This window comes from Actinocorallia libanotica, from assembly GCF_039525175.1.
Taxonomy (GTDB): domain Bacteria; phylum Actinomycetota; class Actinomycetes; order Streptosporangiales; family Streptosporangiaceae; genus Actinocorallia; species Actinocorallia libanotica.
In genome coordinates this window covers 242717-298199 of the sequence record NZ_BAAAHH010000004.1, presented here as the reverse complement: position 1 = coordinate 298199, position 55483 = coordinate 242717, and the positions used below count along the sequence as shown (strand labels likewise).

At 71.3% G+C, this 55483-nt stretch carries 56 protein-coding genes (2 of these 56 cut by a window edge); 24 read left to right on the top strand and 32 right to left on the bottom strand.

Going from position 1 to position 55483, the window contains the following annotated elements; genetic code table 11:
• Positions 1-13 carry the 5' portion of a helix-turn-helix transcriptional regulator gene (locus ABD140_RS08245; RefSeq protein ID WP_344238468.1) on the bottom strand. 959 nt of this gene lie to the left of the window's left edge, so only the first 13 of its 972 coding nucleotides appear in the window; its start codon is at positions 11-13; its stop codon lies off the left edge, out of view.
• Between the two features lie 62 nt (positions 14-75).
• Between ABD140_RS08245 and ABD140_RS08240 the strand changes: the two genes are divergently transcribed.
• Both ABD140_RS08240 and ABD140_RS08235 read left to right on the top strand, forming a co-directional pair.
• A complete protein-coding gene (locus ABD140_RS08240; RefSeq protein ID WP_344238466.1) occupies positions 76-1257 on the top strand; it encodes an epoxide hydrolase family protein in 1182 nt (393 codons plus the stop codon).
• 124 nt (positions 1258-1381) lie between these two features.
• Entirely contained in the window at positions 1382-2071 is a 690-nt protein-coding gene (locus ABD140_RS08235) for a hypothetical protein (RefSeq protein ID WP_344238464.1), read from the top strand.
• A gap of 28 nt (positions 2072-2099) precedes the next feature.
• Here ABD140_RS08235 and ABD140_RS08230 read toward each other — a convergent pair whose 3' ends face one another.
• Entirely contained in the window at positions 2100-3134 is a 1035-nt protein-coding gene (locus ABD140_RS08230; protein ID WP_344238462.1) for a LacI family DNA-binding transcriptional regulator, read from the bottom strand.
• A gap of 156 nt (positions 3135-3290) precedes the next feature.
• On the opposite strand from ABD140_RS08230, the gene ABD140_RS08225 reads away from it, so the two are divergent.
• Genes ABD140_RS08225 through ABD140_RS08210 form a run of 4 tightly spaced genes read left to right on the top strand, consistent with a single transcriptional unit; the run spans position 3291 to position 8789 of the window.
• Positions 3291-4541: a sugar ABC transporter substrate-binding protein gene (locus ABD140_RS08225; RefSeq protein ID WP_344238460.1), complete on the top strand. Its 1251-nt coding sequence runs from the start codon at positions 3291-3293 to the stop codon at positions 4539-4541.
• Positions 4538-6151, top strand: coding sequence for an ABC transporter permease subunit (locus ABD140_RS08220; protein ID WP_344238458.1), 1614 nt, complete (start codon positions 4538-4540; stop codon positions 6149-6151). Before ABD140_RS08225 ends, ABD140_RS08220 begins: the two co-directional genes overlap by 4 nt.
• On the top strand, positions 6148-6984 hold the full coding sequence (locus ABD140_RS08215; protein ID WP_344238456.1) for a sugar ABC transporter permease: 837 nt from the start codon (positions 6148-6150) through the stop codon (positions 6982-6984). Before ABD140_RS08220 ends, ABD140_RS08215 begins: the two co-directional genes overlap by 4 nt.
• Positions 6985-6995: 11 nt before the next feature.
• On the top strand, positions 6996-8789 hold the full coding sequence (locus ABD140_RS08210; RefSeq protein ID WP_344238454.1) for a glycoside hydrolase family 13 protein: 1794 nt from the start codon (positions 6996-6998) through the stop codon (positions 8787-8789).
• Between the two features lie 2 nt (positions 8790-8791).
• Here ABD140_RS08210 and ABD140_RS08205 read toward each other — a convergent pair whose 3' ends face one another.
• Positions 8792-9244 (bottom strand): winged helix-turn-helix transcriptional regulator, encoded by a 453-nt coding sequence (locus ABD140_RS08205; protein WP_344238452.1) that lies wholly within the window; start codon positions 9242-9244, stop codon positions 8792-8794.
• Between the two features lie 122 nt (positions 9245-9366).
• On the opposite strand from ABD140_RS08205, the gene ABD140_RS08200 reads away from it, so the two are divergent.
• On the top strand, positions 9367-10581 hold the full coding sequence (locus ABD140_RS08200; RefSeq protein WP_344238450.1) for an MFS transporter: 1215 nt from the start codon (positions 9367-9369) through the stop codon (positions 10579-10581).
• Here ABD140_RS08200 and ABD140_RS08195 read toward each other — a convergent pair.
• Both ABD140_RS08195 and abc-f read right to left on the bottom strand, forming a co-directional pair.
• The gene (locus ABD140_RS08195) at positions 10529-11179 is read right to left on the bottom strand and encodes a CatB-related O-acetyltransferase (protein ID WP_344238448.1); all 651 of its coding nucleotides are present in this window, start codon (positions 11177-11179) and stop codon (positions 10529-10531) included. The genes ABD140_RS08200 and ABD140_RS08195 overlap by 53 nt on opposite strands.
• Before the next feature lie 46 nt (positions 11180-11225).
• A complete protein-coding gene (abc-f, locus tag ABD140_RS08190) occupies positions 11226-12842 on the bottom strand; it encodes a ribosomal protection-like ABC-F family protein (protein WP_344238446.1) in 1617 nt (538 codons plus the stop codon).
• 152 nt (positions 12843-12994) lie between these two features.
• Here abc-f and ABD140_RS08185 point away from each other — a divergent pair, with 152 nt between their 5' ends.
• Positions 12995-13615, top strand: coding sequence for a TetR/AcrR family transcriptional regulator (locus ABD140_RS08185; RefSeq protein ID WP_344238444.1), 621 nt, complete (start codon positions 12995-12997; stop codon positions 13613-13615).
• 28 nt (positions 13616-13643) lie between these two features.
• Here the strand turns inward: ABD140_RS08185 and ABD140_RS08180 are convergent, their stop codons facing one another.
• The 6 genes from ABD140_RS08180 to ABD140_RS08155 form a co-directional block, all read right to left on the bottom strand.
• A complete protein-coding gene (locus ABD140_RS08180) occupies positions 13644-14519 on the bottom strand; it encodes a Vgb family protein (protein WP_344238442.1) in 876 nt (291 codons plus the stop codon).
• Positions 14516-14653, bottom strand: a complete 138-nt coding sequence (locus tag ABD140_RS08175; RefSeq protein ID WP_344238440.1) for a hypothetical protein — start codon at positions 14651-14653, stop codon at positions 14516-14518. The genes ABD140_RS08180 and ABD140_RS08175 overlap by 4 nt, the downstream gene beginning before the upstream one ends.
• A 441-nt stretch (positions 14654-15094) precedes the next feature.
• Positions 15095-15667, bottom strand: coding sequence for a TerD family protein (locus ABD140_RS08170; protein WP_344238438.1), 573 nt, complete (start codon positions 15665-15667; stop codon positions 15095-15097).
• A 101-nt stretch (positions 15668-15768) separates the two neighbouring features.
• Positions 15769-16971, bottom strand: coding sequence for a sporulation protein (locus ABD140_RS08165; RefSeq protein ID WP_344238436.1), 1203 nt, complete (start codon positions 16969-16971; stop codon positions 15769-15771).
• Positions 16972-17175: 204 nt separating this feature from the next.
• Positions 17176-17523 (bottom strand): hypothetical protein, encoded by a 348-nt coding sequence (locus ABD140_RS08160; RefSeq protein ID WP_344238434.1) that lies wholly within the window; start codon positions 17521-17523, stop codon positions 17176-17178.
• Between the two features lie 86 nt (positions 17524-17609).
• Complete coding sequence (locus tag ABD140_RS08155) at positions 17610-18215, bottom strand: TetR family transcriptional regulator (protein ID WP_344238432.1); 606 nt, start codon at positions 18213-18215, stop codon at positions 17610-17612.
• 113 nt (positions 18216-18328) lie between these two features.
• On the opposite strand from ABD140_RS08155, the gene ABD140_RS08150 reads away from it, so the two are divergent.
• From ABD140_RS08150 to ABD140_RS08140, 3 genes are read left to right on the top strand one after another with little or no spacing between them, the layout of a single operon-like run.
• Complete coding sequence (locus tag ABD140_RS08150) at positions 18329-19291, top strand: ABC transporter ATP-binding protein (protein WP_344238430.1); 963 nt, start codon at positions 18329-18331, stop codon at positions 19289-19291.
• On the top strand, positions 19288-20088 hold the full coding sequence (locus ABD140_RS08145) for an ABC transporter permease (RefSeq protein WP_344238428.1): 801 nt from the start codon (positions 19288-19290) through the stop codon (positions 20086-20088). Before ABD140_RS08150 ends, ABD140_RS08145 begins: the two co-directional genes overlap by 4 nt.
• Positions 20085-20651, top strand: a complete 567-nt coding sequence (locus tag ABD140_RS08140; RefSeq protein WP_344238426.1) for a TetR/AcrR family transcriptional regulator — start codon at positions 20085-20087, stop codon at positions 20649-20651. The genes ABD140_RS08145 and ABD140_RS08140 overlap by 4 nt, the downstream gene beginning before the upstream one ends.
• A 95-nt stretch (positions 20652-20746) precedes the next feature.
• Here the strand turns inward: ABD140_RS08140 and ABD140_RS08135 are convergent, their stop codons facing one another.
• The 3 genes from ABD140_RS08135 to ABD140_RS08125 all read right to left on the bottom strand — a co-directional run bounded on the left by ABD140_RS08135 (position 20747) and on the right by ABD140_RS08125 (position 23262).
• Positions 20747-21514, bottom strand: a complete 768-nt coding sequence (locus ABD140_RS08135) for an SAM-dependent methyltransferase (RefSeq protein ID WP_344238424.1) — start codon at positions 21512-21514, stop codon at positions 20747-20749.
• Positions 21511-21948: a ribosome small subunit-dependent GTPase A gene (locus ABD140_RS08130; protein ID WP_344238422.1), complete on the bottom strand. Its 438-nt coding sequence runs from the start codon at positions 21946-21948 to the stop codon at positions 21511-21513. The genes ABD140_RS08135 and ABD140_RS08130 overlap by 4 nt, the downstream gene beginning before the upstream one ends.
• 426 nt (positions 21949-22374) lie before the next feature.
• On the bottom strand, positions 22375-23262 hold the full coding sequence (locus ABD140_RS08125; protein WP_344238420.1) for a LysR family transcriptional regulator: 888 nt from the start codon (positions 23260-23262) through the stop codon (positions 22375-22377).
• 120 nt (positions 23263-23382) lie between these two features.
• Between ABD140_RS08125 and ABD140_RS08120 the strand changes: the two genes are divergently transcribed.
• From ABD140_RS08120 to ABD140_RS08110, 3 genes are read left to right on the top strand one after another with little or no spacing between them, the layout of a single operon-like run.
• Positions 23383-24153, top strand: coding sequence for an SDR family oxidoreductase (locus ABD140_RS08120; protein ID WP_344238418.1), 771 nt, complete (start codon positions 23383-23385; stop codon positions 24151-24153).
• 46 nt (positions 24154-24199) lie between these two features.
• Complete coding sequence (locus ABD140_RS08115; RefSeq protein ID WP_344238416.1) at positions 24200-24958, top strand: ABC transporter ATP-binding protein; 759 nt, start codon at positions 24200-24202, stop codon at positions 24956-24958.
• Entirely contained in the window at positions 24943-26811 is a 1869-nt protein-coding gene (locus ABD140_RS08110; RefSeq protein ID WP_344238414.1) for a hypothetical protein, read from the top strand. The genes ABD140_RS08115 and ABD140_RS08110 overlap by 16 nt, the downstream gene beginning before the upstream one ends.
• Before the next feature lie 15 nt (positions 26812-26826).
• Here the strand turns inward: ABD140_RS08110 and ABD140_RS08105 are convergent, their stop codons facing one another.
• On the bottom strand, positions 26827-27909 hold the full coding sequence (locus ABD140_RS08105) for a hypothetical protein (RefSeq protein WP_344238412.1): 1083 nt from the start codon (positions 27907-27909) through the stop codon (positions 26827-26829).
• A gap of 116 nt (positions 27910-28025) precedes the next feature.
• Here ABD140_RS08105 and ABD140_RS08100 point away from each other — a divergent pair, with 116 nt between their 5' ends.
• Entirely contained in the window at positions 28026-28637 is a 612-nt protein-coding gene (locus tag ABD140_RS08100) for a TetR/AcrR family transcriptional regulator (protein ID WP_344238410.1), read from the top strand.
• Position 28638: 1 nt separating this feature from the next.
• Here ABD140_RS08100 and ABD140_RS08095 read toward each other — a convergent pair whose 3' ends face one another.
• From ABD140_RS08095 to ABD140_RS08060, 8 genes are all read right to left on the bottom strand, one after another.
• Positions 28639-29607, bottom strand: coding sequence for a TIGR03557 family F420-dependent LLM class oxidoreductase (locus ABD140_RS08095; protein ID WP_344238408.1), 969 nt, complete (start codon positions 29605-29607; stop codon positions 28639-28641).
• 77 nt (positions 29608-29684) lie between these two features.
• The gene (locus ABD140_RS08090) at positions 29685-30515 is read right to left on the bottom strand and encodes an MBL fold metallo-hydrolase (protein WP_344238406.1); all 831 of its coding nucleotides are present in this window, start codon (positions 30513-30515) and stop codon (positions 29685-29687) included.
• A gap of 47 nt (positions 30516-30562) precedes the next feature.
• Entirely contained in the window at positions 30563-33226 is a 2664-nt protein-coding gene (locus tag ABD140_RS08085; RefSeq protein WP_344238404.1) for a fumarate reductase/succinate dehydrogenase flavoprotein subunit, read from the bottom strand.
• Positions 33226-33957, bottom strand: coding sequence for an ABC transporter ATP-binding protein (locus ABD140_RS08080; protein WP_344238402.1), 732 nt, complete (start codon positions 33955-33957; stop codon positions 33226-33228). Before ABD140_RS08080 ends, ABD140_RS08085 begins: the two co-directional genes overlap by 1 nt.
• The gene (locus ABD140_RS08075; RefSeq protein ID WP_344238400.1) at positions 33954-34718 is read right to left on the bottom strand and encodes an ABC transporter permease; all 765 of its coding nucleotides are present in this window, start codon (positions 34716-34718) and stop codon (positions 33954-33956) included. Before ABD140_RS08075 ends, ABD140_RS08080 begins: the two co-directional genes overlap by 4 nt.
• On the bottom strand, positions 34715-36076 hold the full coding sequence (locus tag ABD140_RS08070; protein WP_344238398.1) for an ABC transporter substrate-binding protein: 1362 nt from the start codon (positions 36074-36076) through the stop codon (positions 34715-34717). Before ABD140_RS08070 ends, ABD140_RS08075 begins: the two co-directional genes overlap by 4 nt.
• Positions 36077-36088: 12 nt before the next feature.
• A complete protein-coding gene (locus tag ABD140_RS08065; RefSeq protein WP_344238396.1) occupies positions 36089-36316 on the bottom strand; it encodes a 4Fe-4S dicluster domain-containing protein in 228 nt (75 codons plus the stop codon).
• Complete coding sequence (locus ABD140_RS08060) at positions 36317-37063, bottom strand: GntR family transcriptional regulator (RefSeq protein ID WP_344238394.1); 747 nt, start codon at positions 37061-37063, stop codon at positions 36317-36319.
• Between the two features lie 165 nt (positions 37064-37228).
• Here ABD140_RS08060 and ABD140_RS08055 point away from each other — a divergent pair, with 165 nt between their 5' ends.
• A complete protein-coding gene (locus tag ABD140_RS08055) occupies positions 37229-38104 on the top strand; it encodes a GNAT family N-acetyltransferase (RefSeq protein ID WP_344238392.1) in 876 nt (291 codons plus the stop codon).
• On the opposite strand, the gene ABD140_RS08050 is transcribed toward ABD140_RS08055, so the two are convergent.
• The 3 genes from ABD140_RS08050 to ABD140_RS08040 are packed head-to-tail and all read right to left on the bottom strand — an operon-like array spanning position 38097 to position 40400.
• Positions 38097-39338, bottom strand: coding sequence for an RNA polymerase sigma factor (locus ABD140_RS08050; RefSeq protein WP_344238390.1), 1242 nt, complete (start codon positions 39336-39338; stop codon positions 38097-38099). The two genes, ABD140_RS08055 and ABD140_RS08050, sit on opposite strands and share 8 nt — an antisense overlap.
• Before the next feature lie 28 nt (positions 39339-39366).
• The gene (locus tag ABD140_RS08045; RefSeq protein ID WP_344238389.1) at positions 39367-39738 is read right to left on the bottom strand and encodes a YciI family protein; all 372 of its coding nucleotides are present in this window, start codon (positions 39736-39738) and stop codon (positions 39367-39369) included.
• 38 nt (positions 39739-39776) lie between these two features.
• On the bottom strand, positions 39777-40400 hold the full coding sequence (locus ABD140_RS08040; RefSeq protein ID WP_344238387.1) for a DUF998 domain-containing protein: 624 nt from the start codon (positions 40398-40400) through the stop codon (positions 39777-39779).
• A 158-nt stretch (positions 40401-40558) separates the two neighbouring features.
• Here ABD140_RS08040 and ABD140_RS08035 point away from each other — a divergent pair, with 158 nt between their 5' ends.
• From ABD140_RS08035 to ABD140_RS08025, 3 genes are all read left to right on the top strand, one after another.
• Positions 40559-41008: a hypothetical protein gene (locus ABD140_RS08035; protein ID WP_344238385.1), complete on the top strand. Its 450-nt coding sequence runs from the start codon at positions 40559-40561 to the stop codon at positions 41006-41008.
• 200 nt (positions 41009-41208) lie between these two features.
• The gene (locus tag ABD140_RS08030) at positions 41209-42096 is read left to right on the top strand and encodes a LysR family transcriptional regulator (protein WP_344238383.1); all 888 of its coding nucleotides are present in this window, start codon (positions 41209-41211) and stop codon (positions 42094-42096) included.
• 77 nt (positions 42097-42173) lie between these two features.
• The gene (locus tag ABD140_RS08025) at positions 42174-42785 is read left to right on the top strand and encodes a dihydrofolate reductase family protein (RefSeq protein WP_344238381.1); all 612 of its coding nucleotides are present in this window, start codon (positions 42174-42176) and stop codon (positions 42783-42785) included.
• Between the two features lie 72 nt (positions 42786-42857).
• On the opposite strand, the gene ABD140_RS08020 is transcribed toward ABD140_RS08025, so the two are convergent.
• A complete protein-coding gene (locus tag ABD140_RS08020) occupies positions 42858-44039 on the bottom strand; it encodes an NAD(P)/FAD-dependent oxidoreductase (RefSeq protein ID WP_344238379.1) in 1182 nt (393 codons plus the stop codon).
• Positions 44040-44184: 145 nt separating this feature from the next.
• Here ABD140_RS08020 and sigJ point away from each other — a divergent pair, with 145 nt between their 5' ends.
• Complete coding sequence (gene sigJ / locus ABD140_RS08015) at positions 44185-45135, top strand: RNA polymerase sigma factor SigJ (RefSeq protein ID WP_344238377.1); 951 nt, start codon at positions 44185-44187, stop codon at positions 45133-45135.
• A 116-nt stretch (positions 45136-45251) separates the two neighbouring features.
• Here sigJ and ABD140_RS08010 read toward each other — a convergent pair whose 3' ends face one another.
• Positions 45252-46652 (bottom strand): MFS transporter, encoded by a 1401-nt coding sequence (locus ABD140_RS08010; protein ID WP_344238375.1) that lies wholly within the window; start codon positions 46650-46652, stop codon positions 45252-45254.
• Between the two features lie 22 nt (positions 46653-46674).
• Positions 46675-48042, bottom strand: a complete 1368-nt coding sequence (locus tag ABD140_RS08005; RefSeq protein ID WP_344238373.1) for an FAD-binding oxidoreductase — start codon at positions 48040-48042, stop codon at positions 46675-46677.
• Between the two features lie 167 nt (positions 48043-48209).
• Between ABD140_RS08005 and ABD140_RS08000 the strand changes: the two genes are divergently transcribed.
• Positions 48210-49400: a LuxR C-terminal-related transcriptional regulator gene (locus ABD140_RS08000; RefSeq protein WP_344238371.1), complete on the top strand. Its 1191-nt coding sequence runs from the start codon at positions 48210-48212 to the stop codon at positions 49398-49400.
• A 142-nt stretch (positions 49401-49542) separates the two neighbouring features.
• Here ABD140_RS08000 and ABD140_RS07995 read toward each other — a convergent pair whose 3' ends face one another.
• Positions 49543-50481 (bottom strand): sigma-70 family RNA polymerase sigma factor, encoded by a 939-nt coding sequence (locus tag ABD140_RS07995; RefSeq protein WP_344238369.1) that lies wholly within the window; start codon positions 50479-50481, stop codon positions 49543-49545.
• A gap of 101 nt (positions 50482-50582) precedes the next feature.
• Between ABD140_RS07995 and ABD140_RS07990 the strand changes: the two genes are divergently transcribed.
• From ABD140_RS07990 to ABD140_RS07980, 3 genes are all read left to right on the top strand, one after another.
• A complete protein-coding gene (locus ABD140_RS07990) occupies positions 50583-51254 on the top strand; it encodes a TetR/AcrR family transcriptional regulator (RefSeq protein WP_344238367.1) in 672 nt (223 codons plus the stop codon).
• Positions 51255-51657: 403 nt separating this feature from the next.
• A complete protein-coding gene (locus ABD140_RS07985; protein ID WP_344238365.1) occupies positions 51658-52998 on the top strand; it encodes an MFS transporter in 1341 nt (446 codons plus the stop codon).
• Between the two features lie 828 nt (positions 52999-53826).
• Positions 53827-54189: a hypothetical protein gene (locus ABD140_RS07980; protein WP_344238363.1), complete on the top strand. Its 363-nt coding sequence runs from the start codon at positions 53827-53829 to the stop codon at positions 54187-54189.
• 145 nt (positions 54190-54334) lie between these two features.
• Here ABD140_RS07980 and ABD140_RS07975 read toward each other — a convergent pair whose 3' ends face one another.
• Together ABD140_RS07975 and ABD140_RS07970 are read right to left on the bottom strand one after the other, a co-directional pair.
• Complete coding sequence (locus ABD140_RS07975; protein WP_344238542.1) at positions 54335-54997, bottom strand: response regulator transcription factor; 663 nt, start codon at positions 54995-54997, stop codon at positions 54335-54337.
• Positions 54997-55483: the 3' end of a histidine kinase gene (locus ABD140_RS07970; protein ID WP_344238361.1), read on the bottom strand. Its footprint extends 1238 nt past the window's final position; 487 of the gene's 1725 nt are visible here — the last part of the coding sequence; its start codon lies off the right edge, out of view — the gene reads right to left on this strand; it ends in the stop codon at positions 54997-54999. The genes ABD140_RS07975 and ABD140_RS07970 overlap by 1 nt, the downstream gene beginning before the upstream one ends.

Genomic DNA, 55483 nt, shown 5'->3' with positions numbered 1-55483 from the left:
AGGTCTTCGTCATGCCCTTCAGATTGCGTTCCGCTTAGGACTGGTTCTGCCCTAAGCGCTCTCTATGTTTCCGGCATGGCGAACACGACACAGGACATCCGTCCTTTCCGCATCGATATTCCGCGCGACCGGCTCGACGACCTGGCGGCACGGCTGGCCGGCGCCCGCTGGCCGGACGAGCTGCCGGGCGTCGGCTGGGACCGGGGCGTGCCCCTGGGCCACCTCAAGGAGCTCGCCGAGCACTGGCGCGCCCGCTACGACTGGCGGGCCCGCGAGGCCGAGCTCAACGCCCACCCCCAGTACACGACGTACGTCGAGGGGCAGAACCTCCACTTCCTCCACGTCCGCTCCCCCGAACCGGACGCCGCGCCGCTGCTGCTCCTGCACGGCTGGCCGGGCACGTTCGCCGACTTCCTCGACGTCATCGGCCCCCTGTCGGACCCGCGCGCCCACGGCGGCGATCCCTCCGACGCCTTCCACCTGGTGATCCCGTCCCTGCCCGGTTTCGGGTTCTCCACGCCGCTGGCGGGCCCCGGCATGAGCCCCGCCCGGATGGCCGAGGTCCTGGCCGTGCTGATGTCCCGCCTGGGCTACGACCGCTACGGCGTCCAGGGCTACGACACCGGCTCCTGGGTGGCGCCGCACCTGGGCTCCCACGCGTCCGGGCAGGTCCTGGGCATCCACCTCAACGCCCTGATCGCCTTCCCGGCGGGAGAGGAAGGCGAGATGGACGGACTCTCAGAGGCCGAGCGGGAGCGCTGGGAGCGGATGCAGAACTTCAACGACGGTTACCTGCAGTGCAACTCCAAGCGCCCCCAGACGGTGGGCTACGCCCTGCACGACTCCCCCATCGGCCAGCTCGCCTGGATGGTGGAGAAGTTCAAGGAGCTCACCTACCCCGAAGAGGCGCTTCCGGAAGCGGCGATCTCCCGCGACCGCATCCTGACCGCCGTCTCCCTCTACTGGTTCACCGGCACCGCGGCCTCATCCGCCCAGGTCTACTACGAGGAGATGTCCGCCGCCTCCTGGACCGGTACCGAGAGCCAGGACGACACCGCGTCCTGGACGCCCCGGCGCGGCACGGTCCCCACCGGCGTCCTCGTCTCCGCCCGCGACGTCACCATCCGTCCCTGGGCCGAACGCGACCACGCCATCGTCCGCTGGACCGAGCTCACCGAGGGCGGCCACTTCCTGTCCATGGAAGCCCCCGGCACCCTGGTCGACGACATCCGCGCCTTCTTCCGCGAGCTCCGCTGAGCCTCACACGGAACGCCGTGGCGGCCCCGGGCTCTTCTCTTTCACTCGGGGCCGCCACGAGCCGTATCCTCCGAAGGGGAATGACCCGCACGGCAGAAGTCGGCCGCCGCACCTGGGGAGACCTGTGACCGGGAACGACACCGAAAAGCAAGTATGGGATCCATTCGGCACACTGAGCCGGGTCCTGTGGATCGGCGGCGGGCAATGGGCCGGCAAGTCCACCGTCGCCCGGCTGCTGGCCCTGCGTTACGGAATGACCGCCTACCACTACGACCACCACGATGCCCGCGGCCACAACGACCGCCGGATCGCCCGCCGCGTCAGGCTCGGTCAGTCTCCCGCCGACCCGGACCCCGACCAGACCTGGGTGCACACCGCCCCCCGGGACATGGCGGCCGAAACGCTGGCCGGCTTCCCGATCCGGTTCGAATGGGCCTTGGACGACCTGCGCTGCCTCGTCTCCGGACGCCCCATCATCGCCGAAGGCTGGGGATTCCGCCCCGAGCTGGTCGCCCCCCTCATCGACTCCCCCCGGCGGATGGTCGTCATGGTGCCCACCCCGGCCTTCCGCGACCGCCAACTCCGCGAACTCCCCCGAGCCGCCGCCGTCGGCGACGCCGTCAGCGACCCCGAACGAGCCCAGCGCAACCGACTGGAACGCGACCGCCTCGTCGCCGAAGACGCCGCCCGCTCCGCCCGCCGCCTGGGCATCCGCGTGATCGAAGTGGACGGATCCCAAGACGCCGCGGCCATCGCCCACCTCGTCGCCGACCACTTCAGCCCCTACCTGCCGCCAGAGGACCCCGGCACCTGACGGGCATCGCGGGAGACGCGAGCCGCTTTCACCGGACGGGTGGCGGCGGCTCGGTTCCATGGGGGCGGAGGCGGGTGGAGGAGCGGACCACGAGTTCTGGTTCGAAGAGGTATTCGGCGGGTTTGGAGACGAGGCCCTTGATCTCGTCGGTGATGGTGCGCACGGCGGCTCTTCCGATGTTCTGGGCGGGTTGGCGGACCGTGGTGAGCGGGGGGTCGGTGAAGGTCATGAGGGGGGAGTCGTCGGCGCCGACGACGGAGACGTCTTCGGGGACGCGCAGGCCCAGGCGGCGGGCGGCGCGGATGGCGCCGAGGGCCATCATGTCGCTGCCGCACACCAGGGCGGTCGCGCCCTGGGAGAGGAGGGCCGCTGCGGCGGTGTGTCCGCCCTCCACGTCGAACGGGGCGAGCTCGATCAGGTCGTCGGGTGAGGAGCCCAGGAGTTCGCGCATCGTCGCGCGGTAGCCGGCCAGGCGCCGCTGGACCGTCGAGTAGCGCATCGGGCCGCTGATGAAACCGATGCGCCGGTGGCCGAGGCCGGCGAGGTGGCCGGTCGCGATACGGCCGGAGGCGACGTCGTCGCAGGACAGGGTGGTGATCCCGAGTCCGGGCAGATGGCCGTTGACGAAGACCATGGGGAGCTTCTGGCGTTTCAGGTCTTCGTAGCGGGTGCGGTCGATCGTGAGGTCGGCGTGCAGGCCGGAGACGAAGATGATGCCGGACACGCCCCGGTCCAGGAGCATGCCCACGTACTCGTCCTCACCCGCGCCCTCGGGCGTCTGGGTGCACAGCACCGCGGTGTACCCGTGCCGGGAGAGGGCGGTCTCGATCACCTGGGCGAAGGCCGGGAACACGGGGTTCTGCAGTTCCGCGACGATCAGTCCGATGAGGCCGCTGCTGCGCGGCCGCAGCCGGCTCGGCCGGTCGTAGCCCAGGACGGCGAGCGCGGTCATCACGGTCCTGCGCGTGGCGGGGCTGACTCCCGGCTGCTCGTTGAGGACGCGAGAGACCGTCGCCTTGCTCACCCCGGCCTGTCTGGCGATGTCTTCGAGTCGCGATGCCATGACGGGATTGTGGAGGGGTTTGCACCCGCATTGCAAACTCTCTGAAACTTTGCCGCAAATCCATGAAACGTCTTCCAATCGGGTGAACGGGTTGTTAATTTCGCCCCACACGGCCGCCGTGACACCCACCCCCACCGCGCCACCTGGAGAAACACCGTGCGCAGACCCCTTCCCCTCCTCGCCGGAGCGCTCGCCTTCGGCCTCCTCCTGACCGCCTGCGGCGGCGCCGAGGAGCCCGAGGACTCCCCCGGTTCGCAGTCCAAGCTGGTGATCTGGGCCGACCAGAAACGGGCCGAGGTGCTCAAGCCGCTGGCCGAGGACTGGGCCGCGAAGAACGGCGTCAAGGCCGAGGTCGTCGGCATCGCGCAGAACCAGCAGCAGACCTTCACCACCGCCTCCCAGGCGGGACAGGGCCCGGACGTCATGGTCGGCGCGCACGACTGGATCGGCAACCTGGTCCAGAACGGCCTGATCGACCCGGTCCAGCTCCCGCCGGAGCAGATGTCGGGATACGTGGACATCGCGCGCAAGGCGGTGACCTACCAGGGGCAGGTGTACGGCGTCCCCTACGCGGTGGAGAGCCTGGTCGTCTACCGCAACACCGACCTCGTCCCCGAGGCGCCCGAGAGCTTCGACGACCTGGTCGACACCGGCCGCGAGCTCAAGGCCGCGGGCAAGGTCAAGGAGATCGCGGGCTACCCGGTCAGCCAGCAGGACGGGCAGTCCGGCGACACCTACCACATGTACCCGCTGTTCACCTCGGGCGGCGGCGCCCTCTTCGCCACCACCGAAGAGGGCTACCCCGACCCCGGCGAACTCGGCGTCGGCGCCCCGGCCTCGGTGAAGGCGTTCGAGCGCATCGCCGAGTTCGGGGAGAAGGGCCAGGGCGCGCTCAAGCGCTCCTTCACCTCCGACAACGCCACCGCGGCGTTCGCCGCGGGCGAGACGGCCTTCCTCATCGACGGCTCCTGGCGGCTCACCGACGTGCGCAAGGCCGGCGTCAAGTACGCGCTCTCCCCCGTACCGGGCTTCGAGAAGGGCGAACCCGCGCGGTCCTTCGTCGGCGTGCAGTCCTTCTTCGTCGCCAGCAAGGGCAAGAGCAAGACGCTCGCCCAGGAGTTCGTGACGAACACCCTCGCCTCGCCCGAGGTGGCACGGACCCTGTACGAGGCGGAGCCGCGCACCCCGGCCCTCAAGAGCCTCATCCAGGAGGAGCTGCCCGAGGACCCCGACCTGGCGCAGTTCCAGGCCGCGGCCGAGGCGGGCGACCCCCTGCCCTCCATCCCGCAGATGGTCGCGGTCTGGGGGCCGTTCAACACGCTCATCCACGCGGTCGTCAAGGGAGAGCCCGTGGCGCCCGCGGTCGAGGCCGCGGGCGAGGCCATCGCCGAGCAACTGAAGTCATGACCCGGCACCTGACGGCCGGGAGGGAGACCGCTCCCTCCCGGCCGGGACACGAGCCTCCCCGGAAGGACCCCGGCCGCCCGCGCCGCGGCTGGCCGACCTCGGTCTCCGGCGTCCTCGCCCGACTGCTGGTGGCGGGCCTGCTCGGCGGGATCGGCATCCTGGCGGCGAGCCCGCTGGCCGCCGCCCGCTCCTGGACGGGCCTCGCGGTCGTCGCCGTGGCGACCGCGGCCGCCCTGTTCGTCTACCTGTCGCCGCGCCGGCCCGCCGCGAAGTACCTGATCCCCACCACGTTCCTGATCCTGGCCTTCCAGATCTTCCCGGTCGTCTACACGATGTCGCTGGCGGTCACCAACTTCGGGGACGGCCACCTGGGCGGCAAGCAGGACGCGATCACCGCGATCGAGACCGCCTCCGTCCAGCGCACCCCGGGGTCCGCCGAGTTCCGGCTCACCGTCGCCGAACGCGACGGCGAACTCGTCTTCCTGCTCGCCGACCCCGCCCGCGGCCTGCTGTACGCGGGCGACGGCACGGGCCTGCGCAAGCTCGCCCCCTCCGACGTCACGCTGGGGCCCGACGGCCGGGTGGCGGCCGCCGAAGGCCATGAGGTCCTCACCGTCGCGCAGGCCGCCGCGCGGACCGGCGAGATCACCGAGCTGACCGTGCCCGTACCGGGCGGCGCCATCCGCAGCCAGGGCCTGAGCCGCGCCTACCAGGGCACCGCGGCGCTCCGGTACGAGAAGTCCTGCGACTGCGTCGAGGGCGACGGCGTCGTCTACCGGGCCGACCCGGAGCAGGGCAGGTTCACGGCCGCCGACGGCACGGCGCTGCCCCAGGGCTGGAAGGTCACCGTCGGGACGGACAACCTCACCTCCGCGCTCACCGACCCCCGCGTTCGCGGCGACGTCCTGGGCGTCTTCGGATGGAACGTCTTCTTCGCCGTCGGGGTCGTCGTCCTCACCGCGGCGCTGGGCATCGCCGTCGCCCTGGCGCTGCACCACCCGGCGATGCGGGCGGTCCGCCTGTACCGGACGCTCATCATCCTGCCCTACGCCATGCCGGCCTTCGCGATGCTGCTGGTCTGGCGTGACATGTTCAACACCGACTTCGGGCTGATCAACTGGCTGCTCGACACCCGCGTCGACTGGCTCGGCACGCCCTCCACCGCGCGGGCGTCGGTGCTCCTGGCCCAGCTGTGGCTCGGGTTCCCCTACATGTTCCTGGTGGCGACCGGAGCGCTGCAGGCGATCCCGTCCGACGTCCAGGAGGCGGCCCAGGTCGACGGGGCCGGACCCTGGCAGCGGTTCCGGCACGTCACGCTGCCGCTCCTGCTGCTGAGCCTCGCCCCGCTCCTGGTGTCGTCACTGGCCTTCAACTTCAACAACTTCAACGGGATCTTCCTGATCACCTCAGGCGGACCCTTCCCGGCCGACGACCCGGCGGTCGGCGCCACCGACCTGCTCATCACCTACACCTACCGCATGGCCTTCGGGCAGCAGGGCGCGCAGTACGGGCTGGCCGCCGCGATGTCGATCTACGTCTACCTGATCGTGGCGGTGCTCTCGATCGTGAGCTTCCGCCGCACCCGCGCCTTCAAGGAGGTGGACCGGTGAGAGGCGGCCTGGCGCTGCGGCACCTGACCGCGCTGCTCGTCACCCTGTTCGCGCTGCTGCCGATCCTGTTCGTGGTGTCCGCCGCGCTCAACCCGCTCGGGACGCTGAGCTCCACGACCCTGATCCCGGCGGGCGCGGGCACCGGCAACGCGCGCCGGCTGTTCACCACGACCTCGTTCTGGACCTGGTACGGCAACTCCATCACCATCTCGGCCCTGACGGCGCTGACGTCGGTGACGGTCTCGGCGCTGAGCGCCTACGCCTTCAGCAGGTTCCGGTTCCGGGGGCGGCGGACCGGGCTGGTGGCGCTCCTGGTGATCCAGGCGTTCCCGCAGTTCCTGGCGATCGTGCCGCTCTACGTCATCTTCAGCACGGTCAGCGACCATTGGCCCGCGTTCGGCCTCAACAGCGTCTGGGGCGTGGTCCTGCTGTACGTCGGCGGGCAGGTCGGCGTGAACACCTGGCTGATCAAGAGCTTCTTCGACTCCATCCCCCGGGAGCTCGACGAGGCGATGCTCATCGACGGCGCCTCCCACCACCAGGCGTTCCTGCGGGTGATCCTGCCGCTGTCCGCGCCGATCCTGGCGATCAGCGCCCTGCTCGTGTTCATCGCGACGATCAACGAGTTCCTCATCGCCAGCGTCTTCCTGACCGGCGACGACTCCCGCACGCTCGCCGTCGGGCTCTACGGCCTCATCGCGGGCGAACGCAACTCGACCTTCGGCATGTTCGCGGTCGGCACGCTGCTCACCGCGATCCCGACCGTCGCCGTCTTCCAGTTCCTCCAGCGCTACATCGTCCACGGGCTCACCGCGGGCTCGGTGAAGGGATGACCATGTCCGCCATGTTCGATCAAGGGTTCCACCACGACGGCTCCCTCGACCACGTCAGCACGCTCGCGCCCGAGCCGGGCGAGACCGTCACGGTCTTCCTCCGCACCCCGCGCACCCAGCGCGACGGCGTCCACGTGCGCAGCGTCCGCGACGGCGAGCCGCACTTCGACGCCGCCGTCATCGACCGGGAGACCGAGGACGAGATCTGGTGGCGGGCCGACGTCACCGCCCGCAACCCCATCACCCCCTACCGGTTCCTGCTGACCGGTCCGGCCGGATACAGGTGGCTGACCGCCGCCGGACTGTGCTCGCACGACGTGCCCGACGCCACCGACTTCCGCCTCAACACCTACGCACCGCCGCCCGGCTGGGCCGCCGACGCCACGGTCTACGAGATCTTCCCCGACCGGTTCGCGTCCTCGTCGCCGCCCGGCGCGGTACCCGACTGGGCCGTTCCCACCGCCTGGGACGAGCCCGTGCAGGGACGCGGTCCGCTGGCGCCCCGGCAGCTGTTCGGCGGAGACCTGCCCGGCGTCACCGAACGCCTCGACCACATCGCCTCGCTGGGCGTCGACACGCTGTGGCTGACCCCGGTGTTCCCCGCGCGGTCCAACCACCGCTACAACTCCTCGTCGTTCGACCGCATCGACCCGCTGCTCGGCGGAGACGCCGCCTACCGGGCGCTCATCGACGCCGCGCACGCCCGCGGCTGGCGCGTCCTCGGCGACCTCACCACCAACCACTGCGGCGACGACCACCCCTGGTTCACCGCCGCACTCGGCGACAAGGAGGCGCCGGAGCGCGGCCGTTTCCGCTTCCACGACGAGGAGCCCGGCTACGAGACCTGGATGGGCGTACCGAGCCTGCCGAAGCTCGACTGGGCCGACGACGGGCTGATCCACGACATGATCGACGGCCCCGAGGCGATCGTGCGCCGCTGGCTGAGGTTCGGCCTGGACGGCTGGCGGATCGACGTCGCCAACATGACGGGACGGCGGGGTGCGGCCGACCTCACCCGGGAGGTCGCCGCGCGGATCCGCCGCGCCGTCGCCGAAGAACGCCGCGACGGCCTGCTGGTCGCCGAGCACGCCCACGACTCCACCCGCGACCTCGACGCCGACGGCTGGCACGGCACCATGAACTACGCCGGATTCACCCGCCCCGTCTGGTCCTGGCTGCGCGGCCCGCAGACCCGGCTCGACTTCCTCGGCGTCCCCGCCCAGGTGCCCCGGCTGTCCGGCACCGACGCCGTGGCGACCATGCGCGCGTTCTCCGCCCAGACCTCCTGGCGCTCCTTCACCCACTCCTGGTCGATCCTCAGCTCCCACGACACCGCCCGCATCCGCACGGTCTGCGGAGACGGCTCGCTCACCGAGGTCGCGGTGGGACTGCTGTTCACCCTCCCCGGCACCCCGATGGTCTACGCGGGAGACGAGTTCGGCCTGGAAGGCTCCTGGGGCGAGGACGCCCGCCGTCCCATGCCATGGTCCCGACCCGACACCTGGGACACCCGGACCCTGGACGTCCACCGGACGCTGGGCGCCCTGCGGAAAAAGGAGAAGGCGCTCCGCCAGGGCGGCCTGCGCTGGCTGCACGTGAGCGAGGACGGCATCGTCTTCACCCGCGAACGCGCCGGCGACCGGCTCCTCGTCATGGCGGCCCGCGCCGCCCACACACCCGTCCGGATCCGGCTCGGCACCGAAGCGCAACCCGTCTACGGCGGCGCGCACCCGCTGCTCCCCGCCTCCGACGGCCTGACCACCCTCCCCTGCGACGGCCCGGCGTTCCACATCTGGAGGTACTGAGATCACGGGGCGGAGACCTTGTGGACGGTGGTGTCTTCGGGGTTCAGCCGTCGTCCGTCCGCGGACAGCACTTCCAGTGTGCGGAGGGGATGTCCCTGCCGGCGGTCGACCAACTGCGAGTGCGGTTCGTCGGGGGCGAAGAAGTTCTGCTCGCCCCACTGCCGCAGTGCCACGATGACGGGGAAGAGCGCCTCGCCTTTCGGGGTCAGCACGTACTCGCGGTAGGCGCTGCCGTCCGAGGCGGGAACGGATTCGAGGACGCCGCCGGCGACCAGGGCGCGCAGGCGCGCGGTGAGGATGTTCTTCGCCACGCCGAGGCTGCGCTGGAACTCTCCGAAGCGCCGGCTTCCGTCGAAGGCGTCCCGCACGATCAGCAGGGACCACCAGTCGCCGATCGCGTCCACCGACCGGGCGACGGGACAGGTGCTGTCGTCGAAGCGCGTTCTGGTCACCATGGCTTCCCCCGTCCCACATCGGTTGCAACATGCTACCAGAATGGCTAGCGTCGCCTTTGGTAGCAAGTTGAAACCAGATAGGCGGTGGGGTGCCGATGTTCGTCCTGTCCCGAGGAATCGTCATGTTGTTCGCCGTCGCCTGCGGGGCCGCGGTGGCCAACGTCTACTTCGCCCAGCCGCTCCTGGTGACCATGGGCCACGACCTCGCCATGAGCCCGGCACTCGTCGGCGGCGTGGTCACTCTCACGCACGTCGGATACGGGCTGGGGCTCTTCTTCCTCGTACCGCTGGGCGATGTGGCCGACCGCAGACGGCTCGTCGCGGCCCAGCTGCTGCTCCTGGTGGCGGCGCTGGCCGTGGTGGCCACCGCCCGTACGGCGGCGGTCCTGCTCGCGGGCATGGCCGCGATGGGACTCCTCGCGGTCGTCACGCAGACGCTGGTGGCCTTCGCGGCATCACTGGCCCCTCCTGCGGAGCGCGGACGGGTCGTCGGCCTGGTCACCAGCGGCGTGGTCATCGGGATCCTGCTCGCCCGCACCGTATCCGGCCTCCTGGCCGACCTCGCGGGCTGGCGCTCCGTCTACCTCGCCTCGGCGTCGCTCACCGCTCTGCTCGCCCTGGTCCTGTACAGGGTGCTGCCCCGCCGCGGCGACGCCCCGCCGACGACCCTGCGCTACGGACGGCTCCTGCGCTCCACGATCACCCTGTTCGCGCGGGAACGGCTGCTGCGGCTCCGTGCCCTGTTCGGCCTGCTGATCTTCGCCGCCTTCAGCACCCTGTGGAGCAGCGTCGCGCTGCCGCTCAGCGAGGCCCCGCACTTCCTGTCCCACAGCATGATCGGAGCGCTGGGACTGATCGGTGCCGTCGGCGCCCTGGCGGCGACCGTGGCGGGCCGCCTGAACGACCGGGGGCTCTCTCAGCGGACCACCGGCATCGCCCTGACCCTGCTCGCCATCTCGTGGCTGCCTCTGTCCTTCACCCGCGACTCGCTCTGGTCCCTGGTCATCGGGGTGATCCTCCTCGACCTCGCCGTGCAGGCGGTCCATGTCACCAACCAGACACTGATCTACGCGCTGCACCCGGACGCGGGCAGCCGGCTGATCGGCGGATACATGGTCTTCTACTCGATCGGCAGCGCCACCGGCGCCATAGCCGCGACCGCCCTCTACACGGCGGCCGGCTGGGGTGCCGTATGCGCGCTGGGCGCCTCGTTCAGCTGCCTCGGGCTCGTGCTGTGGGCATTCACCCGAGGCGGCGTCCTGGACCTCACCGCCGAAGAACCCCTCACCCCCTGCGAGGCGCCGCTTTCTCCAGATCGTCGACGCTGCCGGACATGATCGTGCGGATGTGCTCGGTGAGGTGCTGGAGGGGCCAGTCCCACCAGGCCAGGGCCAGGAGGCGGTCGACGTCGGCGTCGCTGTGGCGGCGGCGGATGAGCCCGGCCGGATTGCCGCCGACGATGCCGTAGTCGGGGACGTCGTCGACGACGACGGAACCGGAGGCGATGACCGCGCCGTGGCCGATGCGCACACCGGGCATCACCATGGACCGGTAGCCGAACCACACGTCGTTGCCCACCACGGTGTCGCCCCGTGCGGGCAGGCCGGTGATGAGGTCGAAGTGCTCGGCCCAGGAGCCGCCCATGATCGGGAAGGGGAACGTCGAAGGGCCGTCCATGCGGTGGTTGGCGCCGTTCATGATGAACCGCACCCCTTCGCCCAGCGCGCAGAACTTCCCGATGACCAGCTTCTCCGGCCCGTAGTGGTACAGCACGTTGCGGGTCTCGAAGGCGGTCGGGTCGTCCGGGTCGTCGTAGTAGGAGAACTCTCCGACCTCGATCAGCGGCGAGGTGATCAAGGGCTTCAGCAGCACGACCCGCGGCTGCTCGGGCATGGGGTGCACCGCGGTCGGGTCGGCGGGGACGGGAGGCGTCATGGAGGACTTCCTTTCTCTCGGAAAGACGGTGGGGATTCGGCGGGCGTCAGGACTCGACGGACGCCGGAGCGGCCTGCAGCGCCAGGTGGGAGCCCTGCCAGCGGCGGCGCAGCCGGCGGTCGTGGCTGACGATGACGACGGCGCCGCCGTATCCGGCCAGGGCGGCTTCCAGCTCCTCGGCGAGGACGGGCGACACGTGGTTGGTGGGCTCGTCGAGCAGCAGGACGTCCCATGGCTCGCTGAGCAGGCGCGCCAGGGCGAGGCGCTGCCGCTGGCCGGTGGACAGCCGGCCGACCGGCACCGTGAGCCGCTCGCGGTCGAACAGGCCGAAGGACAGCAGCTGCTCGGTGTACGCGGCGGGATCCCCTGACCGGCCGCGGGCGAAGGCGGCCAGTACGGTCTCGTCCGGCTTCCCGGGCTGCGGCTCCTGCGGGAGGTAGCCGATCCGGCCGCGGCGGGTGACGCCGCCGCCGTCGGGGGCGAGCCGTCCGGCCAGGACCTGGAGCAGGGTGCTCTTGCCCGTGCCGTTCGGCCCCGTGACCAGCAGGTGTTCGCCCGCCTCGACGGTGAGGCTCGTGCGGCTCAGCCGGTCGGTGACGGTGACCCCGGCGGCCTCGAGCACGGCGCCCCGCGAGCGGCCGGTCCGCAGCACGGGGGTGAAGTGCAGTGGCTCCGGCGGGGCCGACACCGGGTCGGCGAGCAGGCGGCGCAGCCGCTCCTCGGCGTTGCGCACCCGGCTGGCCAGGGACTGCTGCACCCGTCCGCCCGCCCGGTCGTAGGCCATCTTGTTGCCGTCCTTCATCGCGCGGCCGGGAGCCACCCGGCGGGCGGTGGTCGCGGCGGCCTCGCGGAGCCGGTCGACGTCGGCCTGCCACTGTTCGTGCGCCTCGGCCCAGCGCTGCCGGGCGGCCGCCTTCTCGGCGAGGTATCCGGCGTAGCCGTTGCCGTACCGGACGACGCTGCGCCGGTCGGCGTCCACCTCCAGCAGGCTGGTGGCGACGCGTTCGAGGAAGATCCGGTCGTGGGAGACCGCCACCGTGGTGCCCCGCCGCGTGCGCAGGTGCTCCTCCAGCCAGTTCATGGCGCTCTCGTCGAGGTGGTTGGTCGGCTCGTCCAGCAGCAGCACCTCCGGCGCGGCCGCCAGGAGGGACGCCAGCCGCAACCTGACCTGTTCGCCGCCGGACAGGCCGCCCACGGTGCGGTCGCGGTCCACCAGCCCCAGGCCGAGCCCGTGCAGCGCACGCTCCACGCGGGCGTCGGCGTCGTAGCCGCCGCGCAGCTCGAAGACCGTCATCAGGTCGCCGTATTCGGCCATTCCCGATTCGTCACCTTCGGCCATCGCGGCCTCCAGGCGGCGCATGCGCCGCTCGACGGCGCGCAGATCGCTCAGAGCGCGATCGATGACCTGCTGGACGGTCGCCTGCGGGTCCAGCCGCTCGTCCTGCGCCAGGTAGCCGACGCCGCCGTCGGCCTGGACGACGACCTCGCCCTGGTCGGGGCGCTCCCGCCCGGCGAGCAGGCGCAGCAGGGTGGACTTGCCGGAACCGTTCTCACCGATGATCCCGGTGCGCTCGCCCGCGGCGAGCGAGCAGGTCACGGAGTCAAGGACGACCCTGCCGTTGAAGGACTTGACGACGCCGAGCGCGGTGATCTGTACGGGCATGCGGACACTCCGAAGCATTCGAGGACGGGACGGCCGAGGGCCGCGGGACCGGGTGAACGCTTCGGAAGAGCATGGGCCACTCCATTAGTGCGACAACTGATGCATTAAGATGGTGCCACATCATCGGCCCACCGAACAACCGGATATCAGCGATGAACCCCCCGACACCGCCCCGGCGCCGTCCCGGCGGCCGCACCGCCCGCACCCGCGCGCAGGTCCACGACGCGGTCCTCGCGGAACTCGGCGAGCACGGTTACGACGGGCTCACCATGGACGCCGTCGCGACCCGCGCCGGTGTGCACCGCGCGACGGTGTACCGGCGCTGGGGAGATGTCGGCGGCCTGCTCGCCGACGTCCTGGACGCGGCGAGCGACGACGACTGGCGGCCCCCGGACACCGGCTCGCTCGAGGACGACCTGGCGGCACTGAACCAGGAGATCCAGGACGCCATGACCGCCCGGCCGCCGATCATGGCGGCCCTGATCGCCGCCTCTTTCCGCTCCGAGCAGGCCGCCCGAGCCCAGCAGCGCCTCTGGGAGGACCGCTACACCCGCTGCGAGATCGTCGTCGCCCGCGCCGCCCTACGCGGCGAACTCCCCCCGCACACCGACGCCCGGCGCCTGCTCATCGCCGCCACCGCGCCGCTCTACCACCACCTCGTGCTCCTCCGCACGCCTCATGATCGGCTTTTGCCCCGTCACGCGGCCAGAACCGCCGCTCTCGCCGCGGCCGCCGGCGCCTTCGCCAAGCCCCCGCCGACGAGCGGCGCCTGAATCGCCGGGTACGCCTGACCTTTCCTGTTCAGCGGGTGATGCGGGCGAGGGCACCGGTTTCCAGCGCCGCCCACAGGGCGCCGTCCGGGCCGAGGGCGATGCCGTGGGGTTCCGAGCCGGCGGTGGGCAGGTCGTGCACCTGGATCACGCCGTCGACGGTGATGGAGCCGACGCGGTTGCCGCCCCACTCGGTGAACCACTGCTCACCGTCGGGACCGGGTGTGATGGCGTGCGGCCGGGCGGCCCGGTCGGGCAGCGCGAACTCGGTCACCCGTCCATCGGTGGTGATCCGGCCGACCTGCCCGGCGGCGATCTCGACGAACCACAGGGAGCCGTCCTGCCCGGCGCAGATGCCCACCGGCGCGGCGGCCTCGGTGGGCAGGGGGTGAAGGGCGATCGCTCCGTCCATGCCGATCCGCCCGATCGCGTTGGCCTGGTTCAGGGTGAACCACATCCCGCCGTCCGCGCCGGCGGTGATCGCGGAGGGGAACGCGCCGGCGACGGGCAGCGCGAACTCCGTCACCCGTCCATCGGTGGTGATCCGGCCGATCCGGTCGGCGGCGGTCTGGGTGAACCACAGCGCCCCGTCCGGCCCGGCGGCGATGCCGAACGGGCCGCAGTCGGGGGTGGGCGGTGCGAACTCCGAGACCGTGCCGTCGGTGGTGATCCGGCCGATCCGGTGCGCCTGGTATTCGGTGAACCACAGCGCCCCGTCCGGCCCGGTCGTGATGATCGTCGGACCGCACGCCGGGTCGAGCCGGTGGGTGGCGGGCTCCTCCCCGGGGACGAGCCGGCCGATACCGCCGCTGTGGACGAGCGTGAACCACAACGCGCCGTCCGGTCCCGCGGTGAGCGCATACGGACCGTCACCGCGATCGGCTACGACGTATTCCTGGATGTTCAACGGTCCTCCTCGCGACGGTGCCGGACGGCGATGCGTTCGATGTCGGCCGGGGTTCCGGCCATGATGGTGCGGGCGTGCCCGGTGACCAGGGCGGCGGGCCGGTCCCACCAGGCGGCACGGCGCAGCCGGTCCACGTCGGCGTCGTCGAAGCGCCGCCGGATCGTCCGCGCCCGGGTTGCCGCCCACGACCGTGTAGGGCGGCACGTCCGCCGCGCCGACCGCGCCGGCCGCAATGACGGCCCCGTCGCCGATCCGCACGCCGGGCATGACGATGGACCGGCAGCGGGTGAACGGCGGTCGGGTCGGGAGACAACGAAAAGCCCTTCGCGGATCGGTCGGCGTCGCAACGGTCCCACCCTCCACCAGGGCGCCGCTCGTGATCAACACGAATTTCGTACCCTGATCGACCATCCGTGCGCCATGGACCTGAGGCCGTCGTCCCCTGACGGGCCGAGACCCCGGTTCACCGAGGCGTTCCGCTCCTGATCCGTGCGGAACGGGGTCGTTCGGGCCGCTGTCGGTGCGGGTGCGCGTGGGTGTCCGGCCACGCGCACCGTTCTGGTCGTCCGCGGCCGTCAGGCGTGGGCGGTGATTCCCTGGAGCATGTCCTGGAACGTACGCCCCTGGGTGGGCTCGCCGATGGCGTTCATCTTCCATCCGGGTCCGTTGCGGTAGACCCGGGCCATGATCATCGCCGTGTGCGCCCCTCCTCCGGTGAGGGTGTAGCGGGCGAGCTCGAGACCGGTGGACTCGTCGACCAGGCGGCAGAAGGCGTTCTCGACCTCGTCGAACGTCTGGCCCTGGAAGGAGCTCACGGTGAACACCACCGAGGTGGCGTGCACGGGGAGCCGGCCGAGGTCGACGATGATCGACTCGTCGTCGCCGTCCCCGGCGCCGGTCCGGTTGTCCCCGGTGTGCCGGACCGAGCCGTCCTGGCTGGTGAGCTGGCCGAAGTAGACCACGTCGGTGATCCGGCCGTCGGCGAACACCACGGCGGAGGCGTCCAGGTCGATGTCCTGCTGCCGGGAGCCGAAGAAGCCCTTCTTCGTCACCGCGTCCCAGCCCAGACCCATGCGGACCTGGCTCAGCTCGCCGCCGCCGGGCTTCTCCAGCGAGATCCGCTGGCCCTTGACCATCGAGACGGTCATGACCGTCGCCTCCTCATCTCGTGCGGGCGGACGGCCGGGGCCGTCCGCCCCGCGGGGTTTCTACTACAAGTGTAGTAGCTAATGGCCGCCGCGCAGGGCGTTCACTCCTCCTCGTCCCAGGAGGCCTCCTCGTAGGCGTCCTCGTACGCCTCGGCGTAGGCGTGGTCGACGGCCGCGTCCAGCTCCGCCTGGAACCGCGCCTCCTCGACGGCCTCTTCGATGGCCTCCTCCCGCTCCTCTTCCTCATCCTCCTCGTCGTCCCCGTCGAAGATCTCGTCGACCAGCATCCCCGCGGCGACGCCGCCGACCAGCCCGGCGGCCCCGGCCGCGGCGACCGCGCCCCAGCCCGGCCCGCCGCGCTGCTCCTCGTGATGGCCGTGGTCCTCCCGGTAACCGTGGCTCTCATGGTGGCCGTGGCTTTCGTGATGGCCGTGGCTTTCGTGGTGGCCGTACCCGCCCGGCACGTGCCCGCCGTACGACACGTGTTCGCCATGCGACACGTGCCCGCCATGCGATGCGTGGCCGCCGTGCGCGTGCCCGGCGATCGCCTGGAGCCAGCCGGACAGCCACGCCTCCCACGGCTGGTGCGGCGCCTCGTGGTGGGAGGCGTGGAACCGGCCGATCACGTCCTCCCCCTCGGCGAAGAACCCGTCCTGCGTGTCCGCCTCCAGGATCACGGTCAGGCCCGAGGGGTCGGCGAGGAAGGTGAGCTCGACCTCGTTGATCCGGCCGTGGTACTCGCCCGGCGGATGGAACTCGATCTCCTGGTAGAACGGCAGCTCCTGGTGGACGCCCGCGATGCCGCCCTCCTCCAGGTCGGCGCTCTTGAACTGGAACCCCAGGGCGGTGAAGGCGTCCAGGACCCGCTGCTGGGCGGGCAGCGGCCGGACGGCGATCGGGTCGAGGTCGCCGCTCCCGACCGCTCCCGCGACCTCGAGCTCGGTGCGCACACCCATCACCATGCCGGTCAGGTGCGTGCCGTACACCTCGGTGATCGGCAGCTCCCACGGGACCGCGAGCCGGAACGGGACGGTGTGCCTCAGCCCCGCCCCCAGAAGGAACGGGCCCGTGAGGGCGGTCCGGTGGAACTCCCGGACGCCCTCGCCCTCGTACTCCTCGTACTCGTGCTCCACCCGGGTCGCCAGACCGAGCACGACCCCGTGGACGTGCACGTCGTGGTCGCCGCCGAGGACGTGCACCTCGCCGGTCAGATACTCGCCGGGGCACGTGGACGAGGCGTGCAGCACGGTCTCCACCGAGGGGCCGCCCATGCCGAAGGCGCCCATCGGCCGTTTGAAGATCACGACACTTTCTCCCTTGCCGTCAAAGAACTACTACAACCGTAATTCTTTGCCGGGCGCCCCCGGGAGGCTTTTCAGGGGTCGCGATCGCTTCGCCGGTCCATAACGGCCGCACCCGCGAGATCCGTATCCCGGAGGGCGTTTCCGCCGCCGGAAAGAGCTCCGTGGCGGCTCGGAAAGAAGGCGCCTTCGGCGAAGGGCCAGCGGTCAGGTGCCCTCCTGGAGCGGGCCGCGGGCACGCCAGACGGCGACGGACATCGCACCCGCGTCGAGGGACTCGTGCATGCCGATCTCGCCGGACGCGGTGCGACGGGCGCACTCCGCCATGACCTCCCGGGGGTCGCGGTCGAGTTCGTAGAGCGCGAGATGGCGGTGCGCGGGCCGCTCCTCGGTGCCGGGGGTCTCGACGCGGTGGAACTCGTAGCGCCGACCGGAGGCCACACCCGGGACGGCGAGGATCTCCGCGAGGTGGATCTGGTCGTACCAGTCGTTGTAGGCCTCGTCCTGGCCGGGCTTCGGGTTGGAGAAGACGAGCAGGAGGTCGCGTTCCGCCATGGTTCTTCCTTTCGACGCGGGTGCCGCAAGGAAACTTATGACAGTCGACTGTCACGAGCAACGGCGGAGACCGGCTTCGGCCACCTTCAGGGGGCGGCCGGACGGGCCAGCTCCTGGAGGACGGCGAAGGAGTCGTCGATCACCCGGCTGAAGGGCGTCTGCGCCGGGCCGTCCAGCCAGCGGGTGAGGGCGTGGTCGAGGACCGTCAGCCCCAGGGCGCCCAGCAGGTCGCAGGCGGCGTCCGGGGCGGCGAGGCCGCGGCGCCGGGCGATCGCCTCCGCCAGCGCCCCGGCGTTCTCGGCGTGGCCCGCGCTCTCCCTGCCGCGCAGGGTGAAGGAGGAGGCGACCGCCCGGCGGTACAGCTTGATCTCGCCCCGCAGCCGGTGCAGGCCCGGCGCGAGCACGGCGAACGAGGCGCGCATCGCCTCCAGTTCCGTCATGCTCTCGGGCTGGGCGAGGTAGACGCCGGCGAAGGAGCGGACGAAGTCCGACTCACCGCCCAGCAGCACCGACTCCTTGGTGGGGAAATACCGAAAGAACGTCCGCGGCGAGACCCCGGCCGCCTCCGCGATCTCCTCCGTGGTCGTGGCCTCGTACCCCCGCTCCGCGAACAGCCGCAGCGCGGCGTCGATCAGCCCCTGCCGTGTCCGGACGGTCCGTTCGGCACGCGACGTCCGCGCTTCCTGCGGCATGCGACCCACCCTGGTTCCTCGAATTTTTGATGACAGTCTACTGACAGCCTTGGGTGGCGGTTCGGGAATCCGCCGGGTTTGGTAGCCGACCTACCGGTAGGTAGACTCCGGGGATGGTCAATGACATCTCGGTCTGCGTGGCGGGCCTCACGAAGCGTTACGGCGAGCGAACGGTCCTTGACGATGTCTCCCTCGAGATCCGGCGGGGCGGCCGCACGGTCGTCCTGGGTCCCAACGGCGCCGGGAAGTCCACCTTGCTGGAGATCGTCTCGACGCTGCGCACCCCGACGGCGGGGTCGGTCGTGGTGGAGGGGCACGATGTCGTGGCCGACGCCCGGGCGGCCCGGCGTCTGATCGGGCTGGCCCCCCAGTCCAACGCGCTCGATCCGCTGGCGACCCCGCTGGAGGTGCTGGAATTCCAGGGCGTCGTCCTGGGGCTCGGTAAGCGGGCCGCGCGTCGCCGGTCAGGCGAGCTGGTGGAGCTGTTCGGGCTCGGGGAGCGCCAGGACACGCGGATCGCGAAACTGTCGGGCGGGACCCGCCGGAAGGTCGATCTCGCGGTCGCCTTGGTGGGGAAGCCGTCGCTCATCGTGCTCGACGAGCCCACCACAGGCCTCGACCCGCTCGCCCGGATCGGGTTCTGGGCGGAACTCAAACGGCTGAGCTCCGAAGGAGGGCCGCGCACGCTCCTGATATCCACCCAGGACCTGCACGAGGCGGAGGTGCTGGCCACCGACATCGTCGTCCTGCGCGAGGGCGGGGTCGTCGCGCACGACTCGCCTGACGCGCTCAAGAGCCGAGTCGGTGCACGCATCCTGACACTGACCTTGGACACCCCCGAGTCGACCCACGACCTCCTCGATGCCGCTGGGGCCGGATTCGTTGCGGAGCCCGACCAGCCGACCACGGTCCGCCTCGCACTCCCCGGTGATCCCGCCGTCCTCCGTGCGGCGCTGGACGACATCGGCGCCGCCGCGTCGTCCGTCGAGGAGCTGCGTCTGACCGGCCCGTCGCTCGATGACGTCTTCGCCGCCCTCGCCACACCGACGACCCCTCTCGAGAAGGAGCCGGCATGACCGCCGCCGCTGCCTCCACCGCAAGCACCCGTCGCGCAGGAACCCTTGCGGTGACCACCGCGGCCACAGAGCGAGCCCTGCGCACCGTCTTCCGCTCGCCCGCCCTTTGGATCAGTCCGCTCGCCCAGTCGCTGTTCTTCCTGCTGATCTACTCAGGGCAGCTCAGTAACGTCGGCACCGGCTATCTCGACGGCCAGGCCTTCATCGCCTTCCTCCTGCCGCTGATCCTGCTCACCGGCGTCGCGACCGGTGCCGGCGCCGCGGGAACGCTGACCTCGAACGACCTCACCAGCGGCTACCTCGACCGGCTCCGGATGGCGCACGGCACGGTCACCCCGTTCCTCACCGGCACGGTTCTGGCCACCCTCGTCGCCGTCACGGTGCAGGCCCTCCTCACCATCGGCGGAGCGATGATCGCCGGATACCGGCCGAACGCGTGGACGGGGACCCTGGGGATGCTCGCGGTCATGCTGATCCTCGGCGTCTCGGTCGCCCTGTGCAGCGTCGCCGTCGCCGTCCGAACCTCCTCGTCATCGAGCACCGGCCTCGTCACGCTGGGCTTCTTCGGGCTGTCGTTCTTCACCGGCGTGTTCGCCCCCGTCGACGAGCTCTCCGGCTGGATGCGGGCGATCGCCACGGTGAACCCCCTCACGTACATCATCGAGGCCGCCCGGCAGATCGAGAGCGGCAGCGCCCTCACCGCCGGTCCCGTCGCCGCGCTTATTCTGACCACGCTGGTCGCGGCGGGGTTCGCCTGCTGCGGCCTCGCGCTCGACCACGCCCGGAGGAACCGATGACCACCACCGACACCCGCGCGCAGCTCATGGACGCGTTCAGCGACCAGCTCTCCGCGGTCGGCTACCCCGGCATCTCCCTCGTCGGCGTCGCACGCACCGCCGGAATCCAGAAACCGTCGATCTACCACCACTTCCCCGGAGGCAAGGAAGACCTCTACACCGCGGTGGCGATCCGGTTCATCGACACCTCGCACGCCCGGATCACCGACGCGCTCGCCACCGCAACGACCTTCGAGGAACGGCTCACGGCGCTCGTCCGGGCCGCCGCAGAGCACGCGGGAACCTCGATCTCGTTCGAGCAGCGCATCTACGACGCCCTTGACCTCGTGAGCCCCGCCACCAAGGAGCGCATCTCCCACCTCTATGTCGAAGCCCTCCTCACCCCCGTCGTCGGCCTCTTCACCGAGGCGGTCCAGGAAGGCCGCGTCACGGGAGACCCGGAGTTCCTCATGAACGCCTTCCTTCACCTCGCACGTGCCGCGGACCTCACCTCAGACGACAAAGCAGAACAAATCGTTGAACTTTTCCTCAACGGCGCCCGCCCACACCACGCACGCTCATAGGCCGCGCCCTGGTGCACGATCATCCACTCGCCGTGACGACGTGCCCCATGCGGGCCCGGACGGTATGGTGCCCGGGCCCGCATGGGACGGGAGCGTCAGCGCTTCATGAGGGCGAAGACTCCCCAGCCGAGGTACTCACGCATGTAGCGCGTGTAGCGGGCGGGCTCGTTGGTGAGTTCCTCCCGTACCTCGAGGGCCATTTCGTCGTCGGGGTTCTGGTCGAGCCAGCGGCGCATGCTGAGCCACTGGGCCGCGGTGTAGCGGTCCCAGCTGTCCTGGTCGGCCAGCATCATCTCCACGACGTCGTACCCGAGGCCGCCGAACTGCTCGATCAGGCCGTGCAAGGGCAGGAAGTCGGCCACGCCGGTGGCGTGGCATGCCTTGGCGGTCTCCTCGTCCGGAGGGGTCCGCCGCCAGTACGGCTCGCCGATCAGCATCATGCCGCCGGGGCGGAGGCTGCGGTCGAGCAGCTCGACGGTCCCGGCGACGCCGTTCCCGATCCACGTGGCGCCGACGCAGCAGGCCAGGTCGACCGGCTCGTCCGCGACGTGGCCGGCGGCGTCGCCGTGGACGAACTCGACCCGGTCGGCGACGCCGAGCTCGACGGCGCGGGCTTGTGCCTGCTCGGTGAAGAGCGTGCTGATGTCGACTCCGAGGCCCGTGAAGCCCAGGTCGCGTGCCCAGGTGCACAGCATCTCGCCCGAGCCGCTGGCCAGGTCGAGCACCCGCGTCCCGGGGGCGAGGCGGAGCGATTCGCCCAGGGTCGCGAACTTGGCCGCGGTCAGCGGGTTGTGGATGCGGTGGCCGCTCTCGCGGATGGTGAAGATGCGGGGAAGGTCCATGACCAGATTCCTTTCCGTCATGCCTTGAAGTTCGGGGACTGCTTGAGGGCGCGGCGCAGGCGCGCACCCTGCTTCTCCGGCCGCTCCAGCTCCGCACGCAGCCGCGCGCCGGTGCGGGAGGCGGCACAGGTGTTCTCGCGCTGAAGCCGGTGGTACCTGTCGAGGCGCCGCCAGGTGAGACGGCCGTCGTCGACGGCTGCCAGGACGGCGCAGTCCGGTTCGGTGGCGTGGGCGCAGTCCGGGAAGCGGCAGTCGCGCGCCAGCTCGGTGATCTCCGCGAAGGTCCGGTCGAGGCCCTCCTCGGCATCGTGCAGGCCAACGCCGCGCAGGCCCGGGGTGTCCAGCAGGACCCCACCGTGGGGCAGCGGCAGCAGCTCCCGCCACGCCGCCCGGTCACCGGTGGCGGGGACGACCACCGCGCGGACGGGCCCGGTCTCGGCGACGACGTCGCGCAAGCCGCGCTCTGCCCGCGCCACGCGGCCCGGAACCAGACCGGCGGCCCGCGACGGGGCGAAGGAACATTCGCGTTCGGCGTCCCAGCCGTAGTCGGCCAGCGTCAGGACGCTCGCAGGAGAAGAAAAAGGAGGTCGGTGTGAAGTGCGTTGATGAAACAACGTGGAGACCCTTGAAAGGGGGCCTCGCCGGACGGAAGGCGTGCCGGAACTACTCCCGACGGGGAGGAAGGCAGGCGAAGGTCAGGCCGAGGCCCGGGAGGTGAGGATGGTCCGGGCGCCGCGCACAGAGGTCGTCTCCACGACAGACATCAACTCACCTCTTTCGTCTCCGTAAGCGAACAGATTGTCGCTGCTGCACCTATTATACCGCCCGCCTTGCACATGCCGGTGCGCCGCAGGCGCCTTCACTCCAGCCGATGATGCGGCTCAGGTGGGGAGGATGCCGATGTCGGCGGCGACCCGGGCGAAGGCCCGGATGGGGTCGTTCTCGGTTTCGGTACGCCACACCAGGGCGTACGGCAGGACGTCGATGTCCCGGACGGGCAGGTAGGCGATGTCGGGTCGGCTCCAGTAGCGCCTCATGTGGAAGGGGAAGAGGTTGACGATTTCCCCGATGCTGGCCAGGGTGAGGACCTCCTCGGCGTTGCCCACCACGGGGCCGCGTTCGATGGGACGGCCCTTGCGGGTGTGGGACGGGATGTAGCCGTCGGCCCAGTAGTCCGGCCACACCGAGGATCTCGCGTGCTGGAAGTCGGCGAGCATCTCCAACGACACCGAGGTGTGCCGGGTGAGTTCGTGGTCTGCGGCCACGGCCAGCACCCGCGGCTCGGCGAACAGGACCGGTCCCACCGTCAGGTCGGGTTCTTCGACCGGCAGCCAGCAGATCAGGATGTCGAGGTCGCCACGGCGCAAACCGGCGAACGGATCGACGAAGGAGGACTGCTGGATCCGCAGCTTCCACTGCGGATGCCGGGCGCGGAAGGTGTCCCAGTAGGGGCGCAGGTCCTGGACGTTGAGGGAGAGCGTGCCGACGCGCAGCACGGCGGTGACGCCCTGGGCGGCGAGCCTGGCGCGGCGCACGCCGTCCTGCAGCCCGGTGTAGACGGGCCAGAGGTCGTCGCGGAGCTGCCGGCCGAGCGGTGTCAGCCGGACGGTGCGGTTGGTGCGCTCGAACAGCAGGGCGCCGATCTGGCGTTCCTGCTTCTTGACGGCCTGGGTGATGCGGGCGGGGGTCACGCGCAGCCGTTCGGCGGTCCGGCCGAAATGCAGCTCTTCGGCCAAGGTCAGGAAGATCTCGATGTCGCGAAGTTCCACGACTCTCTCTCGCGTTAACTCAGAGGTTAATACGGCCTTGCGCACTTTGCCGTTGTTCGGGCTTGTAGACGGCATTGATCCTAGTTGCCGGAAGAGCGAGACCACTTCTGGAGTGACGGGATGACGCCTTTGACGGGCAGAACGGCGCTGGTGACCGGGGCCTCGCGCGGGATCGGCCGGGCGATCGCGCGGCGACTGGCGGCCGACGGGATGCTCGTGGCCGTGCACTACGGCAGCAACGAGGCGGCCGCCCGGGAGACCGTGCGGCTGATCGAGAAGGACGGCGGCCGTGCCTTTTCGATCCGCGCCGAGCTGGGCGTGCCCGGGGACGTGGACACCCTGTTCGCCGTCCTGGAGGCGGGTCTGCTCGCGCAGACCGGCCGAGTGCGGCTGGACGTCCTGGTCAACAACGCCGCCGTCACCGCCGACTCGATCGAGACGATCACTCCGGAGGCGTTCGACCGGTTGATCGCGGTCAACACCAAGGCGCCGCTGTTCATCATCCAGCGGGCCCTGCCACTGCTGAACGACGGTGGCCGCATCGTCAACCTGTCCGCGGCGGCGACCAGGATCGCGATGCCCAAGCAGCCGTACGCGATGAGCAAGGCCGCCATCGAGGTGCTCAGCAGCTCCCTGGCCCAGATGGTCGGTGGGCGGAGCATCACGGTCAACGCCGTGGCGCCCGGGCCGACGGTCACCGACATGAACCCGTGGATGCTCGACGATCCCGAAGTCCAGCAGATGGTGGGCAGCGGCAACGCCGTCCCCCGGGCCGGGCAGCCCGCCGACATCGCCGATGTGGTGGCCTTCCTGGCCTCCGAGGCGGGCCGCTGGGTGACCGGTCAGGTCATCGACGCCTCCGGCGGCTGCTTCCTCGGCCCCCGGATCTGAGTCGGCAGCCTTCATCCATCTTCACCGTTGCGACCAGAAAGACACCATGACGCCCGCACTCCAGATCGCCGGCCTCACCAAGAGGTTCGGCGAGAAGATCGCCGTCGACCACGTCGACCTCAACGTCCCGCAAGGATCCTTCTACGGCCTGGTCGGGCCGAACGGCGCGGGCAAGACCACCGCGCTGTCCATGGCCGTCGGGCTGCTCAGGCCGGACGAGGGACGCGCCCTGGTCCACGGGATCGACGTGTGGGGGGAGCCGCTGCGGGCGCGCCGCCTGATGGGCGTCCTGCCCGACGGGCTGGCCATGCCGGAACGGCTCACCGGCCGTGAGCTCCTCACCTACCTCGGACAGTTGCACGGCCTGAGCGCCGAGGAGGTCGACGGCCGGGCGGACGAACTGCTCGCCGTCATGGAACTCGACGGCTCCGCCGAACGCACCCTGGTCGTGGACTACTCCACCGGTATGCGCAAGAAGATCGGCCTGGCGACCACGCTGCTGCACGCCCCCGAGGTCCTGGTGCTCGACGAGCCTTTGGAGGCCGTCGACCCGGTCTCCGCCGCGACCATCAAGAGGATCCTCAAGAGGTTCGTGGAAGGCGGCGGCTCGGTGCTGATCTCCAGCCACGTCATGGCGCTCGTCGAGGAGCTCTGCGACACCGTCGGGGTGATGGCCCGGGGACGCGTCGTCGCGCAGGGCCCTCTCGACGAGGTCCGCGGCGGCCGCTCGCTGGAGGAGACCTTCGTCGACCTGGTCGGCGTCACGATCGGCGGCGGGGAGGGACTGTCGTGGTTGGCGTCCTGATCCGGATGAAGCTGGCCGTGCTGCGCCACAGCACGACTGACGCCAAGATGGCCCTCAGCGGCCTGGGCTGGACCGCCGGGATCTGCCTCGCCGTCACCACTCTCGTCGTGGCGTGCCTCGACTTCTCCCACCCGCGGCTGCTGATGGATCTGCTCGCGGTGACCTTCGCGCTGTGGGCGCTCGGCTGGATGGTCGGCCCGATCTTCGCGGGCGAGCCGGCGCTCAACGGGGAGCACTTCCACCGCCAGCCGATCCCGCGCCGCACCCTGGCCATGGGCCTGCTCGCCGCCGCCCTGGTCGCCGCCACCACCGCCATCACGCTGCTGGCGTTCTGTGCGCTGATCGTCTTCGCCGCACGGCTGAGCTGGGCGGCCGTCTTGGTGTCGGTGCCCGCGGTGGTACTGCTCCTGCTGCTAGTGGTGCTGCTCTCCCGAGTGGTCACGCTGCTGTTCCGCATGCTGGCCAAATCCCGCCTCGGAGGGGTCGTCACCGCGACCGTCACCGCCGCGATGGTCTCGCTGTCCTCGTTCTCCTGGATCCTGATCATCGGGGTCTCCCTGCTGCTGGAGTACGGCTTCCCGCCCGCGTTCTCCACGGTGGTGCGGGCACTGCCGTCCAGTTGGGGCCTGCTCGCCGTCGAGGCGGCCTCCCGCGGCGACTGGCCGTGGACCGTGGGACCGTTGGTCGCCCTGGGCGCCGCAGTGGTCGCGCTGTTCCTGGCATGGAGCGCCCTGCTCGGACCGCAGCGCATCGCCCGCCCGGTGGTCCGCGGCTCCTCCGCGCACAAGGCCGCCCGGCGGGGTCCGCTGTTCCGCGGCGACCAGGGGGCGGTCTACCTCAAGGAACTGCGTACCTGGTGGCGCGATCCGGTGCGCACCCAGGGCATCGTGATGGGCCCGGCCTTCTCCATCATCACCGCGCTGTTCCCGCTGATCTTCGGCTTCACCGCCGGGTTCCCGTTCGTCGGCGCGGCCAGCGCGCTGATGGCCGCCGCGACCTGCGCCAACGCCTACGGGCAGGACGGTACGGCGCTCTGGCTGACCCTGACGGTACCGGGCAAGGAGAAGGCCGACGTCCGCGCCCGCCAGCTGGCCTGGCTGACCGTCTTCGGCCCGCTGACGCTGGTGCTGACGATCCTCGGATGCCTGCTGCACGGCGACGCCTCCTTGGTGCCGTGGGCGCTGGCCGGCACCCTCGCCGCGCTCGGCGGCGGTTCCGGTCTGCTGGTGTGGGTCTCCGTCGTCGCCCTGGTGCCCGGCCCCGACCCGCACAAGAGCAAGAACTCGCCGATGGACCATGGTGACGTCACCGGCCAGTCGTTCCTGATGTTCTTCCTGGTCGCCCTCGCGATGTGCCCCGCGCTCGGGGTCGCCTGGGCGGGCCACGCACTGGATCTGCCCGCCCTGCTGTGGGCGGGCGTCCCAGTAGCCCTGCTCACCGGCGTGTTCTGCCATGTGAAGCTCGGCTCGGTGGCGGCCAGGACGCTGAGGGACAAGGGTCCCGAGCTGCTGCACCTGATGCGGTCGGGCAAGGCGACGTCCACCACCGAGGAAACGGGCGAGGACGCCGGCCCGTCTCCGTTCACGACGATGTCGGGCAGGCATCAGACCCTCATGTGGTCCGCCATGGCCGTGGGCATCCTCGGAGTGTTCCCGCAGGGCCTGGTGCCGTTGGGCATCAAGCTCAGCGGTTCGCCCGCCAAGGTCTGGTTCCTCGCCCTGCACGTGCCCGAGCCATGGCAGTGGCCGGTCGTCGCCGTCATGATCGTGATCGGCCTCGCGGGCTTCCGGGGCGCCTACCTGGTGTACCGGACCGAGAAGAACAGGCTCCAGGCCGCGGCCGCCGGTCCGTAGCCGGAGCAGACCGGCTCACCAGCTGCTGACCTTTGAGTCCTTCGGCTTCGCCGAGCCGGTGTCGTCTTTCGGCCTCGGCGATGCGGGCCGGCGGGCCGTCGCGGAACGGTTCGCCGACTGCCGCCGGGCCCAGGCGAGCAGGATCAGCACGATCAGGAGGATCGCGGTGTTGGCCGCGTACTTGACGGGATAGGACACCTCCCCTATCGGGTCGACCACGAAGGAGAGCGCCGCGTTGGCGACCAGGGCGGAACCGCCCGCGGCCAGAACGTGGGCGCGTCCCCACCCCGCGAGGCGGGACCAACGCAGCAGCAGGCCTCCGAAGACGACCAGCGTCAGTGCCTTCAGGGCGGTTCCCGTCCAGTGCGCGGGCAGGAGGTGGTGGGTGGTCAGCAGGAGCACGCCGGTGACGCCGACCAGCCACGGGGGCGGTACCCGTCCGGGACGCCTCGCGCGGCCGCGCGGGATGCGGCCGCGCGGGATGGTGAAGGCCGCCACGATCAACGCGAGCGCGAGCACCGCGGTGGTGCCGAGCTGGGCGGGCGTCGCCATGAACGCCTTGGTGTGCTCGTGGAAGAACACCAAGACCGCCAGGGCGTACAGCGCGGTGACCACTCCCAGGCCGATCCGGCCCAGCCATGGCCGGTCCGCGAGGCGCGGGGCGCAGGACTCGACCACGGCGATCGGTGCGGCATAGCTCCAGATCACGTGGCCCGTGATGAAGCCCAGCGCGTGGCCGACGCTGATGCCGGGACCGGTGAGGAGAGTGGGCAGCCGCTCTTCGTCCCAGAAGGGCTCGTCGATGAAGCGGGGGTTGAACAGGCTCTGGTCGACGAGGCCGGCCTGGATCAGGCCGAAGGCCGCGCCCAGCAGCAGGATCGTCGGCCAGCCGCGTCCGGTCCGCCGGGCCGCCTCGCGGATCAGCACCGCGACCGTGCCGTAGAGCGGGGCGAGGTAGAGCAGGCCGGTCAGCAGCTCCAGGGGCCTGCCCATGAGGTCGAGGTAGCCGATGAGGTACTCGGCGCAGACGGGGGCCAGGAGCAGCAGGCCCACCGCGGGGATGATCCTGCGGCGCAGCGGGGGTCTGGGGGCGGGCATGGTCTTCCTCTCGAACCGGGGAGGACCACATCATAAACCGAGCGCTCGGTCTATTAATAGCCCGGGTGCCGGTAGGCTGGTGCCCGCTTCGCAGGAACACCCCCCGGAAGGACACGATGAGAACGGTCGACCCGGCCAGGCACCAGGCACGACGGCGGCAGATCGTGCACGCCGCGGCCGAGCTGTTCGCCGCCAAGGGCTTCGAGCGCACCACGACCGCCGAGATCTGCAGGGCGGCGGGCACGAGCACGGGCAACCTGTTCCACTACTTCCCCAACAAGAAGGCCGTCTTCCTGGCCGTGTTCGAGGAGGACGGGGAGGAGAAGCGGGAGGCGCTGGCCCGGGCGCAGGCCGGCGACGATCCGTGGCGTGCGCTGCTGGAGGTCGTCAACCTCCTCGCCGCACCGGCGGCGGAACCGCTCGTCCCGCCGCTGGTGATGGAGGCGATGGTCCAGGCCTACCGCGATCCCGAGGTCGAGGCGGCGCTGGAGCGCGACAACGAGCAGGAGCTCGCCGCGCTCACGGCCCTGCTGGCGAAGGCGGCGGCCGCGGGCCGGATCGACCCCGGTCTGGACCCGCGCGGCACCGCCACCTGGGTCCAGACCCTGATCGGCTCGCTCTACACCGCCGCGGCCGGCGACCCGGCGTTCAAGCCCGCCGAGCAGCTCCCCGTCCTCCACCTCATCCTGCGCCGCTTCCTGCGGGCCGTGCCCGAGGAGGACGCCTGACTCAGGCCGGGACGAGGTCGCGCAGGCGGGAGTCGAGCTCGCTGCGGTAGAAGTCCATGAAGCCGTCGGGATCGGGCCCGGCGTTCTGCATCACCAGGTGGTCGAAGCCCGCGTCGACGAAGGGCTGGGCGACCTCGACGTAGCGGGACGGGTCGGGTCCGCAGGCGAACTTCTCCAGGATGTCCTCCTCGCGCACGGTGGTGCTGGCGGCGTCGAAGTTGGCGGGATTGGGCAGCTCGCTCATCACCTTCCAGCCGGTCAGCGCCCACCGTGAGGTCTCCCAGGCCGCCTGGGCCGCGGTGTGCTCGTCGGGAGCCCAGGCCATGGGGACCTCGGCGTAGAGCGGGCCGTCGCCGCCCGCCTCGTGGTACTCCTTGACGATCTTCTTCTTGGGCTCGGTGGAGAAGATCCCGTCGCCGAGCTCGGCGGCGAGCCTCGCGGCCTGCGCCCCGCCCGCGGCCACCGCGATCGGCGGGGGCTCGTCGGGCAGGTCGAACACCCGGGCGTCCTCGAGCTGGAGGTGCTCGCCCTGGTAGGAGCGGTATCCGCCCTTCCAGAGCAGCCGGATGATCTCCAGGGCCTCGCGCATCATGTCCTGGCGGCCCTGCACCGAGTGCGGGAAGCCGGGGCCGACGACGTGCTCGTTCAGCCGCTCCCCCGAGCCGATCCCCAGCGTGAAGCGCCCGTCGGACAGCAGCGCCAGCGTCGCCGCGGCCTGCGCGATGATCGCCGGGTGGTAGCGGACGGTCGGGCAGGTCACCCCGGTGGCCAGCCGGATGCGGTCGGTCCTGGCGGCGATGGCGCCCAGCACCGACCAGGCGAACGGCGAGTGCCCCTGCTCGTCCAGCCAGGGGTGGTAGTGATCGCTGATCTCCACGAAGTCGAATCCGGCCTCCTCGGCCCGGATCGCCTGCCGTACCAGCTCCTTGGGCCCGAACCCCTCGGCCATGAGCTTGTACCCGATCTGCATCTCCACCCCCGTGGTAGCTGTTTGTCCCTTTTTCCCCTCTTGCCCCATTTTCCGGACCGGACACCCCGGCCGCGCGCTCAGCGGTGCGCCCGGCCGACCCGCTGCCGCCGGGAGAGCGGCCGGGTGCCGCCCCGCTCGACCCGCCGCAGCCGGTCGTGCAGCCCCCGGCGGCCGAGCTCCCGCTCGAAGTCCGACAGCGGGGAGCGGAACACGGTGTAGTCGTCGTAGTGGACGGGCACCACGGTGGCGCAGTCCATCGTCTCCAGCCAGAGCGCGCCCTGGCGGCCGTCCATGGTCGCGGGGATCACTCGCAGCAGCCGGGTCCCGCCCAGGTGGACGATGCCCACGTCGATGTCCGGGTAGCGCCGCCGGATCTCGGCGAGCCCGTCGTACAGGAGCGTGTCGCCGCTGATGTACACGCGCAGCTCCGGCTCGCCGCCCCGGGGGCCGAACTCCAGCATGGAGCCCATGACCGGCGGCAGCATCCGGCGCAGCGGCCCCGGCGCGTGCCGTCCGGGCATGGCGGTGACGCGGATCTGGTGGTCCTGCTTGGTGAGGATCTCCGAATTCCAGGTGCGCAGCCCCTCGGCGTACCGGAAACCCTTCCTGCGCAGGGCGCGCGAGGCGGCCGGCGTGGTCAGGATGGGCAACCGGCGGTCCAGGCGCCGCTCGGCCACCCCGTCCCAGTGGTCACCGTGCAGATGGGACAGGATCACTCCATCCAGTTCGGGTAGATCGTCCACCAGTACGGCGGGATCCTTCAGCCGTTTGCTGGTCAGCCCGTACCCCAGATAGGCACGCTGCCCTTTGCGAATGAAGTTCGGGTCGGTGAGCAGCGTGAAAGGCCCGTACTTGATGATCGCCGTGGCGTTCCCCACGAAGGTCAGCGTCGCCGCATCGACAGCCATGAGTCCCCCTTAACTCCCTTTTCGGGAGCTACCCCCTGCCAAGGCGCTCATGCCTCGGCGAGGGCGTGGCGGGCGTAGGCGCGGACGTCGGCATCGGCGTCCTTCAGGGCTCTGACCAGGGCTTCCTCCCGTCCCGGGGTGGGGGCGTGGGCGGCCAGAGCGATGACGGCCGCCTTGCGCACGTCCAGGTGGGTGTCTTCCAAGGCGCCGATGAGCGCTTCGGTCGCGGCGGGACCCGCGGCGGCGAGGGCCGTGGCCGCGCCTGCGCGGACCTCCCAGGACGGGTCCGACAGGGCGGGGACGGCCAGGGCGGGAGCGCCGTCCAGGGAGGCGAAGGCCTTGAAGGCGGCGGCGCGCACCAACGGGTCCGGGTCGGCGGCCAGAGCCGTGAGGACGGGAGCAGCTTCGGGACGGGCCAGGTGACCCAGGCCCGCGGTGACGGTGATCCGCACCTCGCGGGAGGTGTCGGAGGCCGCCTGTGAGACGGCCGCGACGTCGTCCAGGGAGACCAACCCCCGGACGGCCTGGAGGCGGACGCGGTGGTCGTCGTCCTGCAGAGCGCCGCCGAAGAGAGCGGTGTCGCCCAGACGCAGGGCGCGCAGCACGTCCAGGGTGGCGGCGCGCACCACCGGGTCGGAGTGGTGCCTGGTCAACGCCTCGGCGAGCTCGGTGCTCGGCGGAATGACCTCGACGAGTTCGCGCAGCGCGGTGGCCGCGGCGTGCCGTACCGAGGCGTGCGCGTCACCGAGGGCACCGGCCAGCACCGTGGCGAAGCCTTCGGGGACGACTTCGGTGAGCGTGGCGACGGCCGCACGCCGCACCTTCGGGTCGGGATCGGCCAGGTAGGGGGCGATGTCCGCGGTGCCCGGAGCGGATTCGGCCAGTTGCAGCAGCTCCAGAATCCGGGGCGAGCGGGCCGCCGCGGACACGCCGCCTCTGCTCGCGGCGGTCGGGGACGAAACCGCATATTCCATCGGAGGCGCCGTCTCCAGCACCGTCCGTTCGCCGCCTTCCGGCACGCTGAACTCGTCCACTTCCACCTGGTAGGGGTGCACCGGGATCTTCACGAATTCCATGTGCCCGTCCTCGCGCCGCCGAACGTTCAGGTGCGAGAACCAAGAAGCGTCATCACGTCCTGGCAGGTCGGCCCGTTCGTGGTAGAGCCCCCAGCGGCTCTCGGTGCGCACCAGCGAGGCACGGGCGGCCAGCTCGGCGCAGTCGCGGATGAAAGTGACCTCGGCGCAGCGCATCAGCTCGTGCGGGGTGCGCGCGCCCATCGCGGCGATCTCACCCGACATCCGGACGAACGCCTCCAGCGCCAGTTCCAGCTTCGCACCGGTCTTGGGCGGCGCCACGTAGTCGTTGACGAAACGGCGCAGCTTGTACTCCACCTGCGGCTGCGGCGGCCCGTCGGGGTTGCGCAGCGGGCGGTAGATCAGCTCGTGGGCGGCGGCGATCTGCGCTTCGTCCGGCTCGCCGTGCCGGAACGTCGCGGCGGCGTTCTCCCCCGCCAGCTCGCCGAACACGAACGCGCCGATCATGTAGTTGTGCGGCACGCACGCCAGGTCGCCCGCCGCGTACAGGCCGGGCACGGTGGTGCGGGCGTGGTCGTCGACCCACACCCCGGACGCCGAGTGCCCGCCGCACAGTCCGATCTCGGAGATGTGCATCTCGATGTCGTGGGTGCGGTAGTCGTGGCCGCGGTTGGCGTGGAAGGTGCCGCGGGTGGGCCGTTCGGTGGTGTGCAGGATGCCCTCCAGCTGGGAGAGCGTCTCGTCCGGCAGGTGGGTGGTCTTGAGGTAGATCGGGCCGCGCGCCGAGTCGATCTCCCGTTTGACCTCGGCCATCATCTGCCCCGACCAGTAGTCGCAGTCGACGAATCGCTCGCCGCCGTTGTTGACCTGGTAGCCGCCGAACGGGTTGGCGACGTAGGCGCAGGCGGGGCCGTTGTAGTCCTTGATGAGCGGGTTGATCTGGAAGCACTCCAGCCCGCTGAGCTCGGCTCCGGCGTGGTAGGCCATCGCGTACCCGTCGCCGGCGTTGGCGGGGTTCTCGTACGTGCCGTACAGGTAGCCGGAGGCGGGCAGGCCGAGTCGTCCGCACGGGCCCGTCGCCAGGACGACGGCTCCCGCGCGCACCACGACGAACTCCCCGGTGCGGGTGTTGAAGCCCACCGCGCCGACCGCGCGTCCGCCGGACGTCAGGACGCGCACCGGCATCACCCGGTTCTCGATCCGCACCCGCTCGCGGATGTTCTTGCGGCGCAGCACCCGGTACAGGACCTTCTTGACGTCCTTGCCCTCGGGCATCGGCAGCACGTAGGAGCCCGACCGGTGCACGCGCCGCACCGCGTACTCGCCGTGCTCGTCCTTCTCGAACTTGACGCCGTAGCCCTCCAGCCGTTTGACCATGGCGTACCCGCGGGTGGCCGTCTGCCAGACGGTCCGCTGGTCGACGATGCCGTCGTTGGCGCGGGTGATCTCCGTGACGTAGTCCTCGGGGGTGGCGATGCCGAGGATGACGGCGTTGTTGACGCCGTCCATGCCCATGGCCAGCGCTCCGGAGTGCCGTACGTGCGCCTTCTCCAGCAGCAGGACCCGCGCGCCGTGCTCGGCGGCGGTGATGGCCGCCATCGTCCCGGCGGTGCCGCCGCCGACGACGAGGACGTCGCAGGTCAGTTCGCTGCGTTCCGACAGTGCGGGGATCTGCATCAGGTGGTCTCCAGGGTCTGTGCGCCGAGCGCGGCCAGGACGCGGGCGCGCAGCGCGGGGTCGACGGACGTGCGGGGGCGGGGCACCTCGACGAGGTCGGCGAGCCCGCCGCCGCCCAGGACGGCGACGCGGTCGCCGAGCAGGAGCGCCTCGTCCACGTCGTGCGTGACGAACACGACGGTGGTGCTGGCGTTCCACACCTCGGTGAGCAGCCGCTGCATCTCGTGGCGGGTCTGGGCGTCCAGGGCGCCGAACGGCTCGTCCATGAGGACGGCGCGCGGCCGTCCGGCCAGGGTCCGGGCGAGCTGGACGCGCTGGCGCTGCCCGCCGGACAGGTCGCGCGGCAGCCGCCGCTCCAGCCCGGCCAGGCCGACGCGGGCCAGCCAGTCGGCGGCGCGGGCGTTGCGCTCGGCCCGCGGCATCCGCCGGATCGCCAGCGGCAGGGCGACGTTCGCGCGGGTGCTGCGCCAGGGCAGCAGCGCGTCCTCCTGGAACATCAGCGCCCGGTCGGCGGAGGTGCTGCGGATCGGCTCGCCGTCGGCGAGCAGCTCGCCCGCGGCGACGGGCAGCAGCCCGGCCAGGGAGCGCAGCAGGGTGGACTTGCCGCAGCCGGACGAACCCGCGACGGCGAGGATCTCGCCCGCCGCGACGTCCAGGTCCAGGCCGGTCAGGACGGGCCTGCCGGCGTAGGCGAGGGCGAGGTCCTTGATCTGGAAGGAGAGTCCGCTCATGTGCGCGCCTCCGCGGGGAGCCATCGGGTGGCGCGGCGGCCGAGCAGCTCCACCGCGCCGGAGGTCAGGAAGCCCAGGAGCCCGATCGTGATGATCCCGACGAGCACTCCGGGGTAGTCGACGATCGTGTAGGACGCCCAGGTGCGGTAGCCGACGCCGAACCGGCCGGAGATCATCTCGGCGGAGATGAGGCAGATCCAGGCGACGCCCATGCCGACCGACAGGCCGCCGAAGACGCCCGGCAGGATCCCGGGCAGCAGCACGCCCGACAGCACCCGGATCCGGCCGCCTCCCAGGGTGCGCACCGCGTCCTCCCAGACGGGGGGCAGGGCGCGCACCGCGTGCCGGGTCGAGACCATGATCGGGAAGAAGGCGGCGGCGAAGGTGATGAACACGATGCCCTGCTCGCTCTGCGGGAAGAGCAGGATCGCGATCGGCACCAGCGCGATCGCCGGGACGGGGCGGGCCAGTTCGAACAGGGGCAGCAGCAGGTCGCCGGCCCGGCGGGAACGGGCCACGAGCGTGCCGAGCAGGCCGCCGAGGACGGCGGCGAGCACGAACCCGGTGAGGATGCGCACCAGGCTCTGGGCCAGGTCCTGGTAGTAGACGCCGGTGGTGAGCTGGCGGCCGAACTCCGCCAGCACGTCGCCGGGGCCGGGGAAGCGGTCGAAGCGCAGCAGGAACACCACGTCGTGCTCGGTCAGCAGGTACCACAGGCCGAGCGCCGCGAGCGGGGAGCCGGCGCGCAGCAGGAGCCTCACGCCGCCTTCACCGCCTCCGGGTAGGAGACGGGCGCGGTGCCGGAGTGGGAGGAGGCGTAGGCGTCGGCGTTCTCCTGGGTGGCGAACGGCAGGAAGGTGTCGCCGTCGCGGAGCCAGACGCTGTGGTCGGCGAACCAGCGGGTGCCGGTGAGCGCGTCGGGCACGTAGGCGGCGCGGATCTTCTTGCCGGAGTCCTGCGCTTCGCGGACCGCCTTCAGCAGGGCGTTCGGGTCGGCGGCGGGCCGGGTGCTCTGCTCGCCGTCCAGCCACAGCTCGCCGGCCTTGGCGGGGTCGCCGGGCAGGGCCGCTCCGTTGGTCGTCTTGGCGGTGTCGGCTTCGTAGTCCGGGCCGTAGGCGGCGCGGAGGTAGGTGTCGTTGAAGAACGACGGGACGTCCAGGGGCTTGTCCAGGACGCCGATCGACTTCAGGAACGGGACGTCCTGCTCGAACGCCTTGCGCTGGGCCGGCTTGATCGTCACGTCGAAGGTGGAGATGCCGTTGGGGCCGTTGTAGAGGTAGACGGTCTCGGGGGCCAGTCCCGTCTCCTTCGCGACGGACTCGGCGGCCTCGAGCGGGTGCTCGTGCAGGTAGGTCGTGGCCTGGATCTGCGCCTTGAGGAAAGCCTCGAGCACGTCGCCGCCTTCCTTGGCGAACTTCTGGCGGACGACGGTGCCGTGGAAGGTCGGCACGTTCAGGGAGCCGCCGTCGTACAGCAGGCGCGCCTGCCCGGCCTGGACGAGCTGGCCCGGCCAGGCGACGAACTGGGCGAGCGCGGCGACGCTCCCGGACTGCAGCGCCGACGCGCCGACCGAGGGCTGCTGGTTCTCGGTCGTGATGTCCTCGGCGGCGTCCAGGCCGAGCTTGTCCAGCGCCTGCACGAGGGTGCCGTGCCCGGCGGAGCCGACGCTGGCCGAGACGTTCCGGCCCTTGAGGTCGCGCAGGGTGCGGGCCTTGGAATCCGGGGCGACGACGACGCCGTTGAGGGCGCCGCGCAGGTTGTAACCGGTGACGGCGACGAGCTCGGTGCGCGCCTCGTCGCCCTGGGCCTGGGCGCGGGAGCCGTTGATGAGCAGCGGATAGTCGCCCATCGAACCGATGTCGATCTTCCCGGCGAGCATCTCGGCGGTGATGGGCGCGCCGGACTCGTAGTCCTGCCAGACGACCTGGTACCCGTCCCCGAGGTTCTTCTCGAAGTAGCCCAGCGAGCGCAGCAGCGTCCCGGCGGTCACGGTGTTGATGGTCTTGGACTGGTAGCCGACGACGACCTTCGTGCGTCCCTCGGCCGCCTCCCCGGCGACGGTGCAGGCCGAGGCGGCCAGGACGGGCACGAGGAGGAGGGCGAGCGCGGATCTCTTCATCGCTGGGGCCTTCTATCGCAGCAGGTAGGGGATGTTCACGGTGACGGCGCCCGTGGGGCAGCGGTCGGCGCACGGGCCGCAGTACCAGCACTCGTCCACGTACATGTGGGCCTTGCCGGTCTCGGGGTCCAGGGCCAGGGAGTCCAGGGGGCAGACGTCGATGCAGAGGGTGCAGCCCTCGATGCACAGGGCGGCGTCGACGGTGACCGGCACGTCCTGCCGGTGGGGGACGAGAGGCATCTACAGGCTCCTGTGGAGAGTGCCGCGCAGGGTGAGCCGGTCGCCGCGGAAGCGGATGAACTCCAGGTCGACCGGCCGGCCGTCGGCGAGGTGGGTGAGCCGCTCGACCAGGAGCGTCGCGGTGCCGCGAGGCGCTTCCAGGACGGCGGCGGAGTGCGGGTCGGCGTTGACGGCCTCGACGGACAGCTCGGCCCGGCCGAGCGGCCCCTTCAGCCGTTCGATCAGCACGAAGACGTCCTCGTGGACGAGGTCCTCCTTCAGCAGGGCGCGGCCCAGCTCCGGTTCGAGGTAGGTCTGGTCGAGGCTGAGAGGCACCCCGTTCAGGCGCCGCAGCCGCTCGAGGTAGACCACGGGCGAGTCATCGGGCAGCTCCAGCCGCGAGGTGATCGCGGGCGGCGGCGTGATGAGCCCCGACGCCCGCACCTCGTTGACGATCTCACCGTGCTCGTGGAGGGTCTCCCCCAGCCCGAGGAGCCGGTGCAGCCCGTGCGGCACCTTGCCCGTGGCCGTGACGACCGTCCCGACGCCCGGCAGCCGCTCGATGAGCCCTTCCGCGCGCAGGAGGTCCAGGGCGTCGCGGACGGCGTTGCGGGTCGTGCCGAACTCGGCCACGAGCCGCTCCTCCCTGGGCAGCACGCCGCTCTCGAACGCGCCGCGCCCGATCTGGCAGCGGAGCACGTCCGCCACCTGCCGGGCCCGGTCGGCCCGCAACCGCCGTCCGTCACTGAGGTCGTATGCGCTGGTCACGCCCAAAACCTATCAAGTCGATAGGGAAACTCAGATAACGGGGAGGTCACGCCACCCCGCACCCCCTCCCGGCCAGCACGTCCACCCGGAACTCCCCCACTCCCGCCACCCCCGGCACCGGATGAATCGCTTCCCCGCGCCTCGAACGGACGGGAGCATGAGGCCATGCGCTCCTACCGGCACCCCGAAGACCTCCGGTCGATGCAGGAACTCGCCCGGCGGATCTGGTCGCCCGCCAGCCACTGCCACATCGGCGACCTCGCCTGGGGACGGCGCCAGCACCTGGGCAGGGAACACGAATGGCCGACGGCCCTGTGGGAGGACGACGGCGAGGTCATCGCCTGGGGCTGGGCGCAGACCGCCGACTCCCTCAGCCTGCTCGTCGACCCGGCCCGGCCGGAGGCCGCCGACGAAGTCCTGCGCTGGTTCCACGACACGGCCGGCGAAGGGCCGCTCACCATCTCCGTCCTCGAACACGAGGAACACCTCATCACCGCGCTGGAACACCACGGCTACACCCGCGACGACACCGCGCCCGGCTACCGCTACATGCGACACGACCTCACAGGGCTCCCCGACCCTGTGCTCCCGGCAGGCTTCACGGCCCGTCCCGTCCACGGCCCGGAGGACGCCCCGCGTCGCGCGGCCGTCCACCAGGAGGCCTGGCACCCTTCCCGCGTCACCGCCGACAGCTACCGCTCGGTCATGGACACCTGGCCCTACCGGTCCGACCTCGACTGGATCGTCGAAACCCCCGACGGCGACTTCGCCGCGTCCTGCCTCATCTGGCTCGACGACCACCACCGCACCGGCGAACTGGAACCGGTCGGCACCGCGCCCCGCCACCGCCGCCGGGGCCTGGCCCGCGCCGTCTGCCTGGCAGCCCTCCACGCCCTCCGCGAAGCCGGTGCCATCCAGGCCATCGTCTATCCCCTCCAGGGAGACCCCGCCCACCCGGGTGCCTACCCGCTCTACGAGAGCCTCGGCTTCGTCCCCTACGCCCGCACCCTGACCTACGTCCGTGGCGAGCGCGTCAGGTGAGGCGGGCCGCCTCTTCCAGGAGGTAGCGGCGTTCGACCTCGTTGGCGGTGAGGTCGGCCGCCTCGCGGTAGAGGGAGGCCGCGTCGGACGTCGCGCCGGTCAGGCGCAGCAGGTGGGCGCGCACGGCGCGGGCGCGGTGCCGGACGAGGGGGTCGGTCTCCAGGCCGTGCCGGTGGTTCAGATCGTCCAGCAGGGCCAGCCCGCGGGCGGGGCCGTAGGCGTGTGCGACGGCGACCACCCGGCTCAGCCGCACCGGGGCGGTCGGGGTGAGGCGCTCCAGCCACAGGTACAGCACGGCGATCTGCGGCCAGTCCGTCCGCTCGGGCTCTCCAGCGGACGTGTGTACCGCCGCGATCGCCGCCTGGATCTGGTACGGGCCGTGCTCGCGGCGCGGCCACACCGCGTCGATCAGCGCCACGCCCTCGTCGGCCAGCGCCTGGTCCCAGCGGGCGCGGTCCTGGGCGTGCAGCGGCACCAGCGCCTCGTCGCGGCCGGTGCGCGCCGGGCGGCGCGCCTCGGTGAGGAGCATCAGCGCCAGAAGACCGGACGCCTCGGCGTCCTCGGGACGGGCGGCGTGCAGCATGCGGGCGAGCCGGATCGCCTCGGCCGTCAGGTCGACGCGGGTCAGCGCGGCTCCCGCCGACGCGGTGTAGCCCTCGTTGAAGATGAGGTACAGGACCTTCATCACCACCGCCGTCCGCCGCGGCAGGTCGGCCTCCTCCGGCGGGGTGAAGCGGGCTCCGGCGCGTACGAGCCGCTGCTTGGCGCGGCTGATGCGGGTGCCCATCGTCGCTTCGGTGGTGCCGTGGGCGTGTGCGATCTCCGCGGTGGTCAGGCCTCCCACCGCCCGCAGGGTCAACGCCACCTGGTCGGACGGGCTCAGCGCCGGATGGCAGCACAACAGCAGCAGGGTGAGGCTGTCGTCCACCGCCGAAACCGGACCGGTGCCGCGCGAGGGGTCGGCCATCGCCAGATCGGTGACGCCCGCCTCCAGCTCGCGGCGGTGCCGCGCCTGGTCCGAACGCAGCAGGTCGACCATGCGGCGGTAGCCGACCCGGATCAGCCAGCTCCGCGGATCGGCGGGCACCCCGTCCGCCTCCCAGGTCCGGCCGGCCGCCAGCAGCGCCTCCTGCACCGCGTCCTCGGCCACGTCGAAGCGCCCGAAACGCCGCACCAGCGCGCCGAGCACCTGCGGCGCCTCGGCGCGCAGCAGGTGCTCGATCCGCGCGCTCACGCCGTACCGGCCCGGACCGTACGGACGGTCACGCGGTGAACTCCGCACCCATGATCGGCCGGATCTCCACCGGTTCGCCGAGCGCCGCGACGATCCGCGAGGCGATCTGCACCGCGCGCTCGTGCCCCGACACATCGATCACCGCGAAGCTCGCCAGCACCTCCTTCAGCTCGGCGAACGGCCCGTCGGTGGCCACGACACCGTCCGGCACGGGCCGCACGGTCGTGCTGACCGCCGGATGGCCCAGTCCCTCGGTCGACACGAGCTCGCCGGTCTCGCGCAGCTCCCGCTCGAACTCCTGGTAGGCGGCGAACGCGGCCAGCGCCTCAGGCGTGGGCGCGTCCGCGGTCGCGGCATCCCACGCCGCCGCGGGCGTGTAACCGAGCAGCAGGTACTTCATGGCATCTTCCCTCGTCGTTTCCGTCCGGGTCAGCGTATTCAGGCCGTGCGCGCCAGCCGCAGCGCCAGCACGGTCGTCCAGGTGAAGGCGACCAGCCCGTTCACCGCGATCTGGATGCTCATGTGCTCGGTGGACATCGGCATCAGCAGCACCAGCGCCGCCGCCCCGCTCAGCACCGCACCCGGCACCCGGCGCTGCCGCGCCTCCCGCACGGCCAGGACGATCGCCGCGACGGCCAGCGCGGTGAAGGAGACGACGGCCGAGGCCGAATGCGCGATGCCGTGCCAGGACATCTCCGCGACCGGCCCGTCGGGTGTACCAGCCGGGAACCCGTTCTCCGGGTCCATCGGGAACACCCCGGCCGCGATCATCCCGAGGCCGAAGACCGCGACCAGCGGCGTCAGCGCCCGCCGTCCCGTTCCCTCCGTGATGGTGCGCGCGATCCCGGCGGCCAGGGCCAGCCCGCCCAGGCCCGCGAGCGTGAACGCGGCGATCTGGATCCAGCCCAGGTCGCCGGTGGCCAGCAGGCTGATGGGGTGCCGGGTGATGTCGAAACCGTCCCGGGTGACCGCTTGGGCCGCGGCCGCGGCGAAGAACACCGGTCCGGCGAGCGCCCCTGCCGTCAGCAGGTGCCGGGTGCGGTGGGTGGTGGCGGTGCGCATGTCTCCTCCTGAGTGGTCGTACGCCGGATACCTCGGAGCGGAAGTCCGGCTTCGGACACTCTTGGGAAGTGATCCATGCCACATGATCGAGGTGTCGAGACGGGCGCGGCGGCACCGAGGTACCTGGTGCAAGAACGAAGACGACACAGGAGGACGGCATGACCGCCAACAACAACAACGACGACCGGACCGCGGGCGGACCGAGCGAGGCCCTGCGGGCGCTGGACCGCCTCACGGGGACCTGGCGGATCTCCGGCGGCGCCGAGGGAACCGTGCGCTACGAGTGGATGCCCGGCGGGTTCTTCCTGCTCCAGCACATCGACCTCGTCCAGGACGGGGAGACCGTCACCGGACTGGAGGTGATCGGCTGCCTCAAGCCCTTCGGCGAGCCGCCCGGCACCGACGTCGTCTCCCGCTTCTACGGCTCCGACGGCAGCACCCTCGACTACGTCTACGAGCTGACCGGCGACACGCTGACCATCTGGGCCGGTGCCAAGGGAAGCCCCGCCTACTACGAGGGGACCTTCAGCCCCGACGGAACCACCGCCACCGGCGCGTGGGTCTACCCCGGCGGGGGCGGCTACGCCTCCACGATGACGCGCGTCTGACACCGGTCCGGTGGTCGACACCCGCCCACCGCTTCGCCGGGACGCACCCGTACGGCCCGGGCCGTCGAGGAACCCGGCGGAGCGGTGGGGCGGGTTGCCGCCATGTCGTGGGGCTCGCCGGTCCTCATCGTGTCCCTAGCCCTGTACCCCAGTCAATCCTTGGGTTTTCTTGCGTTGCCCTTAGGGATAGCTTGGGGCTCGTGACACTGGACGATCTGCGGGTGTTCGTGGCCGTGTGCGAGGCGGGGAGTCTCAGCGCGGTCGCCCGCGACCTGGCGTGCACGCAGTCGGCGGTCAGCCAGCACGTGAAACGGCTGGAACGGGAGACCGGAACGGCGCTGGTGGAGCGGCACGCGCGTGGCGTCGTCCCGACCAGGGCCGGGCAGGTGCTCTACGAAGCGGCCCAGGGCGGGATCACCTCCCTTGACGCCGCGCTCCGCCACCTGGGCGAGCTGCGCGACGGCCGTAGCGGCGCGGTGCGGATCACCACGGGCGGCGTCACGGTCCGGCACTTCATGGCCGGCACGATCCCGTTGTTCCGCAGCCGTCATCCGGAGATGACGCTGGAGTTCCGCTCGGCGCACTCGACCCGCCGCTGTATCGAGCTGCTCCACAACGGCTGGGCCGACCTGGCCTGGATCACCTTCGACGAGCCGCTGCCGGGCATCGAGCAGCGCCCGGTCCTCGACCTGCCCTGGGTGCTGGTCGTGCACGCCGACGACCCGCTGGCCGAACGGGCGTCCATCGACCCCGCCGCGCTCGCCGGGATCCGCTACATCGCCCACCCCGACAACTCCGCCTCCCGTCGCCGCCTGGAAGAGGACTTCGTCCGCCTCGGCGTCCGCCCGCCCGCCCCGGTGTGCACCGCCGACTGGGACACCGCCGTCCTCTTGGCCGAACTGGACGTCGGCCACGCCGTCCTCCCCGCCCTCCCCCTCCTGCTCCCCCACTCCGGAACCCCCCTGCGCACCGTCCCCATCCCCGACCTCACCCCGCTCACCGTCGGCTGGGCCGCCCGCCGATGGCAGACCCTCAGCCCCCCGGCCGCGGAGTTCGCCTCCCTGGTCACCCGCCAGCTGACCGGATGACCAATTTCGACACGGCACGAGCCGTGCCGTTAGGATGACGGCAGAGCACCTTGGTCAGCGACGGAACGAGGACGTCCATGCGCAAGCTCGTGTACTACATCGCCTCCAGCGTGGACGGCTTCATCGCCGGTCCCGACGGCGCCGACCCCAGCGGTCCCGACGGCTTCTGGCCGATCCCCGACGACTACGCGCGGCACATCATCGCCGTCTACCCCGAGACCCTGCCCGGACCGGCACGGCAGGCCCTGGGCGTCACCGACCCCGGCACCCGTTTCGACACCATCCTGGAAGGGCGCAACTCCTACGAGATCGGCCTCAAGGCGGGCATCGCCGACGCCTATCCCCACCTGCGCCATCTGGTGTTCTCCCGCACTCTGACCGAGTGCCCGGCTCCGGCCGTCGAACTCGTCGCCGACGACCCCGTCACCACCGTGCGCGAGCTCAAGAAGCAGGACGGCAAGGACATCTGGCTGGTCGGCGGAGGCGCGCTGGCGGGCGCCCTCTATCCGGAGATCGACCGGCTCATCGTCAAGCTGGCACCCCTGACCATGGGCATCGGCATCCCCCTGTTCGGCCGCGAAGCCGTCTTCGAGCCCCACGTCTGGCAGCTCACCGACCACACGGCGCTGGACAGCGGAACGCTCATCCTCACCTACGACCGCGCCCCCGGCGAACAAGGTCCGGCCTGACCACACCGCTGAACGGACGTGCCGCGTCCGGCGGAGGCCCGGAGCCTCCGCCGACTCGCCGCACCCGTCCGGTCACGAGGACGTGACCGCCCGCGTACCGGAGGCCGCCGACCCGGGGCGGCCGCCCTTCAGCCAGGGCATGGAGCCCGGCTTCCGGGCCTCGCGGCGGATCTTCGACACCCCGAACCTGCAGGTCATCTCCTTGTACGCCGCGCCGAGCCGACCGCTGAAGTAGACGTTCAGCGGGGTGTCGTCCCTGCGGGAGAACTGCCGCACACCGGCGTTCCGGCCGAGGCTGATGCACGACCCGACGAAGGCCACGTCGATCGCCGCGGGCGCCGCCCCCTCGATACGGCTCAGCACGGTTTCGGCGGCCTGCGCGCCCAGCGGCGCAGCGATCTGGCAGCTCATCCGCAGTGGCCGGCCCGACGGCGCGGCGGCGTCACCGGCCGCGACGACGCGGTCGTCGTCGATGCTGGTCAGCGTCTCATCGGTGATCAGCCGCCCGAGTTCGTCGGTGCGCAGTCCGCTCGCCGACGCCAGCTCCGGCGCACCGAAGCCGGCGGCCCAGACGACCAGCGCGCTCGCGCGCACCGTACCGTCGGCGAAGACGACCGCGTCCGGCCGGACCTCGGTGACCGTGTCGCCCTGCAACACGGTGACCTCGTGCCGGGACAGCCATGCGGCCATGGAACGGCGGGCCGACCCGCTCAGCGAGGGCGCCAGGGTCCCGCCGCACACCAGCGTGACCTTCCGTCCCCGCTCGGCCAGTTCGGCCGCGGTCTCGACGCCGGTCAGCCCGCCGCCGACCACGGTGACCGGGGCGTCGGGCCGCAGCTCGTCCAGCCGGGCGCGCAGCCGCTGCGCGGACTCCAGCTCGGCGATGGAGACGGCGAACTCCGCCGCTCCCGGCACCGACTCCGGTACCGCTCCGGTGCTGCCGACCGCGTAGACGAGGTAGTCGTAGTCCAGCGTGCGGCCCGAGGCCAGTCGGACGGTGCGGGCGAAGGCGTCGATGCGCGTGGCGCTGTCGACGACCAGGTCGACGCCCTCGCCCAGCAGCTCGCCGTAGTCCAGCGTGGCCTCGCCGGTACCGGCCGCGAACTGGTGCAGCCGGATGCGGTCGACGAACGCCGGGCGGGGGTTGACCAGGGTGATCTCGACGTCGTCGCGCTTACGCAGGCGGTTGGCCGCGATCGATCCGGCGTAACCGCCGCCGATGACGACGACCTTGTGGGACGGGTGAGCGATCATGGTGCGGGTTCCTTCGCGTTCTGAACGGTGTCTCGTTCATCCGACAAAGCACCGGACCAAAAAGTGAGGCGGTGCGCCGCGACCTCACCTTTCGCGGCGCTGTCCTGTCGAACAAGGAGGAAGGACACGACAGAGGGAGCCGACCATGACCGACCGGTCCGAGCGATCCGCACGATCCGCGCCGCGAGACGGCGGGCGCGATCCGGCCCTGAGCGCGATCATGGGCGAACGGCGCGGGCTGATCAACCTCGCGTACCGGCTCCTCGGTTCCCTGACCGACGCCGAGGACATCGTCCAGGAGACCTACGCCCGCTGGTACACCCTGTCCCCGCGGCAGCAGGAGGCCATCGACTCGCCGGGCGCCTGGCTGAACAAGGTCGCCGGCCGCCTGTGCCTCAACGTGCTCTCCTCGGCGCGCGTCCGGCGGGAGACCTACGTGGGCGAGTGGATCCCCGAACCGCTGCCCGAACCCGCGGAGTGGACCGGCGGGGCCACCGCCGACCCGGCCGACCGCGTCACCCTCGACGAGTCGGTCAACATGGCCTTCCTCGTCGTGCTCGACGCGATGACCCCGGCCGAGCGCGTCGCGTTCATCCTGCACGACGTCTTCCGCTACCCCTTCGCCGAGGTGGCCGAGATCGTCGGCCGCACCCCGGCGGCGTGCCGCCAACTGGCGTCCTCGGCCCGCCGCCGCATCCGCGCCGCCGAGGTCCCCGCAGCCGCGGCCTCGGCGCAGGCGGGCATCGTCAGGGACTTCAAACGGGCATGGGAGGCCGGAGACATCGACGCCCTCATCGGCCTCCTCGACCCCGGCGCCACCGCGATCGCCGACGGAGGCGGGCTCGTCAGCACCGCCCTCCATCCGATCGAGGGCGCCGAGCGGATCGTCCGCGCCCTGCTCCGCCTCTCCGGCAGGCTGCACGGCCTGACGATCCTGGAGCGCACGGTCAACGGAATGCCCGGTCTCGTCGTCCAGCAGGACGGCGCCACCGTCACCGTGGCGGCGTTCCAGGTCGAGAACGAGCGCGTCAAACGCATCTGGGCGGTCCGCAACCCCCGCAAGCTCCGGTCCTGGAAGGCGGATCCTCAGCCCTGAGACCTGTCAGGGCCCCGGCCCGGCCGACGGGTCCTCCGTCAGCCGGGCCGGGCCTGCCAACGGGGCGCGCTTCGGAGCCCCGCACTCCGACGACGGCTCCATCAGCGGTCAGGGAATCAGTTCCCGCGCGGTCGCCCGGGACCGGGAAGGGTCAGCGCGAACACCGCGCCCAGCAGCGGGAAGACCGCGAGGACGCCGACCACGCCGGTGAGCTCCATGGACTTCGCGAGGGCGCCCGCGGCTGCGGAGCCGACGCCGCCGCCGACGAAGAACGTCAGGTTCAGCAGGGACACCGCGCCGCCGCGCTGCTGCGGCGCGATGCTCGCCGAGAGAAGCTCGGTGGTCACCAGCTGGGTGACCGCGAATGCCGCGAACCCGGTCGAGGCACCGGCTATGACCAGTACCGGGGCACCGTCTGCGAACGGCACCGAAGCGAGCAGAACGGCACAGGCGAGCGCGGTCACCATGAGCAGCACGCCCGCCCTGCCGTCCCTCCTGCTGGCGGCATACCGGGAGAGCGCTGCACCGAGGACGGCGCCGGGCAGCAGCCACAGGCCGATGGAGAGCACGCTCCAGTCGTGCTCACGCACCAACAGCTGCGGCACCGCGTACATCGCGCCGAACAGTCCCGCGTACACGCCCGCACCGGTGAGAGCCGCCCGTACGAACATGGAGTCACCGACAATGGAGCGCGGTACGAAGCTCTCGGGCACCCGCACCGTACGCACGACCAGGCCCGCTCCGGCGAGTACCAGCAACACGGCGGTGACGGTCACCGTACCGACGGACAGGGACAGCGCGGAGGACTGGATGAGGATCAGGAATGACGCCGCCGTCGCGGTGAGCAGCAGCGCGCCCCCCAGGTCGAGGGAACGGCCCGAGCCCGGGCGTGCGGCGGTCTGACGCAGCACCAGCGGTAGCGCGAGCAGCGACAACGCCGGAAGGACGAGCGTCAGCCGCCAGGTGAGCCACTCGGTGACCACTCCGCCGGCGAGTGTCGCACCGGCCGAGAAGACCGACATCACGGCACCGAAGATCGCGAGGATCCCGGGCCGCCGGTCGGGTGGGGACGACGCGGCGAGGGCGAGCGCGACGGACGACATGGCGCCGGAGCCCGCGGCGAGCAGGAACCGGCCCGCCACCAGGACGCCGATGTGCGGGGCGGTGAGGCAGACCACGGCTCCGGCGGCCAGCAAGAGCCCGCCGGTCAGGAGGACGAACCGGATGCCACGGGCGTCGGCGGCCCGCCCGGCCAGCGCGGTGCCGATGCCGAGTGCGAGGGCGTGGGCGGTGAGGACCCAGGCCACGGCCGAGGGGCTCGCCTCCAGTGCGCGGGCGACCTCGGGCAGGGCCACACCGGCGGCGGTCACGCCGAAGATGACGGGGCCGAACAGGGCGCCCAGGCGCAGGCCAGTGGAGCGGACACCCGGCGCGGCGGCGGGCGTTGCGGTCGTGGGCGGCGCGGCGGCGGGCGGCGCCGTCGTACTCGCCCGGACCGACGGGTTCTCGGTGGTCATGATGATCTCCGTTCTGGCCCGGTCAGACGCTGTCTGCGCAGCCGGGGACGATGTTGTGGGTGAAGCGGAAGCGGTTGTCCGGGTCGTACCGCTGCTTGATCCGGGTGAGCCGCTCGTACGTCTCGGGCTCGTACAGGCGCCGGACGTCGCCCGCCTCGTCGGGTCCGGCCAGGAAGTTGACGTAGGAGCGTCCGGTCCCCCACGGCTCCAGGGCGGACAGGACGGCCTTCACCGGGTCGGACGGACCGGCCGGCGGGGAGACGGTGGTCAGCGTGAAGGCGGCGTCGCGGTTGCCGACGGCGTTCGGCACGGGCGACGGGCGTCCGACGGCACCGCCGAGGTGACGCAGCTCGACCATGAAGGCCGGGCAGCCGGTGCCGGGCCCGGCGACCTCCAGGAGCCGCTGCACGGCTGCCTCGTCGAGAGCGCGCAGCAGGATGGACCGCTCGTGGTAGGAGAACGGATCCACCGGGTCCATGTGGATCTCGCTGACGGCGGTGTAGGGCATCTCCCGCACGGTGTCGAGGACGGTGGGTGCGACGGCGCGCAGCGGCGCCAGCAGCTTTTCCCCGTGCTCGGACGAACCGAGGAAGGCGATGCGGATGTGGACGGTGAGCCGGCCGCGCAGGGGTTCGGGGACGGACGGGGCGTCGGGCAGACGCAACAGCGCCAGCGAGGAGGTCAGCTCCTCCGGCAGGTCCGTCGTCCAATGACGCCAGGCGTCCAGCACCGGCCGCGCCGCGTCGGCCGCGAAGAACAGTCCGCCGCCGTAGAGCGTGGTGACGGGGACCAGGCCGAATTCGATGGCGGTGACGACACCGAAGTTGCCCTTACCGCCGCGCAGCGCCCAGAACAGGTCGGAGTTCTGGTGCCGGGTGGCCGTACGTGGCTCCCCCTCGGCCGTGACGACGTGGATGCGGGTGACGCGGTCGGCGGCGTAACCGTAGCGGCGGGCGAGCGGTCCGAGGCCGCCGCCGAGGGTGTAGCCGACGACGCCGACCAGCGGGGAGGAGCCGTTGAGCGGGGCGAGGCCGTGGCGGGCGGCGGCTTCGATGACCTGGTGCCACCGGGTGCCCGCTTCGGCGCGGGCGACGTGGGCGACCGGGTCCACGGCGACCGCGTTCATCCGCCGGGTGCTGATCAGCATCCCTCCGTCGGCGGTCGCCGCCACGCCGTGTCCGGTGGCCTGTACGGCGACGGGCAGGCGGTGCCGGGCCGCGTACCGCACCGCCTCCCGGACGTCGTCGGCGTTCTCGACGGCGACGACCAGGGCGGGCCGGTGGACGCCGATCGCGTTGAACGGGGCGAGCTCCGCATCCCAGCCGTCCTCGTCGGGGGTGAGCACCGCACCGCCGATCCGGTCGGCGAGATCGGAGTGTGAAAGGGACATGTCAGGGCCTTCCTCGTGGTCCAGGTGACGCGGAGCCAGTCTGCGGAGCGGGGACCGGCGCTCCCATCCCTCAATTGGGGGGAGTGCCGGCCGAGCCCGGCGGAATACCTTTGCGTGCTCGGCCGGTTGGCCATCGTGAGTCCCGTTACGCGTCCCGGAGGTCCGCCATGCCGCAGTCCGCGCTCGCCGCCGGTCCCGGGCGCAGTGAGCTGCTGGCTCGAGTGGAGCGCGCGCCGGACGCGCTGGGAATGTTCGCCGCCGCTTCCGCCCAGCTGCACCGGATCCTGCCGTTCGACGCCGCGGTGTGGCGGGTGACGGACCCGGAGACCGGCATCATGACGGCCCCCGTTCACACGGAGAACATCAACGAGATCAGCTGCGCCGCCTACTGGGAGCTGGAGCTCTTTGCGGAGAGCGTGAATCTGTACAGCGAGCTCGCGCAGTCGCCGGTCCCGGTGGCCGGGCTACGGGAGTCGACCGGCGGGCGGCCCGGATGCAGCGCCGTCTACCAGGACTTCATGCTTCCGCGCGGACTGCACGACGAGCTTCGCGTGGTGCTCAGGGTGGGCGGGCGTCAGCAGGGCACCGTGAGCCTGTTCCGGGCCCGGGGCCGCACGGCGTTCGACGCCGCGGACACGGCGTTCGTCGGCTCCCTGGTGACTCCGCTCGCCAGGCGGCTGCGTTCGTACGCGGAACCGCGGCCGACCGGTCGCGTGCCGTACGCCCTGGGAGCGTCGGACGGTCCGGGTCTGCCGGGCGGCCCGGGCCTGCCGGATGGGCCGGGACTGCTGCTGTTCGACCCGTCGGGGAGGCTGCTCTCGGTCAACGACGAGGCCCGGCGTTATCTGAGCGAGCCGTCGGACGGGCCGTCCGAATCCACCGGGCTGGGCGTGCGGCTGCCGGCATGGGTGCACGGCATCTCGGCGAAGGCGCGCGCGGCCGCACACGAGCGGGACCGTGGCACCGCCCGGATCCGGTTGCGCACCCGCGGTGGGCACTGGATGGTGTGCCATGCCACCTGTATGCGGCAGGCGGACGGCTCGCCGGGCGGGACCGCCGTGGTCCTCGAACCGGCGAAGGCTTCGGACGTGATGCCGCTGGTGGCCGACGCCTACGAGCTGTCGGAGCGGGAGGTGGAGGTGACGCGGTGCGTGGCCCGAGGCCTGTCGACCGAGAAGATCGCGCATCTGCTGTTCCTCTCGCCGCACACGGTGCGCGACCACATCAAGGCGATCTTCGAGAAGACGGGGGTCTCCTCACGTGGCGAGCTGGTGAGCCTCCTCTTCATCGACCACTACAGGCCCGCCCTGACAGCCGTCCAGGAGGAGAACGAGTTCGCATCGATGACGAAGCGGTAGCGCACGTCTCCGCGGCTTGGCCGAGAGGTCGGAGAGGCCACCGCTGCGGGTGTCGCGCGGCGATCACCATCGGAACGCACGCCATGCGGCGGTGGCCTCTCCGGTGCCTACGGGTCTTCGGCGTCCACGGATCTTCCGGGGTTCAGGTCAGAAGGTCGGCCAGGGCGCGGGTGCGGTCGGGGTGACGGAGCTTGCGCATGCCCTGGCGTTCGATCTGGCGGATGCGTTCGCGGGTCAGGCCATAGCCGCGGCCGATCTCGTCGAGGGTCTTGGGGCGGTCGTCGTCCAGCCCGAAGCGCTGGGAGATCACGGCCGCCTCCCGTTCGGTCAGGGTGGCCAGCGCGGTGTCCAGGTAGTGGCGCAGCAGGGACGCGGCCACCTCGTCGGCGGGGCCCGGGGCCTCGTCGGGGACGAGGTCGCCCAGCTCGGCGCCGCCGTCCTCGGCCAGCGGGGTGTGCAGCGAGGCCGGCGGCACATCATGCCGCAGCACCTGCTCGACCTTCTCGACGGGCAGGTCGAGCACGGCGGCGATCTCGGCGGGGGTCGGCTCCCTGCCCTGCTCGCTCAGCAGGGAGCGACGCGTGCGGGACACCCGGTTGAGGACCTCGACGAGATGCGCGGGAAGCCGGATCGTCCGGCTCTGGTCGGCCAGGGCGCGGCCGATGGCCTGCTTGATCCACCAGGTGGCGTAGGTGGAGAACTTGAACCCGCGCCGGTGGTCGAACTTCTCCACCGCGCGCATCATCCCGATGGTGCCCTCCTGGACGAGGTCCAGCAGGGGCAGGCCCTCGCCCACGGCGTAGCGCTTGGCGATCGAGACGACCAGCCGGAGGTTCGCCCGGATCATGTGGTCCCTGGCGCGCTCACCGTCCGCCGCGATCTCCTCCAACTCGCTCCGCTCGGCGGCGGTGAGCTCCTCCGCGTCGAGACGGTGCCGGGCCCGGACGCCTGCTTCGATGCGCTCTCCCAGCTCCACTTCCTGCTCGGCGGTCAGCAGCGGGGTGCGACCGATCTCCCTGAGGTAATCGCGCACCGGGTCGGCGGCGCGGGTGTCGGTGGCGGTGTGAGCGGCAACGGTCAAGAGGGAGGTCCCTTCTCCGGAAGACTGACGGTCCTAAATTTATGTCCGACCCATCCATATGTCAAACTTATTTTTAGGACGAACCTAGATATACTCGTGGCATGAGCACACGACCGATGGGCCTGCGGGAGCTGAAGAAGCGGCAGACGAGAGAGACCATCTCGCACCAGGCCACCCGGCTCTTCCTGGAGCGGGGCTTCGACCACGTGACGATCGCCGAGGTCGCGGTGGCCGCGCAGGTCGCCAAGATGACCGTCACCAACTACTTCCCCCGCAAGGAGGACCTCGCCCTCGACATGCACGACGTCTTCGTGCGGCTCCCCGCCCAGACCGTGCGGGAACGCGGCCCGGGAGAGTCGGCACTGGCCGCGCTGCACCGCGCCTACCTGTCGGCCGTGGCCGACCAGGACCCCGTCATCGGCTTCTCCGGCCCGGAGTTCGCCCGGATGATCGTTGAAAGCCCCGCCCTGACGGCCCGCCTGCGCGAATTCCACGACGACCGCGAGAAGGCGCTGGCCGCCGTCCTAGCCGAGGAGACCGACGCCGATCCCGACGACATCACTCCCCGCGTCGCCGCAGCCCAACTGGCCGCCGTCCACCGCCTGCTCTTCGAGGAGACCCTGCACCGCACCGTCCAGGGCCACGACAACGACGACATCTCCCGCACCCTCACCGAACACGCCCGGACCGCCTTCGGCTCCCTCGAACCCTCCCTCGCCGACTACGCCATCCGAGAGGAGCACACATCCCCGCCCCCCGGCTCGCCCATGTGACGCGTGTCCGTCCCCTCCGGACCCGGAACACCTGCGATCCAGGCCATGCCCCGTGAGAACCGCGAGGAGGCTCGGTGCAGGAGTCGGCGCCAAGAGGTCGCGTGGACAGGTGCTCCTGACGCACCGGCGGGGTAATAGCGGCCGCTGCTAGGCTGAACAACATGTCAGCCGCATCGTGCTCGGCCGCTTGCGCGGCAGTGACCAGGACGTTCCGCTAGCGGCGGGACGTTCGACTCACAGCATCACCCACCTGGAACGTCCAGCCGCTTCGTGATCAGTCCGGAGCGGCATTCGTGCTGCTCGGAAACTCTTCAGAGCGACGGAGCATCCGGTGCTTTCAGGCACTTCCTCTTCCCGCGGGCAAGGCCCGTCTCCCACACGCGCGCGGCTCGTGTTGTGCGCGATGTCCATGCTGCAGTTCCTCATCGCGGTCGACGTGACCGTGGTCAACATCGCGCTGCCCTCGATCGGCGCTGATCTCGGCGTCGACGGCCACTCGCTGACCTGGGTGGTGGTCGGCTACACCATCACCGGCGGCGGGCTGCTGATGCTCGGCGGCAGCCTCGGCGACCTGCTGGGCCGAAGTCGCACGCTGCTGGTCGGCACGGCCTTGTTCGCCGCGGCGTCGCTGCTGGCGGGCCTGGCCCCCTCGTTCCCGGTCCTGGTGGTCGCGCGCCTTGCCCAGGGGGCCGGCGAGGCCATCGCGCTGCCCGCCGCGATGGCCACCATAGTGCTGATGTTCCCCGAGGGCCCACGCCGGTCGCGGGCCCTGAGCGTGTGGGCCGCGGTCGCCAGCTGCGGGCTGGTGCTCGGGTTCGCCCTCTCAGGAGTCATCACCGCCCACCTGGGCTGGCGCTGGATCTTCCTGATCTCGGTGCCCTTCACCCTGGTCGTGCTCGTGGCCGCGCTCGTGCTCGTCCAGGCCGACCGGCCCGCTTCCCGTGAACGGGCTCGGCCGGACCTGCCGGGCGCGCTCCTGCTGACCGCGTGCCCGCTGCTGTTCGCCTACGCCGCGGTCGAGGCCGGTGAACCCGGGACGAGCGCGTGGGTGAGCCTGGCGGCGCTGGCCGGTGCGGTGCTGGCCGCCGCCGGGTTCGTGCGGGTCGAGTCGAGGTCCCCCGCCCCGCTGGTGCCGCCGGCCTTCTTCGCCGACCGTGCCCGGGTGCGGGCGAACCTGACGACGATGCTGCTCAGCGGGTCGTTGTCGACCTCGTTCCTGCTGTTCACGTTCTACCTGCAGGATCGTCTCGGAATCGGTCCGCTGGGGGCCGGACTCACGATGCTGCCGTTGGCCGTCGCGCTGATCGCGGCCTCGGTTCTCGTGCCCCGGCTGCTGGGCGGCTGGGGAGCACGCACGTGCGTGCTGGCAGGTCTCGGAGCCGCTGCGGGCGCGATGACGGTGATCGCGTTCGTGGCGGCCCTGGACGCCGGGGCGGCGTGGCTGCTTCCGGCGATGCTGCTGATCGCCGCCGGGATGGGCTTCGGGCTGGTCGGGCTGCAGTACATCGCGGTCGGCGGAACGACCGATGAGGACGCCGGGATCGCCTCCGGAGTCCAGCGGGCAGCCGACCAGCTCGGCGGGGCCGGCGGTGTAGCGGTCCACGTGGGCATCGGGTTCTCTCCCGCCGTGCACGCGGGTGACCCGTTCCTGATCGCAGCGGTGCTCGCGATCGGCGGGCTGGCCGTCGGGGCCGTGGTCATCAGCCGCTCCCCGGCCACCGAGGTGCAGGCGCCGGCCGAGTAGGAGACCGCGCCGCCACGCACCAGCCGTCCGGCAGCGGCGTGGCGGCGCGCCCCTGTCCCCTCGCTCCGCCATCGATCACGTGCCCGTACTCCCCACCTTCATCGCCGACCCTCCGTGGGAGCACTTCCAGGTGCTCCCACCTGAACGAACCGTCGTACGCCCGCTGGGCTGCCACAGGTCCCGCATTCCGGACCGGATCGTCTTCGACGAGCTTTCGGCCCGCCTCGTCCTCGGTCGACAGGGTTGACAGGGTTGCGGCCCGCGTTCTCTCCTTTGCACGATGGCGGCACCCACCAGCAGCACACGGACGAGTCCTGCTCAGGCACGACGATGCGCGCCCGGCGCGACGAATGGATCAGCGCAGGTGCCTTCGTATGCCTCCACCGCCTCGCGCTGGAGGCATACGACCAGGCCATCGGCCTCGACCGGCGCCACCTTGTGGTCGACGGATGCAGTGCCAAGGCACCGTGCGAAGGAGAGAACACGGCCGCGATCCTGTCAACCCTGTCGACCGCGGCAGGTCAGGCCTCAAGGGATCCGTGCTCGTGGACGGCAGCGGTATTCCGATCGGGTGGGTCCTGGCCGGAGCCCGTCGAAACGACTCCCGTTCCCGCTCCTGCCTGCGGCGCACCAGCGTCCGCGTCGCCTATGGGTCCCTCGACACGATGTCCCGTCACGCTCCTGGCGCTCGGGATGCGCGCGGGAGTGGAGAACCCGGCAGATAGGAAGCCATAACGCCCGCATGGCCTGCATGTGACGGCCAGGTGAGATCCTGACAATCTACGTGACCAGCCGTTAACGTACAGTTACCCAGGGAATGTAGTCGACATGGCACTGTACGTGAAGTTCACCAAGCTGGAATGCGTCGCTCAGAACGAGCGCCACGGCGACGAGCCCTACCTGAAGTGGAAGGAGACCGGCACCAGGATCTGGGGCTGGACCCCCGACAACGAGGGCGTCATCGGCACGACCTGGGACCTGACCAAGGACCTGGGCTGGCAGGAGAAGCCGGTCCCGCTGATGCCGGTCTCCTCCGACTCGGTCATCGAGCTGTGGGAGTACGACCCCGACACCGCGGACGACTTCCTCGGCTTCTCCGAGATCCCCACCGCCGCCACCCCCGAGAAGACCTACACCCTGCGCGGCGACGACGCCGAGTACAAGCTCACCTACAAGGTGGTCGACATCTGAACCGTGCCCACCGCGGACCGGCGTCGCCCATACGGCAGAACCCCCTCGCTCCAAGGACCCCGGCGAGGGGTTCTGCCGTATGGGCGACGGCCCGTTTCTGCCGTGTCCCGCTGGCGGCTGAGGAGCGGGGTGGTCGCTGTGCCGGTCAGGGGGCGGGGACCACCAGGCCGGCGTCGTAGGCGAGGATGACGAGCTGGATGCGGTCGCGGGCGTCGAGCTTGGTGAGCAGCCGGTTGAGGTAGGTCTTGGCGGTGGCGACGCTGATGCAGAGGCGGTCGGCGATCTCGGCGTTGGACAGGCCGCCGCCGACCAGGGTCAGCACCTCCCTCTCCCGGTCGGTGATACCGGTGAGGGGCTTCGCCGGGCGGGAGGGCGTGGTGGTCGAGGGACGGCTGACGAACTCCCTGATGAGCCTGCGGGTGACGCTCGGGGCGATCAGCGCGTCGCCTGCGGCGACGGTGCGCACGGCGGCGAGGATGTCGTCCAGGGCCATGTCCTTGACGAGGAATCCGGACGCGCCCGCGTGCAGCGCCGCGTAGACGTACTCGTCATCGTCGAAGGTCGTCAGGACGACGACGTGGGTGGAGGCGGTGGCCGCGGTGATCAGCCGGGTCGCCTCGATGCCGTCCATGCCGGGCATCCGGATGTCCATCACCACGACGTCGGGAGCGAGCTCCTCGACCAGCCGGACCGCTTCCGCGCCGTCCGCGGCCTCACCCACGACCACCACGTCCGCGGCGTCGGTGATGACCATCTGCAGAGCGGCCCGGACCAGAGGCTGATCATCGGCGAGCACGACACGAATGATCACCTGGGTCCGACCTCCTCATCCACCGCTGCACCCGCCACTCCCGTCCCTCTCTCCGAAGCTTCCGCCTCCACGCGCGCTGCCTCCACCCTTTCGGGGACTGTTCCCGTCCCTACACGTACCGCCCTCGCCCCTTCCGGGACCTCTCCTGTTCCTGCGAGCACCGCACTCGCCCCTTCGGAGGCCGTCCCTGTCCCTACGAGTGCTTCTCTCGCTTCTTCGGGGGTCGTCCCTGTCCCTGCGAGCGCTTCCCTCGGCCCTTCGGGGGCTGTTCCTGTCCCCAGGCGTGCCGCCCTCGACCCTTCGGGGGCCGTCCCTGCCCCTTTGAGGGCTGCTCCTGTCCCTGCGAGTGCTTCCTTCGTCCCTTCGGGGACTGTTCCTGCCCCCACGCGTGCCGCCCTCGTCCCTTCGGGGGCTCTTGCCTCGGTGCGGGCTGGAGCCATCTCTGCGCCTGTTCTCGCGGGGGATGCTCCTGCCGCTTTGGTG

What these genes read in the sequence shown, in the direction of transcription:
- ABD140_RS08000 (WP_344238371.1), top strand. Translation starts at nt 48,210, where the DNA reads ATGCCGCAGTCCGCGCTCGCCGCCGGTCCCGGGCGCAGTGAGCTGCTG.
- ABD140_RS08105 (WP_344238412.1), bottom strand. Translation starts at nt 27,909, where the DNA reads ATGCCCGCCCCCAGACCCCCGCTGCGCCGCAGGATCATCCCCGCGGTG.
- ABD140_RS08195 (WP_344238448.1), bottom strand. Translation starts at nt 11,179, where the DNA reads ATGACGCCTCCCGTCCCCGCCGACCCGACCGCGGTGCACCCCATGCCC.
- ABD140_RS08070 (WP_344238398.1), bottom strand. Translation starts at nt 36,076, where the DNA reads ATGAAGAGATCCGCGCTCGCCCTCCTCCTCGTGCCCGTCCTGGCCGCC.
- ABD140_RS08055 (WP_344238392.1), top strand. Translation starts at nt 37,229, where the DNA reads ATGCGCTCCTACCGGCACCCCGAAGACCTCCGGTCGATGCAGGAACTC.
- abc-f (WP_344238446.1), bottom strand. Translation starts at nt 12,842, where the DNA reads ATGCCCGTACAGATCACCGCGCTCGGCGTCGTCAAGTCCTTCAACGGC.
- ABD140_RS08170 (WP_344238438.1), bottom strand. Translation starts at nt 15,667, where the DNA reads ATGACCGTCTCGATGGTCAAGGGCCAGCGGATCTCGCTGGAGAAGCCC.
- ABD140_RS08230 (WP_344238462.1), bottom strand. Translation starts at nt 3,134, where the DNA reads ATGGCATCGCGACTCGAAGACATCGCCAGACAGGCCGGGGTGAGCAAG.
- ABD140_RS08010 (WP_344238375.1), bottom strand. Translation starts at nt 46,652, where the DNA reads ATGACCACCGAGAACCCGTCGGTCCGGGCGAGTACGACGGCGCCGCCC.
- ABD140_RS07985 (WP_344238365.1), top strand. Translation starts at nt 51,658, where the DNA reads ATGTCCATGCTGCAGTTCCTCATCGCGGTCGACGTGACCGTGGTCAAC.
- ABD140_RS08185 (WP_344238444.1), top strand. Translation starts at nt 12,995, where the DNA reads ATGAACCCCCCGACACCGCCCCGGCGCCGTCCCGGCGGCCGCACCGCC.
- ABD140_RS08240 (WP_344238466.1), top strand. Translation starts at nt 76, where the DNA reads ATGGCGAACACGACACAGGACATCCGTCCTTTCCGCATCGATATTCCG.
- ABD140_RS08155 (WP_344238432.1), bottom strand. Translation starts at nt 18,215, where the DNA reads ATGCCGCAGGAAGCGCGGACGTCGCGTGCCGAACGGACCGTCCGGACA.
- ABD140_RS08025 (WP_344238381.1), top strand. Translation starts at nt 42,174, where the DNA reads ATGCGCAAGCTCGTGTACTACATCGCCTCCAGCGTGGACGGCTTCATC.
- ABD140_RS08005 (WP_344238373.1), bottom strand. Translation starts at nt 48,042, where the DNA reads ATGTCCCTTTCACACTCCGATCTCGCCGACCGGATCGGCGGTGCGGTG.
- sigJ (WP_344238377.1), top strand. Translation starts at nt 44,185, where the DNA reads ATGACCGACCGGTCCGAGCGATCCGCACGATCCGCGCCGCGAGACGGC.
- ABD140_RS08080 (WP_344238402.1), bottom strand. Translation starts at nt 33,957, where the DNA reads ATGAGCGGACTCTCCTTCCAGATCAAGGACCTCGCCCTCGCCTACGCC.
- ABD140_RS08020 (WP_344238379.1), bottom strand. Translation starts at nt 44,039, where the DNA reads ATGATCGCTCACCCGTCCCACAAGGTCGTCGTCATCGGCGGCGGTTAC.
- ABD140_RS08205 (WP_344238452.1), bottom strand. Translation starts at nt 9,244, where the DNA reads ATGGTGACCAGAACGCGCTTCGACGACAGCACCTGTCCCGTCGCCCGG.
- ABD140_RS08100 (WP_344238410.1), top strand. Translation starts at nt 28,026, where the DNA reads ATGAGAACGGTCGACCCGGCCAGGCACCAGGCACGACGGCGGCAGATC.
- ABD140_RS08210 (WP_344238454.1), top strand. Translation starts at nt 6,996, where the DNA reads ATGTTCGATCAAGGGTTCCACCACGACGGCTCCCTCGACCACGTCAGC.
- ABD140_RS08035 (WP_344238385.1), top strand. Translation starts at nt 40,559, where the DNA reads ATGACCGCCAACAACAACAACGACGACCGGACCGCGGGCGGACCGAGC.
- ABD140_RS07990 (WP_344238367.1), top strand. Translation starts at nt 50,583, where the DNA reads ATGAGCACACGACCGATGGGCCTGCGGGAGCTGAAGAAGCGGCAGACG.
- ABD140_RS08135 (WP_344238424.1), bottom strand. Translation starts at nt 21,514, where the DNA reads ATGACGGAAAGGAATCTGGTCATGGACCTTCCCCGCATCTTCACCATC.
- ABD140_RS08065 (WP_344238396.1), bottom strand. Translation starts at nt 36,316, where the DNA reads ATGCCTCTCGTCCCCCACCGGCAGGACGTGCCGGTCACCGTCGACGCC.
- ABD140_RS08085 (WP_344238404.1), bottom strand. Translation starts at nt 33,226, where the DNA reads ATGCAGATCCCCGCACTGTCGGAACGCAGCGAACTGACCTGCGACGTC.
- ABD140_RS08095 (WP_344238408.1), bottom strand. Translation starts at nt 29,607, where the DNA reads ATGCAGATCGGGTACAAGCTCATGGCCGAGGGGTTCGGGCCCAAGGAG.
- ABD140_RS08220 (WP_344238458.1), top strand. Translation starts at nt 4,538, where the DNA reads ATGACCCGGCACCTGACGGCCGGGAGGGAGACCGCTCCCTCCCGGCCG.
- ABD140_RS08145 (WP_344238428.1), top strand. Translation starts at nt 19,288, where the DNA reads ATGACCGCCGCCGCTGCCTCCACCGCAAGCACCCGTCGCGCAGGAACC.
- ABD140_RS07980 (WP_344238363.1), top strand. Translation starts at nt 53,827, where the DNA reads ATGGCACTGTACGTGAAGTTCACCAAGCTGGAATGCGTCGCTCAGAAC.
- ABD140_RS08120 (WP_344238418.1), top strand. Translation starts at nt 23,383, where the DNA reads ATGACGCCTTTGACGGGCAGAACGGCGCTGGTGACCGGGGCCTCGCGC.
- ABD140_RS08160 (WP_344238434.1), bottom strand. Translation starts at nt 17,523, where the DNA reads ATGGCGGAACGCGACCTCCTGCTCGTCTTCTCCAACCCGAAGCCCGGC.
- ABD140_RS08150 (WP_344238430.1), top strand. Translation starts at nt 18,329, where the DNA reads ATGGTCAATGACATCTCGGTCTGCGTGGCGGGCCTCACGAAGCGTTAC.
- ABD140_RS08115 (WP_344238416.1), top strand. Translation starts at nt 24,200, where the DNA reads ATGACGCCCGCACTCCAGATCGCCGGCCTCACCAAGAGGTTCGGCGAG.
- ABD140_RS08200 (WP_344238450.1), top strand. Translation starts at nt 9,367, where the DNA reads ATGTTGTTCGCCGTCGCCTGCGGGGCCGCGGTGGCCAACGTCTACTTC.
- ABD140_RS08090 (WP_344238406.1), bottom strand. Translation starts at nt 30,515, where the DNA reads ATGGCTGTCGATGCGGCGACGCTGACCTTCGTGGGGAACGCCACGGCG.
- ABD140_RS08045 (WP_344238389.1), bottom strand. Translation starts at nt 39,738, where the DNA reads ATGAAGTACCTGCTGCTCGGTTACACGCCCGCGGCGGCGTGGGATGCC.
- ABD140_RS08140 (WP_344238426.1), top strand. Translation starts at nt 20,085, where the DNA reads ATGACCACCACCGACACCCGCGCGCAGCTCATGGACGCGTTCAGCGAC.
- ABD140_RS08040 (WP_344238387.1), bottom strand. Translation starts at nt 40,400, where the DNA reads ATGCGCACCGCCACCACCCACCGCACCCGGCACCTGCTGACGGCAGGG.